55 protein-coding genes and 1 other RNA gene (2 of these 56 cut by a window edge) are annotated in these 55,503 nt (G+C 65.4%); 23 read left to right on the top strand and 33 right to left on the bottom strand.

Translation table 11 applies throughout. From position 1 onward, the window contains the following. Together X268_RS30290 and X268_RS30285 are read right to left on the bottom strand one after the other, a co-directional pair. Positions 1–707 carry the 5' portion of a quinone-dependent dihydroorotate dehydrogenase gene (locus tag X268_RS30290; protein ID WP_128928332.1) on the bottom strand. 391 nt of this gene lie to the left of the window's left edge, so 707 of the gene's 1,098 nt are visible here — the first part of the coding sequence; it begins with the start codon at positions 705–707; its stop codon lies off the left edge, out of view. Next, the gene (locus X268_RS30285; RefSeq protein ID WP_128928331.1) at positions 704–1,048 is read right to left on the bottom strand and encodes a DUF952 domain-containing protein; all 345 of its coding nucleotides are present in this window, start codon (positions 1,046–1,048) and stop codon (positions 704–706) included. The genes X268_RS30290 and X268_RS30285 overlap by 4 nt, the downstream gene beginning before the upstream one ends. A gap of 295 nt (positions 1,049–1,343) precedes the next feature. On the opposite strand from X268_RS30285, the gene X268_RS30280 reads away from it, so the two are divergent. Together X268_RS30280 and X268_RS30275 are read left to right on the top strand one after the other, a co-directional pair. Next, the gene (locus X268_RS30280) at positions 1,344–1,997 is read left to right on the top strand and encodes a S24 family peptidase (protein WP_128928330.1); all 654 of its coding nucleotides are present in this window, start codon (positions 1,344–1,346) and stop codon (positions 1,995–1,997) included. A gap of 129 nt (positions 1,998–2,126) precedes the next feature. After that, positions 2,127–2,879: a carbonic anhydrase gene (locus X268_RS30275; RefSeq protein ID WP_128928329.1), complete on the top strand. Its 753-nt coding sequence runs from the start codon at positions 2,127–2,129 to the stop codon at positions 2,877–2,879. A 22-nt stretch (positions 2,880–2,901) separates the two neighbouring features. Here the strand turns inward: X268_RS30275 and X268_RS30270 are convergent, their stop codons facing one another. The 5 genes from X268_RS30270 to X268_RS30250 all read right to left on the bottom strand — a co-directional run bounded on the left by X268_RS30270 (position 2,902) and on the right by X268_RS30250 (position 7,237). Beyond that, positions 2,902–4,545 carry a lysine--tRNA ligase gene (locus tag X268_RS30270; protein ID WP_128928328.1) on the bottom strand — a complete coding sequence of 548 codons (1,644 nt, stop codon included), beginning with the start codon at positions 4,543–4,545 and terminating at the stop codon, positions 2,902–2,904. 173 nt (positions 4,546–4,718) lie between these two features. Further along, on the bottom strand, positions 4,719–5,654 hold the full coding sequence (locus X268_RS30265) for an ABC transporter substrate-binding protein (RefSeq protein WP_128929437.1): 936 nt from the start codon (positions 5,652–5,654) through the stop codon (positions 4,719–4,721). Positions 5,655–5,797: 143 nt separating this feature from the next. Continuing rightward, positions 5,798–6,388, bottom strand: coding sequence for an SCO family protein (locus X268_RS30260; protein ID WP_128928327.1), 591 nt, complete (start codon positions 6,386–6,388; stop codon positions 5,798–5,800). A 24-nt stretch (positions 6,389–6,412) separates the two neighbouring features. Continuing rightward, entirely contained in the window at positions 6,413–6,607 is a 195-nt protein-coding gene (locus X268_RS30255; RefSeq protein ID WP_128928326.1) for a hypothetical protein, read from the bottom strand. Positions 6,608–6,715: 108 nt separating this feature from the next. Further along, the gene (locus X268_RS30250; RefSeq protein WP_128928325.1) at positions 6,716–7,237 is read right to left on the bottom strand and encodes a hypothetical protein; all 522 of its coding nucleotides are present in this window, start codon (positions 7,235–7,237) and stop codon (positions 6,716–6,718) included. Between the two features lie 278 nt (positions 7,238–7,515). On the opposite strand from X268_RS30250, the gene X268_RS30245 reads away from it, so the two are divergent. From X268_RS30245 to X268_RS30215, 7 genes are all read left to right on the top strand, one after another. Beyond that, on the top strand, positions 7,516–9,174 hold the full coding sequence (locus tag X268_RS30245) for an FAD-binding dehydrogenase (protein ID WP_128928324.1): 1,659 nt from the start codon (positions 7,516–7,518) through the stop codon (positions 9,172–9,174). Positions 9,175–9,177: 3 nt separating this feature from the next. Continuing rightward, the gene (locus X268_RS30240) at positions 9,178–10,095 is read left to right on the top strand and encodes a CE1 family esterase (RefSeq protein ID WP_128928323.1); all 918 of its coding nucleotides are present in this window, start codon (positions 9,178–9,180) and stop codon (positions 10,093–10,095) included. A gap of 133 nt (positions 10,096–10,228) precedes the next feature. Next, the gene (locus X268_RS30235; RefSeq protein WP_027575148.1) at positions 10,229–10,579 is read left to right on the top strand and encodes a RidA family protein; all 351 of its coding nucleotides are present in this window, start codon (positions 10,229–10,231) and stop codon (positions 10,577–10,579) included. 193 nt (positions 10,580–10,772) lie between these two features. Continuing rightward, complete coding sequence (locus tag X268_RS30230) at positions 10,773–11,138, top strand: nuclear transport factor 2 family protein (RefSeq protein ID WP_128928322.1); 366 nt, start codon at positions 10,773–10,775, stop codon at positions 11,136–11,138. Positions 11,139–11,216: 78 nt separating this feature from the next. Continuing rightward, positions 11,217–13,805: a ligase-associated DNA damage response DEXH box helicase gene (locus X268_RS30225; RefSeq protein ID WP_128928321.1), complete on the top strand. Its 2,589-nt coding sequence runs from the start codon at positions 11,217–11,219 to the stop codon at positions 13,803–13,805. A 53-nt stretch (positions 13,806–13,858) separates the two neighbouring features. Beyond that, entirely contained in the window at positions 13,859–14,530 is a 672-nt protein-coding gene (pdeM, locus tag X268_RS30220; RefSeq protein ID WP_164938000.1) for a ligase-associated DNA damage response endonuclease PdeM, read from the top strand. Between the two features lie 118 nt (positions 14,531–14,648). After that, entirely contained in the window at positions 14,649–15,080 is a 432-nt protein-coding gene (locus X268_RS30215; RefSeq protein ID WP_128928319.1) for a hypothetical protein, read from the top strand. A gap of 68 nt (positions 15,081–15,148) precedes the next feature. Here X268_RS30215 and X268_RS30210 read toward each other — a convergent pair whose 3' ends face one another. Both X268_RS30210 and pyrE read right to left on the bottom strand, forming a co-directional pair. Continuing rightward, on the bottom strand, positions 15,149–15,919 hold the full coding sequence (locus X268_RS30210) for a DUF2865 domain-containing protein (RefSeq protein ID WP_164938202.1): 771 nt from the start codon (positions 15,917–15,919) through the stop codon (positions 15,149–15,151). A gap of 177 nt (positions 15,920–16,096) precedes the next feature. Then, positions 16,097–16,660 (bottom strand): orotate phosphoribosyltransferase, encoded by a 564-nt coding sequence (pyrE, locus tag X268_RS30205; protein ID WP_027575142.1) that lies wholly within the window; start codon positions 16,658–16,660, stop codon positions 16,097–16,099. Between the two features lie 178 nt (positions 16,661–16,838). On the opposite strand from pyrE, the gene X268_RS30200 reads away from it, so the two are divergent. Continuing rightward, a complete protein-coding gene (locus X268_RS30200; RefSeq protein WP_128928318.1) occupies positions 16,839–17,465 on the top strand; it encodes a glutathione S-transferase family protein in 627 nt (208 codons plus the stop codon). Between the two features lie 186 nt (positions 17,466–17,651). Here the strand turns inward: X268_RS30200 and X268_RS30195 are convergent, their stop codons facing one another. The 3 genes from X268_RS30195 to X268_RS30185 all read right to left on the bottom strand — a co-directional run bounded on the left by X268_RS30195 (position 17,652) and on the right by X268_RS30185 (position 22,524). After that, a complete protein-coding gene (locus X268_RS30195) occupies positions 17,652–18,287 on the bottom strand; it encodes a LysE family translocator (RefSeq protein ID WP_128928317.1) in 636 nt (211 codons plus the stop codon). 257 nt (positions 18,288–18,544) lie between these two features. Beyond that, a complete protein-coding gene (gene polA / locus X268_RS30190) occupies positions 18,545–21,583 on the bottom strand; it encodes a DNA polymerase I (protein WP_128928316.1) in 3,039 nt (1,012 codons plus the stop codon). A gap of 74 nt (positions 21,584–21,657) precedes the next feature. Then, a complete protein-coding gene (locus X268_RS30185; protein WP_128928315.1) occupies positions 21,658–22,524 on the bottom strand; it encodes a LysR family transcriptional regulator in 867 nt (288 codons plus the stop codon). 96 nt (positions 22,525–22,620) lie between these two features. Here X268_RS30185 and X268_RS30180 point away from each other — a divergent pair, with 96 nt between their 5' ends. Continuing rightward, positions 22,621–23,592 carry a quinone oxidoreductase family protein gene (locus X268_RS30180; protein WP_128928314.1) on the top strand — a complete coding sequence of 324 codons (972 nt, stop codon included), beginning with the start codon at positions 22,621–22,623 and terminating at the stop codon, positions 23,590–23,592. Between the two features lie 5 nt (positions 23,593–23,597). Here the strand turns inward: X268_RS30180 and X268_RS30175 are convergent, their stop codons facing one another. Beyond that, entirely contained in the window at positions 23,598–24,665 is a 1,068-nt protein-coding gene (locus X268_RS30175) for an acyltransferase family protein (RefSeq protein ID WP_128928313.1), read from the bottom strand. Between the two features lie 201 nt (positions 24,666–24,866). Here X268_RS30175 and X268_RS30170 point away from each other — a divergent pair, with 201 nt between their 5' ends. The 4 genes from X268_RS30170 to X268_RS30155 all read left to right on the top strand — a co-directional run bounded on the left by X268_RS30170 (position 24,867) and on the right by X268_RS30155 (position 31,272). Next, positions 24,867–26,183, top strand: a complete 1,317-nt coding sequence (locus tag X268_RS30170) for a UDP-glucose dehydrogenase family protein (RefSeq protein ID WP_128928312.1) — start codon at positions 24,867–24,869, stop codon at positions 26,181–26,183. 199 nt (positions 26,184–26,382) lie between these two features. Continuing rightward, complete coding sequence (gene hrpB / locus X268_RS30165) at positions 26,383–28,857, top strand: ATP-dependent helicase HrpB (RefSeq protein WP_164937999.1); 2,475 nt, start codon at positions 26,383–26,385, stop codon at positions 28,855–28,857. Between the two features lie 215 nt (positions 28,858–29,072). After that, a complete protein-coding gene (locus X268_RS30160; protein ID WP_164937998.1) occupies positions 29,073–29,585 on the top strand; it encodes a TIGR02281 family clan AA aspartic protease in 513 nt (170 codons plus the stop codon). A gap of 187 nt (positions 29,586–29,772) precedes the next feature. Then, positions 29,773–31,272, top strand: a complete 1,500-nt coding sequence (locus X268_RS30155; protein WP_128928310.1) for a phosphomannomutase/phosphoglucomutase — start codon at positions 29,773–29,775, stop codon at positions 31,270–31,272. 158 nt (positions 31,273–31,430) lie between these two features. Here the strand turns inward: X268_RS30155 and X268_RS30145 are convergent, their stop codons facing one another. The 9 genes from X268_RS30145 to X268_RS30105 form a co-directional block, all read right to left on the bottom strand. Beyond that, positions 31,431–31,940, bottom strand: a complete 510-nt coding sequence (locus tag X268_RS30145; protein WP_128928309.1) for an Lrp/AsnC family transcriptional regulator — start codon at positions 31,938–31,940, stop codon at positions 31,431–31,433. A 70-nt stretch (positions 31,941–32,010) separates the two neighbouring features. Continuing rightward, positions 32,011–32,961, bottom strand: coding sequence for a sugar kinase (locus X268_RS30140; protein ID WP_164937997.1), 951 nt, complete (start codon positions 32,959–32,961; stop codon positions 32,011–32,013). Positions 32,962–32,971: 10 nt separating this feature from the next. Next, positions 32,972–33,916, bottom strand: coding sequence for an NAD(+) diphosphatase (nudC, locus tag X268_RS30135; RefSeq protein ID WP_128928308.1), 945 nt, complete (start codon positions 33,914–33,916; stop codon positions 32,972–32,974). Between the two features lie 10 nt (positions 33,917–33,926). Beyond that, entirely contained in the window at positions 33,927–34,346 is a 420-nt protein-coding gene (locus tag X268_RS30130; RefSeq protein WP_128928307.1) for an HIT domain-containing protein, read from the bottom strand. A 283-nt stretch (positions 34,347–34,629) separates the two neighbouring features. Then, positions 34,630–35,757 carry a muconate cycloisomerase family protein gene (locus tag X268_RS30125; protein ID WP_128928306.1) on the bottom strand — a complete coding sequence of 376 codons (1,128 nt, stop codon included), beginning with the start codon at positions 35,755–35,757 and terminating at the stop codon, positions 34,630–34,632. After that, on the bottom strand, positions 35,754–36,509 hold the full coding sequence (locus X268_RS30120; protein ID WP_128928305.1) for an SDR family NAD(P)-dependent oxidoreductase: 756 nt from the start codon (positions 36,507–36,509) through the stop codon (positions 35,754–35,756). The genes X268_RS30125 and X268_RS30120 overlap by 4 nt, the downstream gene beginning before the upstream one ends. Beyond that, the gene (locus X268_RS30115; RefSeq protein WP_128928304.1) at positions 36,509–37,315 is read right to left on the bottom strand and encodes an amino acid ABC transporter ATP-binding protein; all 807 of its coding nucleotides are present in this window, start codon (positions 37,313–37,315) and stop codon (positions 36,509–36,511) included. Before X268_RS30115 ends, X268_RS30120 begins: the two co-directional genes overlap by 1 nt. Next, positions 37,312–37,974 carry an amino acid ABC transporter permease gene (locus X268_RS30110; protein ID WP_128928303.1) on the bottom strand — a complete coding sequence of 221 codons (663 nt, stop codon included), beginning with the start codon at positions 37,972–37,974 and terminating at the stop codon, positions 37,312–37,314. The genes X268_RS30115 and X268_RS30110 overlap by 4 nt, the downstream gene beginning before the upstream one ends. A gap of 124 nt (positions 37,975–38,098) precedes the next feature. Beyond that, entirely contained in the window at positions 38,099–38,944 is an 846-nt protein-coding gene (locus X268_RS30105; protein ID WP_128928302.1) for a transporter substrate-binding domain-containing protein, read from the bottom strand. Between the two features lie 185 nt (positions 38,945–39,129). Between X268_RS30105 and ffs the strand changes: the two genes are divergently transcribed. From ffs to X268_RS30080, 5 genes are all read left to right on the top strand, one after another. Next, an RNA gene (gene ffs, locus X268_RS30100) (signal recognition particle sRNA small type) lies at positions 39,130–39,226 on the top strand. Between the two features lie 96 nt (positions 39,227–39,322). Beyond that, positions 39,323–41,155, top strand: a complete 1,833-nt coding sequence (locus X268_RS30095) for a DNA polymerase III subunit gamma/tau (RefSeq protein WP_128928301.1) — start codon at positions 39,323–39,325, stop codon at positions 41,153–41,155. A 32-nt stretch (positions 41,156–41,187) separates the two neighbouring features. Then, positions 41,188–41,508, top strand: coding sequence for a YbaB/EbfC family nucleoid-associated protein (locus X268_RS30090; RefSeq protein ID WP_128928300.1), 321 nt, complete (start codon positions 41,188–41,190; stop codon positions 41,506–41,508). Position 41,509: 1 nt separating this feature from the next. Continuing rightward, complete coding sequence (recR, locus tag X268_RS30085) at positions 41,510–42,112, top strand: recombination mediator RecR (RefSeq protein WP_128928299.1); 603 nt, start codon at positions 41,510–41,512, stop codon at positions 42,110–42,112. 30 nt (positions 42,113–42,142) lie between these two features. After that, positions 42,143–42,580 carry a hypothetical protein gene (locus X268_RS30080; protein ID WP_128928298.1) on the top strand — a complete coding sequence of 146 codons (438 nt, stop codon included), beginning with the start codon at positions 42,143–42,145 and terminating at the stop codon, positions 42,578–42,580. A 135-nt stretch (positions 42,581–42,715) separates the two neighbouring features. Here X268_RS30080 and X268_RS30075 read toward each other — a convergent pair whose 3' ends face one another. Both X268_RS30075 and X268_RS30070 read right to left on the bottom strand, forming a co-directional pair. Next, on the bottom strand, positions 42,716–44,080 hold the full coding sequence (locus X268_RS30075) for an AmpG family muropeptide MFS transporter (RefSeq protein WP_128928297.1): 1,365 nt from the start codon (positions 44,078–44,080) through the stop codon (positions 42,716–42,718). A 124-nt stretch (positions 44,081–44,204) separates the two neighbouring features. After that, positions 44,205–45,401: a DNA recombination protein RmuC gene (locus X268_RS30070; RefSeq protein WP_128928296.1), complete on the bottom strand. Its 1,197-nt coding sequence runs from the start codon at positions 45,399–45,401 to the stop codon at positions 44,205–44,207. A 170-nt stretch (positions 45,402–45,571) separates the two neighbouring features. On the opposite strand from X268_RS30070, the gene def reads away from it, so the two are divergent. The 3 genes from def to truA all read left to right on the top strand — a co-directional run bounded on the left by def (position 45,572) and on the right by truA (position 47,901). Next, positions 45,572–46,099 carry a peptide deformylase gene (gene def / locus X268_RS30065; RefSeq protein WP_128928295.1) on the top strand — a complete coding sequence of 176 codons (528 nt, stop codon included), beginning with the start codon at positions 45,572–45,574 and terminating at the stop codon, positions 46,097–46,099. Between the two features lie 141 nt (positions 46,100–46,240). Beyond that, entirely contained in the window at positions 46,241–47,164 is a 924-nt protein-coding gene (gene fmt / locus X268_RS30060) for a methionyl-tRNA formyltransferase (RefSeq protein WP_128928294.1), read from the top strand. Further along, positions 47,164–47,901: a tRNA pseudouridine(38-40) synthase TruA gene (gene truA / locus X268_RS30055; protein ID WP_128928293.1), complete on the top strand. Its 738-nt coding sequence runs from the start codon at positions 47,164–47,166 to the stop codon at positions 47,899–47,901. Before fmt ends, truA begins: the two co-directional genes overlap by 1 nt. A gap of 174 nt (positions 47,902–48,075) precedes the next feature. Here the strand turns inward: truA and dapE are convergent, their stop codons facing one another. The 9 genes from dapE to yidC all read right to left on the bottom strand — a co-directional run. Further along, positions 48,076–49,242, bottom strand: coding sequence for a succinyl-diaminopimelate desuccinylase (gene dapE, locus X268_RS30045; RefSeq protein ID WP_128928292.1), 1,167 nt, complete (start codon positions 49,240–49,242; stop codon positions 48,076–48,078). Beyond that, on the bottom strand, positions 49,239–49,832 hold the full coding sequence (locus tag X268_RS30040; RefSeq protein WP_128928291.1) for a DUF805 domain-containing protein: 594 nt from the start codon (positions 49,830–49,832) through the stop codon (positions 49,239–49,241). The genes dapE and X268_RS30040 overlap by 4 nt, the downstream gene beginning before the upstream one ends. A gap of 128 nt (positions 49,833–49,960) precedes the next feature. Further along, positions 49,961–50,806 carry a 2,3,4,5-tetrahydropyridine-2,6-dicarboxylate N-succinyltransferase gene (dapD, locus tag X268_RS30035; protein WP_128928290.1) on the bottom strand — a complete coding sequence of 282 codons (846 nt, stop codon included), beginning with the start codon at positions 50,804–50,806 and terminating at the stop codon, positions 49,961–49,963. A gap of 188 nt (positions 50,807–50,994) precedes the next feature. Continuing rightward, the gene (locus tag X268_RS30030; protein WP_128928289.1) at positions 50,995–51,690 is read right to left on the bottom strand and encodes a pyrimidine 5'-nucleotidase; all 696 of its coding nucleotides are present in this window, start codon (positions 51,688–51,690) and stop codon (positions 50,995–50,997) included. 14 nt (positions 51,691–51,704) lie between these two features. Beyond that, positions 51,705–52,691 (bottom strand): DUF1036 domain-containing protein, encoded by a 987-nt coding sequence (locus X268_RS30025; RefSeq protein WP_128929433.1) that lies wholly within the window; start codon positions 52,689–52,691, stop codon positions 51,705–51,707. 200 nt (positions 52,692–52,891) lie between these two features. Continuing rightward, positions 52,892–53,779, bottom strand: coding sequence for an acetylglutamate kinase (gene argB, locus X268_RS30020; RefSeq protein WP_128928288.1), 888 nt, complete (start codon positions 53,777–53,779; stop codon positions 52,892–52,894). Positions 53,780–53,886: 107 nt separating this feature from the next. Next, positions 53,887–54,252 carry a DUF423 domain-containing protein gene (locus tag X268_RS30015; protein ID WP_245477710.1) on the bottom strand — a complete coding sequence of 122 codons (366 nt, stop codon included), beginning with the start codon at positions 54,250–54,252 and terminating at the stop codon, positions 53,887–53,889. Further along, a complete protein-coding gene (gene yihA, locus X268_RS30010; RefSeq protein ID WP_128928286.1) occupies positions 54,252–54,905 on the bottom strand; it encodes a ribosome biogenesis GTP-binding protein YihA/YsxC in 654 nt (217 codons plus the stop codon). Before yihA ends, X268_RS30015 begins: the two co-directional genes overlap by 1 nt. A gap of 134 nt (positions 54,906–55,039) precedes the next feature. Next, on the bottom strand, positions 55,040–55,503 hold the final stretch of the coding sequence (gene yidC / locus X268_RS30005; protein WP_128928285.1) for a membrane protein insertase YidC. It continues 1,405 nt past the right edge of the window; the window shows 464 of its 1,869 coding nt (coding positions 1,406–1,869); its start codon lies beyond the right edge, outside the window — the gene reads right to left on this strand; the stop codon is at positions 55,040–55,042.

Genomic DNA, 55,503 nt, shown 5'->3' with positions numbered 1-55,503 from the left:
ACCCGGCGCGAGCGGGCGACCTGCACGACGTCGTCGAGCTGGGCGAGACTGAGATCAGGCGCGATCTTGAGCAGCACCGGCGTGTCGCCGGCCTTCTGCCGCACCCGTTCGCGCGCGTCGATCACCCGCGCGAGGAGATCGTCGAGCAGCGCGCCTTCCTGCAAATTGCGCAGACCCGGCGTGTTCGGCGAGGAGACGTTGACGGTAAAGTAGCTCGCGACCGGCGCAAAGGTCTCGATCAGCTTGACGTAATCGGCGACGCGATCGGCTGAATCCTTGTTGGCGCCGACATTGACGCCGACGATGCCGCCGTGCTGCGCGCGCGCGGCAAGCCGGCGCAGTGCGGCGTCCGCGCCGTCATTGTTGAAGCCCATGCGGTTGATGACGGCCTCGTCGCGCTCGAGCCGGAACAGCCGCGGCCGCGGATTGCCTTCCTGCGGTCTCGGCGTCACCGTGCCGATCTCGACGAAGCCGAAGCGGAGCCGCAACAGCGCGTCCGGCACCTCCGCGCTCTTGTCGAAGCCAGCGGCCATGCCGATCGGATTAGGAAAGTTCAGCCCGAAGGCGCGCATGGCGAGTTTGGGATCGTCGGCGCGCGGCTTGACCGGCGGCAGGAAGCGCAGGCCCTGGATCGCGAGGCGATGCGCGTCTTCGGGATCGAGCCAGCGCAGCACCGGCAGCGAGAAGGCGTCGAAAGCGCGGATCACGGCAGCAGCTCCGGAACATCGTGGCCGCCGTCGGAGCGGATGTTGAGGTTGATCACCGCGATGACAGCGCCGAGATCGAGCTCGCCATAGAGATGTGGAAACAGCTCGTCGTTGCGCGAGCGCTCCCAGCGCAGCTCGCTGCCGAACGCCTCGCCGTCAATCTCGATCAGGAACAATGCGCGCTGGCCGAAATAGTGCTTGCGCAGGGTCTCGGGAACCTGGGCGGCGGTCGAGAAATGGATGAAACCGTCGCGCGCGTCGTCCGCGCTGCCCCGGTAGACACCCTGTCGTTCCGCTTCGCGCCAGGCCGAAGCCGGACAGATTTTGTAGATCTTGACCACCGCTTGCGCAGCCCTGTTTGCTCTTTGAGTCTTTTGGGTTTTTTCGTCTGTTGCGGGTCCTCAAAAACCCGGGCGCGACCGTAAAGGCCGCCCCTGCCGAACTCAAGGCCTAGAGCCGTTTCCGTTCCGATGAAATCGAAACGGAGCGCCAGATTGCTGTTTTCACGCGTTTTCCTGGCGCGAACCGGTACCCGCCTCGCTTGAAAATGCGGCCTCCCGCAGCCTCTTGCGTGAAAACCGGAAAACCGGTTGATTTGAGGACAGTTTTCCTGAGTTGCGACGGGCTGGACCTTCCATGGTCAGACAGGCCAAAGCGCAGAGGATGCTCACCCACGACCAGATCTGGGTCGCGCTGGATCGGCTGGCGGCGCGCGCCGGTCTGTCGCCGTCCGGCCTTGCCAAGCGGGCCGGGCTCGATCCCACCACCTTCAACAGGTCCAAGCGCGTCACCTCGGACGGTCGCGAGCGCTGGCCTTCGACCGAATCGATCGCAAAGGCGCTGGCGGCGACCGACTCCTCGATCGACAGCTTTGCAAGGCTGATCGATGATGACGCAGGCGACGGCCGCTCGGTCCCGCTGCTCGGCTTGGCACTTGCCGGTGCGAGCGGGGCTTTCGACGAGTCTGGCTTTCCCTCCGGCAAGGGCTGGACCGAAACCGCGCTTCCCGCCACGGAGGACAGCCACACTTTTGCGCTGGAGATTTCCGGCGATGCGTTTGCCCCTGTCTATCGCGACGGCGATATCGTCCTGGTGTCGCCCGGGGCGCCGATCCGCAAAGGCGATCGCGTGGTGGTGAGAAGCAAGGCGGGCGAGGTGACGCTCGCCACGCTGAGGCGCCGCACCGCGAAGGCCGTGGAGCTGCAGTTGCTCGATGCATCACAGGCCGGGGGCACCATGGCGGTCGACGAGGTGGCGTGGATGGCGCGCATCGTGTGGAGGAGCCAGTGACCTTAACGGCGTCGTACCCCGCCGCATTCCTGCGGGCCGCGTTTCATCCCGATCGCCATTGCGACTCACGGCCGCTCTCGCATAGGTTGCGGCCGATATTGCCGAATCAATTCATCCTGGGGGGATATGATGAATCGCCGTCACGCATTGAAGGCCCTGGCAGGTCTCGCGCTTTGTCCGCTGTGCAAGCCGGCTTTCGCTGCGGAAGGCGCGCATTGGAGCTATGAAGGCGCCGGCGGTCCGGCCAAATGGGGCGATCTCGACGCGGCCAACAAGGCCTGCGCGGTCGGCCTGCAGCAATCGCCGATCGACATCGAGGCGACGATCAAGTCGCAATTGCCGGTTCTGAAGCTGAACTGGGGCAAGAGCGCCGACACCATCGTCAACAACGGGCACACCATCCAGCTCAACTTCGCCGAAGGCAGCACGTTGATGCTCGGCGACGTCAAGTACAAGCTGCTTCAGGAGCACTTCCACCGCCCGAGCGAGCACATGATCGGCGGCAAGAATTTTCCGATGGAGGCGCATTTCGTCCATCGCAACGAGGCCGGCGGGCTCGCCGTGGTCGGGGTGCTGATGGCCGAGGGCAGGCCGAATCCGGCCTTCGGCCAGGTCGTCAAGACCATGCCCACGGCCGAAGGGCCCGCCGTGAAGGTGGATGCGGGCATCGATCCGCACGGCATGCTGCCCCCGCGGCTCAGCTACTTCCGCTATCCTGGCTCGTTGACGACGCCGCCCTGCTCGGAAGTAGTGGAATGGCTGCTGCTGACCACCCCGATCCAGGTCTCGGCCGCAGATGTCGCCGCCTTCGCAAAGCTCTACCCGATGAATGCGCGCCCGGTGCAGAAGGACAACAGGCGCTATGTGCTGCGCTCGATCTGAGCGGGAGCCGAGGGCTACAGCATTACGCTGACCGCGCCAGCGCGCCGTCGATCATGTTGACCGCGTTCTGCACGCCATAGACTGCGACGAAGGAGCCGAAGCGAGGGCCCTTCTCCTGGCCGAGCAGGACCTGGTAGAGCATGTTGAACCAGTCCAGCGTGACGCCGGGGCGGCCGTCCTTGCCCTTCTTGACCTGGTCGAGGAAGGGCTCGCGGCGGCCGATCTCGTAGACGACGTTCTGGATGTCCTCGGCCGAGGCGTCCGGCGCCAGCTGCGACAGCGCGTCGCGCAGATCCTGGAGTGCGGCGCGCTCGGTGTCGGTGGGCACGCGGAACTGCTTCGTCGGCGCCACGAAGTCGCGGTAATAGTTGATGGCATAGCCCACCATCGCATCGAGCTTGGGGTGCGTCTGCGGGCTCACGCCGGGACGGTAGCGGCCGATGAAGCCCCACAGCGTCTCGGCATTCTCCGCGTTCGACGACGACACCAGGGTCAGCAGCAGCTGGAAGGTGACGGGCATGTCGACCCTCGGCGGCTTGCCGTTGTGGATGTGCCAGACCGGATTGCCGAGCTGCTGCTTGCCGTCCTGCCTGGCAAACCCGTCGATGAACTGCTGGTAGTCGTCGACATTGCGCGGGATGACGTCGAAATACAGCCGCTTGGCGGCCTTCGGCTCGCGATACATGAACAGCGACAGCGATTCCGGCGAGGCGTAGCGCAGCCATTCGTCGATGGTCAGGCCGTTGCCCTTGGACTTCGAGATCTTCTGGCCCTTCTCGTCGAGGAAGAGCTCGTAATTGAAGCCTTCGGGCGGCGTGCCGCCGAGCGCTTTCGCAATTGCGCCCGAGAGCTTCACCGAGTCGATCAGGTCCTTGCCGGCCATCTCGTAGTCGACGCCGAGCGCGACCCAACGCATCGCCCAGTCGGCCTTCCACTGGCACTTGACGTTGCCTCCGGTCACCGGCGTCTCGACTTCCTGGTTCGTATCGGGGTCGACGTAGGTCACCGTGCCGGCCGCGACGTCGCGCCGGATCATCGGCACCTGCAGCACGATACCGGTGGTCTTGCTGATCGGCAGGAACGGCGAATAGGTGGCGCGGCGGGCGGGCCCCAGCGTCGGCAGGATGATCGCCATCACCTTGTCGTAGGCGGCGAGCATCTTGAGCAGCGTCGCGTCGAAACGGCCCGACGTGTAGTACTCGGTCGAGCTCGCGAATTCGTAGTCGAAGCCGAAATGATCGAGGAAGGCGCGCAGCCGCGCATTGTTGTGGTGCCCGAACGAGGGGTGCTCGTTGGAGAACGGATCCGGCACCCGGGTCAGCGGCTTGCCGAGATGCTCCGCGAGCATCTCCTTGTTCGGGACGTTGTCAGGCACCTTCCGAAAACCGTCCATGTCGTCGGAGAAGGCGAGCAGGCGGGTCTTGATCTTGTCTTCAGTGAGCACGCGGAAGGCATGGCGCACCATCGAGGTGCGCGCGACCTCGCCGAACGTGCCGATATGCGGCAGGCCCGACGGCCCATAGCCGGTCTCGAACAGCACCTCGTCCTTCGGGCTCTTCTTCAGCCGCGCGACAATGGCCTTCGCCTGCTCGAACGGCCAGGCGCTGGATTGTTCGGCGAGCGCGCGAAGGGCGCTCGGGCTCATATTGGGATCGATAACGGACATCAGGCAGGGCCTCCGGGCCGCGGAAAATAGCGATTTCCGGGCAGAATGCAAAAATGGTCTTGATCGTCATTCCGAGGCGATGCGCCAGCATCGAACCCGGAATCTCGAGATTCTCAGGTGCGCAACTGCCGACCATAGTTCGCGCTTCGCGCGCCAGGAATGACGATCGATGATTAGAACGGGCTCACCGAGAAATAGCGCAGCCACAGATCGGTGTAGCGGCCTTTCTCCCAGACCCGGAACAGCGCCCAGTTCAGGGCTTGGCGCAGCACGTCGTTGCCCTTGCGCACTGCGATGCCGATGCCCTCGCCGAAGAAACGGCTCTCGACGAAGGGGCCGCCGGAGAAGGCGCAGCAATCGCTGGAATCGGTGCCGTTGATCCAGAACGCGAGCGAGATGGCGTCGCCGAAGATGAAGTCGACCTCGCCCTTGCGAAGGGCGGCGCGCATCGCGTCGTCACTGGGATAGGGATGCAGCTCGGCGTCGGTGAACATGGCCCTGAGATAGGCCTCGTGCGCGGAGCCGGCGATGACGCCGACCTTCTTGCCTTCGAGGTATTCGGGGCGGATTTCCGGCATCACCGCGTCCTTGCGCGAGGCGAAGCGCGCCGGCACGCGGTAATAGGGGTCGGTGAAGTCGACCCGGGCGCGCAGCTGCGGGCTCACCGCCATCGAGGCGATGATGGCATCGCCCCGGTTGGAGGAGAGCGCGTCGACCAGCGTCTCGAAGCGACGCATCTGCACCGTGCAGGTGACCTTGATCTCCTCGCACAGGCTGCGGGCGAGATCGACGTTGAAGCCGGCCGGGTTGCCGTCGGCGCCGGTGTAGTTGAACGGCGGATAGTCGGTCTCGGTCAGGAAGCGGATCACGGTCAGGCGCGACAGGTCCGGCCGTTCCGGCCGCCGCCGCGGGTCCCAGAAGCCGGGCACGGCCTGCGGGGCGGCCTGGGGGGCGACCTGCGGCGTGGCCTGGGGTGATGCCGGGGGCCGTTTGGCGGGAGCTTGGGCCCGGGCGCCGGGCAGGCCCATGAGCAGGCAGGCGCCGACGGCCAGCCCTGTCAGCAAGCCGCGGGCAGATTTGGACGATTTCGCCTGTTGCGATGGAGCCATCGGCCGGAAATGAACGAATTTCATTGGGATCGGAGGGCGTTATAGACCATCCCGCCGGGAACGCGAGCGCCGATTGTGGGCTCAGTAAAGGTCTCGCAGACGTCATGGCCGGCCATGACGATGTGTCCGCCCGGGCGAGGCCCTCAGAGATACTTCTTCAAATCCGCCGCCGCCTCTTCCGGCGTGCGCTTCAGGTTGAACGGCGAGACGAACCTCCCCTCGCGGTCCATTAGGTAGATCAGGGCGGTGTGGTCCATGGTGTAGTCGCCGTCCTTGGTCGGGACCTTCTTGGCATAGACCCGGTAGGAGGTGATGACCTTGGCGGTCTCGGCGGGATCGCCGGACAGGCCCTCGAGGTGCGGATCGAAGCTCGACAGATAGTCCTTCATGGTCGCCGGCGTATCGCGCTCGGGATCGACCGAGATAAAGATGGCATTGACCTTGTCGGCATCCTTGCCCATCGCGCGCAGTACTTCCGAGATCTCGAACAGCGAGGTCGGGCAGACGTCGGGGCAATGCGTGTAGCCGAAGAAGATCAGGGTCGGCTTGCCCTTGAGGCTCTTGTCGGTGACGACCTTGCCGTTCTGGTCGGTGAGCTGGAACGGACCGCCGATCGCGGCCGGCTGCGCCACCTTGCTAACCCCGCCCATGGCCCAGAACATGATCAGGAGCCCGACAACGAGGCTTGCGGCGAAGGCGGTCGCGATCACCAGCGGACGGGTGGCGGAACTCATGAGCGGAAAACTTCCTGTCGCGGATCAGAAGCAGGCGGCGAAACCGGCCCTGATCATTTCGAAGAACATCTGCGTGCCATAGTGGAGCCACAGCGCCAGCGCGCCGAGCACGAGCCCCCCGCCGATCGCCGCTCCCGCCCACAGCAGCACGGACGGCGTCCGGCCGGCAGTGGACGAATTGTCCTGTAATGGATGCGTCGGATGCAGTGGTTGAGCCATGACAACGATCAAGGGCGATGGCCCCGGTTCCCAAGGCCACAGATAAGCTTTGGCCCGCCGGCGGGCAAGCCGCAGGCGGGCCAGAACGATCCAGTCAGGCCGAGGATGTCAGTGCAGGAGCTGGCCCCGGGCGGATTCGATCTGGTCCGTTTGCGGGAGGGACCGGCGCGACGGCCTGATGGTCGAGGCCTGCGCGTCCAGATAGCAGGGCTTGTACATGGCCTGGAGCTGCTTGCCCTTCAGGAAGAGCATGTGCGGGGTGAGGCCGCCACGCTGGTTGATCCAGCGCTTCACCTGCGAGGGGTACATCGCATAGAGCATCTGGGTCGCCTCGGTATTGGTGACGGCGCGGCCATTGCTGCCGAAATCCCAGGCGGCGTGGAAGCCGAGCGTCGCACTCGAGGTCACGCAGATGCGGTCATGCGGGATGGCGCCGAGAACGATGGTGCAGGCAGAGGCGCAGAGGCCGTCGATGATGACGGTCTCGCCCGATTGACGCAGGTCCTGGTACTTGTCGACATAGGTTCCAATCCGGCCACCGCGGTCATCCGCGATCCGAACCACCGCGTGAGAAGCCCCCATGCCAGCGATCAACAGAAGCGCCGCAAGCAACCCCGTCAGAAACTTCATTGTCCCCGCCCCAGTCGAATTCGAATCTGCGTGTCAGGTGGTGATGCACGGCTAGCGTCGGTCGTAACCAAGGTTTTGTCTAGGCAGGCTGGCTCGCTCAAAACAAATTCAAATCCAGTGTTGCGTCCGCGCTGCACTTGGCCGGTCTCTATCCCGGAGTGGAACAAGTTAATGATGTCTTACGCGCCACGCCCTTGATCTCAGTTGCAACCGCTGGCTTCAATCCGGGCAAATACAGGGGGAACCCATGGAAAGGGGAATCATGGAGGGGGAAACACATGGCTGAGGACACGGACGTCATTGTCGTCGGCGCTGGACTGTCGGGCCTCGTGGCCGCAACCGAGATTGCCGATGCGGGCAGGCGCGTGATCGTGGTCGACCAGGAAGGCGAGCAGTCGATCGGCGGACAGGCGTTCTGGTCGTTCGGCGGACTGTTCCTGGTCGATTCGCCGGAGCAGCGCCGGCTCGGCATCAAGGATTCCTTCGACCTCGCCATGCAGGACTGGCTCGGCGCCGCCGGCTTCGACCGCGATGAGGACTTTTGGCCGCGCCAATGGGCGGAGGCTTATGTGGCCTTCGCGGCCGGCGAGAAGCGCGCCTGGCTGCGGGCGATGGGTCATCGCATTTTTCCCGTGGTCGGCTGGGCCGAGCGCGGCGGTTATGACGCGATGGGCCACGGCAATTCCGTGCCGCGCTTTCACGTCACCTGGGGCACCGGCCCCGGCATCGTCGAGCCGTTCGAGCGCCGCGCCCGCGAAGCCGTCAAAAGCGGCCGGCTGAGCTTCAGGTTCCGCCACCGCGTCGACGCGCTCTCGATCACCAACGGCACGGTGGATGGCGTCAGCGGCGCGATCCTCGCCCCTGACAATGTCGAGCGCGGCAAGAGCTCCTCCCGCAATGTGGTCGGCGAGTTTGCGCTGAAGGCGCAGGCCGTGATCGTCGCCTCCGGCGGCATCGGCGGCAATCATGATCTGGTGCGGGCTAACTGGCCGAAGCGGCTCGGGGATTCCCCGAAATTCATGATCTCCGGCGTGCCCGAACATGTCGACGGCCGGATGATCGGCATCACCGAGAAATCCGGCGCGCGGCTGATCAATCGCGACCGCATGTGGCATTATGTCGAAGGCATCCAGAACTGGAATCCGATCTGGCCGCGCCATGGCATCCGCATCCTGCCCGGCCCCTCCTCGATGTGGTTCGACGCCACGGGCACAAGACTGCCGGCGCCGCTCTTTCCCGGCTCCGACACGCTCGGCCAGCTCAAATACATCATGTCGACGGGATATGATTATTCCTGGTTCATCCTGACCCAGAGCATCATCAAGAAGGAGTTTGCGCTCTCGGGCTCGGAGCAGAACCCCGACCTCACCGGCAAGAGCTGGCGCATGACCTTGCGCCGCGCCACCAACAAGGGCGCGCCGGCGCCGGTGGAGGCATTCAAAAGCCATGGTGTCGACTTCATCGTACGCGACAAGCTCGAGGATCTAGTCGCGGAGATGAACAAGCTTGCCGGCAGCGACCTCCTCAAGCTCGCGCATATCAGGACACAGATCGAGGCGCGCGACCGCGAGATCGCCAATCCCTATGTCAAGGACGCGCAGGTGATGAACATCCACAATGCGCGCCGTTATATCGGCGATAAGCTGATCCGCACCGCCTCCCCACACAGGATCCTGGACCCCGCGCAGGGGCCGCTGATCGCGGTCAAGCTCAACATCCTCACCCGCAAGACGCTGGGCGGCTTCGAGACCGATCTCGACTCGCGCGTGTTCGGCGGCGAGGGCAGCGTCATTCCCGGCCTCTATGCGGTCGGCGAAGCCGCCGGCTTCGGCGGCGGCGGCGTGCATGGCTATCGCTCGCTCGAAGGCACCTTCCTCGGCGGCTGCCTGTTCTCGGGCCGCAATGCGGGCCGTGCCGCTGCCAAAGCGGTAGGCTAGCTCATGCGGCGGTGGATGCGCATCGCGGCGATGGTCGCGGCATTGGCCGCGGCTTCCGCTGCATCCGCCGACACGATCGACGTCAACGGCGTGAAGCGCTCCTACACCGCGCAGCTGCCGGCCAAGAGGCCTGCACCGCTGGTGATCGTGCTGCATGGCAAGACCCAGCGCGGCGCCGACATGATCACGCGGACGGCGTGGCCGCAGGTCGCGAAGCGCGAAGGGCTGGCCGTGGTGTTTCCCGACGGACTCAACCATGCCTGGGCCGATGCGCGGACAAAAGCGGGACCCGCACTGCGCGGGCCTCCGCCTGGCACCGATGACGTCGCCTTCATCGCAAGGCTCGTCCAGAAGCTGGTGGCCGACGGGACCGCCGATGCAAAGCGCGTCTTCGTCGCAGGCATCTCCAATGGCGGCGCCATGGCGATGACCATGGCCTGCGCCCGCGCCGAGCTGTTTGCGGCCGGTGCGAGCGTGATCATGAATCTCACCGACGAAGCTGCTGTCACCTGCCATCCGTCACGGCCGTTGCCGATGTTGATCATGAACGGCACGGCCGATCCGCTGGTCCCCTACGCCGGTGGGCGCGGATCGAGCTATTTTGCCGCGGACGGATTCTGGTCGACCGAGGAGACGCTGGAGTTCTGGCGCAAGCTCAACGGCTGCGACACCGATGATGCGGCAAGGTCCGATCTGCCCGACAGGAACGCTGCGGACCAGTCCACGGTGACGCGGGTCTCCGCGCGCTGTCCGGCCGGCCACGACGTCGTGCTCTATCGCGTCAACAATGGCGGCCATCGCATGCCCGGATTTTCTCCGGATGCCCGCTTCCCCAAGATCGCAGCCAGCCTGCTGGGACCGCAGAACGGCGATATCGACGGCGCCGAGACGATCTGGGCTTTTTTCAGTCAGTTTCCCTAAAGGGCACCTGTTCGGTGCTGAGGCCTGCGCGCAGTTAACGCATGCGTGCGCGGGCAACGCATGCGCGCCGGGGGTGGCAGAGCGCGAGGTGCTAGGCTAGACAGGGCCGCCATTCCAGTGAGGAGATCCGTAAATGAGCATTCAGCGTTTTGAAACCGGCCCGCGCATGAGCCAGGTCGTCGTTCACGGCAACACCGTCTATCTCGCCGGTGTCGTCGCCAACAAGGCGGCCGGCGAAAGCGTGACGAAGCAGACCCAGGACATCCTGGCGACCATCGACGGCCATCTCGCCAAGGCCGGCACCGACAAGTCGAAGCTGCTTTCGGCCACGATCTACATCACCGACATGAAGACGTTCGGCGAAATGAATGCGGTCTGGGACGCCTGGGTGTCGCCCGGCAACACCCCCGCACGCGCCACTGTCGAAGCCAAGCTGGCGGCGCCGCAATACACCGTCGAGATCATGGTGACCGCCGCGAAGTGATTTCGCGAAACTTGACGCTCGTTGAGGCGCGATGAAGCATCATCGCGCCTCATTTTTTGCGCATGACCTGATCGAAAAGCCGCTTCGCCCTTGTCCGGATCATGCGCATGACCTCGGAGGTAATCGATCAGCGCGCGCGAAGCTTCGATAGTCGGATCAGCCGGACAACACGGCGCCATCGAAGGAGAGCATCATGACCGATCCCAACACCATCGCCCGCCGCTACATCGAGCTTTGGAACGAGCGCGCCGCCGGCCGGCGCCGCGAGCTGCTCAGCGAGAACTGGACGAATGATGCGAGCTATGTCGATCCCTTGATGAAGGGCGATGGCCGCGACAGTATCGAGGCGCTGATCGCAGGCGTGCAGCAGCGCTTTCCCGATTTTAGATTCCACCTGATCGGCGAGCCCAACGGCTACGGCGACCACATCCGCTTTTCCTGGGGCCTCGGTCCCGACGGCGCCGACAGCCCGATCAAGGGCACGGATTTCGCCGAGCTGAAAGACGGCCGGATCAGGAGCGTGACCGGTTTTCTCGATCAGGTGCCGGCCGGCGCGTAGGACCTCGGGCCCTCCTCGTGCAGGCGGGGAGGGCGGCACCCCTCGACGAAGCCATCCCTACGGCTTACCTGTCATGTCGTGCCACCTCGTACCCTCCAAGCATCGGCCAAGCCGGCCACGCTGCTGCCAAGCCGCTTCCAGCAATGGTTCGCGGCCCGCGGCTGGTCACTGCGCGCGCATCAATTGGCGCTGCTGGAGAAGGCGAGCGAGGACCGCTCGGCGCTGCTGATCGCACCGACCGGCGCCGGCAAGACGCTGGCGGGATTCCTGCCGACGCTGGTGGAGCTTTCAGCGCAGGCGGCCGAACGGAAACCGGAGGCGAAGCAAAGCCTCGTGTCCACCGGCCGCAGCCTGCAACGAACCGGCGGCCTGCACACGCTCTACATCTCGCCGCTCAAGGCGCTCGCCGTCGACATCGCGCGCAATCTGGAGCGGCCGATCGCGGAGATGGGTCTTCCCATCAAGGTCGAGACCCGCACCGGCGACACGCCGGTGTCGCGGCGCCAGCGGCAGCGGCGATATCCGCCGGAGGTGTTGCTGACGACGCCCGAGCAGCTTGCGCTGCTGCTGTCCTCCGACGATGCGCCGTTCCTGTTCTCCTCCCTCAAGCGCATCGTGCTCGACGAATTGCATGCGCTGGTGACCTCCAAGCGCGGCGACCTGCTCTCGCTCGGCCTCGCGCGGCTGTGGCGGCTGGCGCCGCAGATGCGCGCCATCGGCCTGTCGGCGACCGTGGCCGAGCCGGACCAGCTCGCGCGCTTCCTGGTGCCGCAGCCCGATGGCCGGGAGGCGGCCGCCGATGTCGTCGTCGCCGGCGGTGCGGCGCCGCCAGAGGTCGAGATGCTCGACACGCGCGAGCGCCTGCCCTGGGCCGGCCACAGCGCGCGCCACGCGCTTCCTGAGATCTACGAGCTGATCAAGGCGAACAAGACCACGCTGATCTTCGTCAACACCCGCAGCCAGGCCGAGATGCTGTTCCAGAATCTCTGGAGCATGAACGACGACGGCCTGGCCATCGCGCTGCATCACGGCTCGCTCGACGTCGCCCAGCGCCGCAAGGTCGAGGACGCGATGTCGGCGGGCCGACTGCGCGGCGTGGTCTGCACCTCTTCGCTCGACCTCGGCGTCGATTGGGGCGACGTCGATCTCGTCGTCAATATCGGCGCGCCAAAAGGCTCCTCGCGCCTGATGCAGCGGATCGGCCGCGCCAATCATCGCCTCGACGAAGCTTCGCGCGCAGTGCTGGTGCCGGCCAACCGTTTCGAGGTGTTGGAGTGCCGCGTCGCGATCGACGCCATCGCTGAGAATGCGCAGGACACGCCGCCCTTGCGCACGGGCGCCCTCGACGTGCTGGCGCAGCATGTGCTCGGCTGTGCTTGCGGCGAGCCGTTCCTCAGCGACGATCTGTATGCCGAGGTTCGCACAGCCGCGCCCTACGCCGGCCTGTCGCGGCAGGATTTCGACGACGTCGTCGACTTCGTCGCTTCCGGCGGCTACGCGCTGAAGACCTATGAGCGCTTCGCCCGCATCAAGCAGGACAAGGAGGGGCGCTGGCGCGTCGCCAATCCCAAGGTGCGGCAGAGCTATCGCATGAATGTCGGCACCATCGTCGAGGACGACATGCTCAAGGTGCGCCTTGTGCGCGCGCGCGGCGGCGGGCAAGGAAAAGCAGGCGGATCGACAGGCGTGATCGCGCGTGGCGGCCGGTTGCTCGGCGAGATCGAGGAAGCCTTCATCGAGGGCCTCTCGCCCGGCGATACTTTCGTGTTCTCAGGCGAGGTGGTGCGCTATGAAACCCTGGTCGAGGACCAGGTCTATGTCTCGCGCGCGCATGACAAGGACCCCAAGGTGCCGTCCTATATGGGCGGCAAGTTTCCGCTTTCGACCTATCTTGCCGAGCGCGTGCGCCGGTTGCTCGATGACGGGCGCGCCTGGGGCGGCCTGCCGGAGCAGGTGCGTGACTGGCTGTCGCTGCAGAGGGACGTCTCCCGCGTACCGGCGGTGCGCGAGCTCCTGGTCGAGAGCTTCCCGCGCGCCAACAAGCATTATCTGGTCTGCTATCCGTTCGAGGGCCGCCTCGCGCACCAGACGCTCGGCATGCTGCTGACGCGTCGCCTCGAGCGCGCCCGCGCGCGGCCGCTCGGCTTCGTCGCCAACGAATATGCGGTGGCGATCTGGGGCCTCGGCGATCTCTCCTTCATGATCCGCAGCGGTCGGATCGACCTCAACGCGCTGTTCGACCCCGACATGCTCGGCGATGATCTCGAAGCCTGGCTCGCCGAGTCCGCGCTGATGAAGCGCACGTTCCGCAACTGCGCCATCATCTCCGGCCTGATCGCGCGCCGGCACACCGGCGAGGAGAAGAGCCGCCGCCAGGTGTTGTTCTCGACCGATCTGGTCTACGATGTGCTGCGCAAGCACCAGGCCGATCACGTCCTCTTGCGCGCCGCCCGTGCCGATGCCGCCACCGGCCTGCTCGATTTGCGCCGCCTCAGCGACATGCTGATGCGCATCCATGGCCGCATCACCCACCGGGAACTCGACCACGTCTCCCCGCTTGCCGTGCCCGTGATGCTGGAAATCGGCCGCGAGTCAGTCTATGGCGAAGCTGCAGACGAGCTCTTGGCCGAAGCCGCGGACGAGCTCGTCAAAGAGGCGATGGGATAGAGCAGGTTTCGGACGTGACGATGGGCGCGCAGGTTTCGGGGGATGTCGACGACATGCGCGTGTCCACAGTCACCATCAGCGATGTGACCTTCGCCGCCGATCTCTCCGGCGCGCTGTTCTGGGACGAGCAGCGCCTGCTCGTCGTCTCCGACCTGCATCTGGAAAAAGGCTCCAGCTTCGCCGCCCGCGGGGTGCTGCTGCCGCCTTACGATACGCTTGCGACCCTGAGCCGTCTTGCTGCTGTCATCTCCCGCCATGATCCGCGTACCGTGATCGCCCTCGGCGACAGCTTTCACGATCGCACGGCGCATGAGCGGTTGTCGCCGGATGATCGCGAGGCCGTCGCGGCGCTGCAGGCCGGACGCGACTGGATCTGGATCTCCGGCAATCACGATCCGATGCTGCCGCGCGATCTCGGCGGCACCGTCGCAGACGAAGTCGCGATCGGCTCGATCACCTTCCCTCACGAGCCGACCGGTGCGCGCGGCGAGATCGCCGGCCATCTCCATCCCAAGGCGCGCGTGTCGGCGCGTGGCCGCGTCATGGAGCGCCGCTGCTTCGCCAGCGACGGGATGCGGGCGGTGATGCCGGCCTTCGGCGCCTACGCCGGCGGCCTCAGCATCCGCGACGCAGCATTCGCAAAGATCTTTCCGGTCAATGGCTTTGTCGCCCATCTGCTCGGCGACCGCCGCGTCCATGCCATTGCCGCCTCGCGCTGCACATGAGATTTCGGCGCTTCGCCAGAACAAATTAAGAACACTTTAGCAAGTCTTTGATATATCATTGTGATTCGGCGCAATGCCGACACAATATCTAGCGTTTGTCAGACTTTGCGAGGACTAGATGTCCACCATCGCCTTCGATCAATTTGCCCTCACCCGGATCGCCGATTTCGCGCGCTCGTTGTCGCGGCTGCATCAGGCGGCGCGGCGCCAGAGGGTCGACGACGACCAGTTCGACCGCGAGTTCAACGCGGTGTGCCAGTCGATCTGGGGCTACACCATCGACGACGTCAGCGACGATCTGTTCTCGGCCGAGGACCATCTGTTCCTGGACACGCTGGACGAAGCCCATGCGCGCATCTTCGCGGCCGAGCAGGGCTACGACCTCGTCGGCGAGACGGGCATGCTGACGGACTGGTGGGGCTTCTGCTGGATGATCCTGGCCGAGAAGCGCGGCCTGCTGACGCCGGACAACCGCGCCGCCGCGCGTGCGGCGATCGAGGAGAAATATCTGTCCGCGCCGAACGTGATCGGGGTGATCATCGGGAGATAGTCGTCTTGTGCGCCGGCTCTGCGTCGCGTCACTTCGTGCCGCGCTGCGTCCGGGGACACGAGACTACGTTACTCCAACCCCGCCCGCTTCGCGGCTGTCTTCGGCACTGGCACGTCCGGCAGCGCCTCGCGCACGATCTCGGTTGACGCCGGCGCATCGGCCGACACGGTCTCGGCGCGCACCGGCGCCACCTTCATCTCGCCGAGCCGGGCGCGGACCTGGGCGGTGAGGCCGGGATAGGAGGCAACCGGGGTGAAGTCCGCAGCCTGGTCATTGCCGACGCGGATGCCGGTATAGGCGACCAAGCCGTCAGTGGTGGCAATCACGTCGCCGGCCTTCAGCGAGGAATCCAGCGCGAGATCGACCGGGGCAAGGCCGACCGGCTCGCGGCCGTTGCAGGTGCAATCGGCGCGCAGCGCCTTGCGGTAGGCGAACGCGTTCTCGCTGTCAGCATAGCGCTCGCCGGTCTGCGAGGCTGCGCCGTCGATCGAGGAGCCAAAATAGACCTTGGTCGTGCTGGCAGGACAGAACGCCTGACACATCTGCGCCGGCGAGGCGAGGCCGCGCATCAACGGGAAATATTTGCCGTCGCAGCTGCGCACGCAGAAAGCCGGACCTGAACCGCCCGCGGCGGCCGACCGCGTCGGCGGCACATATTGCGGAGTTGCGGCATTCTGTTGCCCGGTGAAGGGATCGGCGTAGGAGCTCGCCTGCTGCGGCACCTCGCGCTGCGGCCGCTGCTGCTGCATGCCGCCGAAGAAGAAATCGAACAGGCCTTCGGCGGAAACCGGGGCGGGAGCTGCCAGCAGCGGCGCTGCAAGCGCGGCGGCCACGAGCATCGCGCGACGCCGCCGGCGCGTATGGGACAGGACTGTACGCAACGCTCACTCCACCCGACGCTACTGAACCGGCCGGGACCCAGGGGTCTCAGCACATGATTTACCATAGAGCCGGATGGTAAATGAGCGGTTGAGGGCGCCTCTTCACCTCTCCCCGCGGGGAGAGCGAGGGAAAGATCAGGCCTTCAAGAACTCCGAGGCCTTGTACAGCGAGCGGAACGGCAGGCCGGCCGCGCCGAAGGTGTCGGTAGCGCCTTCCTCGCGGTCGACCATGGTCAGCACCAGCACCACATTGGCGCCGGTCTCGCGCACGGATTCCACCGCCTTCATCGCCGAGCCGCCTGTGGTGGTGACGTCCTCGACGATCACGACGCGCTTGCCGGCCAGCGTCTCGCCCTTGGGCAGACCCTCGATCGCAAGCTTGGCGCCGTGCTCCTTCGGCTTCTTGCGCACGAAGAACGCCGCGATCGGATGCCCCTTGATCCAGGAGATCTGCGCCAGTGCGCCGGCAAGCGGCACCGCGCCCATCTCGAGGCCGCCGATGAAATCGAGCTGATCGTCCTTCAGCGCCTCGTAGGTGAGCTCGGCCAGCAGCGTCGCGCCCTCGGGGTCGAGCATGGTCGGCTTGAGGTTGAAGTAGAAATCGCTCTTGCGGCCCGACGCGAGCGTCACCTCGCCGCGGCCGAATGAGCGCCGGCGGATGATTTCGAACAGGCGGGCGCGGGAGGCAGATTTCGACACGGCGGTCCCTCGAACAGCGTTTCTTGAAGGTGGCGGAATTTATCCGCGACGGCGGCGACATTCCAGAGGGGGCGTGTCCCGTCAACAAGGATCGGCCATCCCGGTCCGCCGGTTGTGGGGATGCGACCTTCTGGAGTAGGTGGATGCCCAGATTTTCTCGGGGAAGGAAGTGCCTGAAATGACCATCGAGCTGCACACCTGGAACACGCCGAATGGCCGCAAGATCTCGGTCGCGCTGGAGGAGATGGGGCTGCCCTACAAGGTGATCCCGGTGAACATCACTAAAGGCGAGCAGATGGCGCCGGAGTTCCTCAAGCTCTCTCCCAACAACAAGATTCCCGCGATCGTCGACCCCGAGGGGCCCGACGGCAAGCCCGTCAGCATCTTTGAATCCGGTGCGATCCTGCTCTATCTCGGCGAAAAGACCGGCAAATTCCTGCCGACATCGCTTGTCCAGCGCATCCCGGTCTACGAATGGCTGATGTGGCAGATGGGGGGCTTCGGGCCGATGCCGGGCCAGGTGCATCATTTCATCGCACTGGAGAACGAGCAGGACCGAGCCTATGGCCTGAAGCGCTTCATGGCCGAGACGCGCCGGCTCTATGGCGTGCTGGATCGCCGCCTGGAGGGGCGCGACTTCGTAGCCGGCGAGCTCTCAATTGCCGATTTTGCCATCCTGGGCTGGGCCTGGCGCCATCCTCGCCACAAGGTTGATCTGGCCGACTTCCCCAACGTCAAGCGCTGGTACGACGCCCTGATGGCCCGACCGGGAGTGAAGCGCGGGATGGATGCGAAGCTGGATTGAGCTTCGCTCACCTCCCCCGGAGGGCCCTCCAGGGGAGGGTCGATCGCGCAACGCGCGAGCGGGGTGGGGCGATCTCTCCACTCGAGCACTGTTGGATGGGGAGGGACCGTCACCCCACCCCGCTACGCATTCCGCTTCGCTACATGCGCAGCGACCCTCCCCCTCCAGGGGAGGTAAGAAAGAACGTCACACCTTTTTCGCTTCCACCGCCATCCGCACGGCGAGCCCGGCCAGCACCGTGCCCATCAGCCAGCGCTGCACCAGCATCCAGCTCGGCCGGGTTGCCAGGAACAGCGCGATCGATCCGGCGGCGAGCGCGATCATGGCGTTGACGCTGACGCTGATCACGACCTGGATGGTGCCGAGCGCCACCGACTGGGTCAGCACGCTGCCGGCTGTGGGGTCGATGAACTGCGGCAGCAATGCGAGGTACAGCATCGCGATCTTCGGGTTGAGCAGATTGGTGACGAAGCCCATCGCGAACAATTTGCGCGGGCTGTCGATGGCGAGCTTCCTCACCTGGAACGGCGAGCGCCCGCCCGGTTTCACCGCCTGCCAGGCGAGCCAGAGCAGATAACCCGCGCCGGCAAAGCGCAGCGCGTCATAGGCAAAGGGAATCGCGAGCAGCAGCGCCGTGATGCCGAACGCCGCACACAGCATGTAGAACACGAAGCCGAGCGCGACGCCGCCGAGCGAGACCATGCCCGCCGCGGGCCCTTGCGTGATCGAGCGCGAGATCAGGTAGATCATGTTCGGTCCCGGCGTGAGCACGAGACCGAGGCAGACGAGGGCGAAGCCGAGCAGGGCGGAGGTGTGGGGCATGGGTGAACCGGGGCGGGAGATGCCACGGTTCTAATATGGGCGATGCTGCCCGGCCATCGCGCAATTGCTCGGAGGACAATTGAGTTTTTCGCCGCGTCCTCGCTGCGCTCCCTCGCCCCGTTCTTACGGGGAGAGGGTTGGGGTGAGGGGCTCTCTCCACACGTGAGATTGGCGTGAGACCTGTACTCCCTCACCCGGATCACATCTGTGATGTGATCCGACCTCTCCCGCAAGCGGGGCGAGGTGAAGGGGTCCCGCTAATGCGCCTCGTCCCAGTTGCTCGCCGCGCGTGCGTCCACATGTAGCGGTACCGACAGCAGCACGGCCGGGAACGGCGCGTCCTGCATCACGTGCTGCACGACGGGAAGCGTCGCCTCCACCTCGGCGTCCGGCACCTCGAAGATCAATTCGTCATGCACCTGGAGCAGCATCTGCGCCGACAGCTTCTTTGCGGCCAGCGCATCCTCCACCCGCGTCATGGCGCGGCGGATGATGTCGGCGGCGGTGCCCTGCAGCCGCGCATTGATCGCGGCGCGTTCGTTGAACGCACGCACCGAGGCGTTGGAGGCCTTGATGTCAGGGTAGTGGCATTTGCGGCCGAACAGCGTGGTGACGTAGCCGTGGCTGCGGCAGAAGTCCCGCGTCTCGTCCATATAGGCGCGAATGCCGGGGAAGCGCTCGAAATATTTCTTGATGTAGGCGGAGGCCTCCTCACGGGCGATGCCGAGCTGGTTGGCGAGACCGAACGCCGAGATGCCGTAGATGATGCCGAAATTGATCGCTTTCGCGCGGCGGCGGATCTCGCTCGGCATGCCCTTGATCGGAACGCCGAACATTTCCGACGCGGTCATGGCGTGAATGTCGAGGCCGTCGCGGAACGCCTGCTTCAACACGGGAATGTCGGCGATCTCCGCCAGCAGCCTGAGCTCGATCTGCGAATAGTCCGCAGAGACCAGCTTGTGCCCGGGCGTGGCGACGAAGGCACGGCGGATCTTGCGGCCATCCTCGGTGCGCACCGGGATGTTCTGCAGGTTTGGCTCGTTCGACGACAGCCGGCCGGTCGTGGTCGCAGCCAGCGCGTAGGTCGTGTGCACGCGATGGGTCTGCGGATTGACGTAGGTCGGCAGCGCGTCGGTGTAGGTCGACTTCAGTTTCGAGACCTGGCGCCACTCCAGAATCTTCTTCGGGAACTCGTGGCCCTGTTCGGCGAGCTCGTCCAGCACCTGCGCGGTGGTCGACCATGCGCCGGTCTTCGTCTTGGTGCCGCCCGGCAATCCCATCTTGCCGAACAGGATGTCGCCGATCTGCTTGGGACTGCCGACATTGACCGGCTCGCCCGCGATCTCCTGGATCTCGGTCTCGACGCGCGCCGCAGTCTGGGCAAAGTCGCCGGACAGGCGCGACAGCACCTGGCGGTCGATCGAGATGCCGCGCCGCTCCATGCGCGCAAGCACGGAGACCAGCGGCCGCTCCAGGGTCTCGTAGACCGCGGTCATGTGCTCGGCGACGAGGCGCGGCTTCAGCACGCGCCAGAGCCGCAGGGCGACGTCGGCGGTTTCGGCCGACAGCGCGGAGGCCTTGTCGATCGGCACCTGGTCGAAGGTGATCTTGCCCTTGCCGCTGCCGAGCAGCTCGCCCTCCTTCAGCATGGCATGGCCGAACCAGCGCTCGGATAGCGAATCCAGCTCCTGCGAGCCGCGGCCGGCATCGAGCACGTAGGAGATCAGCTTCGCGTCGTCGGTGTTGCGCAAGGTGATGCCATGCTGCGCCAGCATCACGGCGGCGAATTTGACGTCGAAGCCGATCTTGAGAATGCCTGGGGATTCCAGCACCGGGCGCAGCGCCTCGATCGCATCGGCGTGCTTGACCTGGTCCGGCGCAAGCCCGGCGTCGAACAGGCCGGCGCCACCGCCGGACTGCTTGTGGGCCAGCGGCACGTAGCAGGCATCGTTCGGCGCCAGCGCCAGCGCGATGCCGCAGAACTCGGCCTGCATCGGATCGATGGAGTTGGCCCTGATCTCGATCGCGGCATGGCCGGCATCATGGATGCGGACGATGAAGGCGTTGAGCTCCTTCAGCGTCTTGATCGCCTGATACCTGGTTCGATCGACCGGAAGCTTGCGCATCGCTTCCTCGCGCGCCGCGGCGAGCGAAACCGGTGTGCCCTTGAGGCTCGCTGATTTGTCGCCCTTGTCGCCGCCCGTCGCCACAGCTCCAGGCGCGGCGAAGAGATCGCCGGAAGCCTCGGACGATGTTGCCTTCGCGGCGCCGGCGCCGGCGCGGGCGCTACTGCTGTTGCTTGCATCGGCGTCGACATTGGCAGGATCGATCTGCGAATAGTCAGCGACGCGGCGCGTTAGCGTGGTGAACTCCATCGCCTTGAGGAAGGCGATCAGCTTGCGCGCGTCGGGCTCGTGGACAGCGAGGTCGTCGAGCGGCACGTCCAGCTTCACCTTGTCGTCGAGCAGCACGAGCTTTCGCGAGATCCGGGCCTTCTCCGCATTCTCCAGCAGCGCCTCGCGCCGCTTCGGCTGCTTGATCTCGCCGGCGCGGAACAACAGCTGGTCGAGGTCGCCATATTCGGTGATCAGCTGCGCCGCGGTCTTGATGCCGATGCCGGGCACGCCGGGCACGTTGTCGGTGGAGTCGCCGGCCAAAGCCTGCACCTCGACGACCTTGTTCGGGGGCACGCCGAATTTTTCGATCACCTCGGCAATGCCGATGCGGCGGTCCTTCATGGTGTCGTACATGGTGACGCAATCGGTCACGAGCTGCATCAAATCCTTGTCGGACGACACGATGGTCGCGCTCGCGCCGCGCTCGCAGGCCTCGCGCACATAGGTGGCGATGAGATCGTCGGCCTCGAAGCCGCCCTGTTCCAGGCAGGGCAGGTCGAAGGCGCGCACCGCCTCGCGGATCAACGCGAATTGCGGGATCAGATCGTCAGGCGCCGGCGGCCGGTGCGCCTTGTATTCGGGATAGATCGCGTTGCGGAAGGTGACCTCCGACTTGTCGAACACGATGGCGAGGTGCGTCGGCCGGTTGTCCTCCGGCATGTCGCGCAGGAGTTTCCACAGCATGTTGCAGAAGCCGAGCACGGCGTTGACCTGCAGTCCGTCGGACTTGCGATTCAGCGGCGGCAGCGCGTGGTAGGCGCGGAAGATGTAGGAGGAACCGTCGACCAGGAACACGTGATCGCCCTTGCCGGCGGCCTTGGCTGCGACTGGTTTGGCTGCAGCTGGCGCAGCTTGTTTGGTATCGGCTTTGGCGGAATTCTTCGGGGAGGTTTTTGGCATGGCCGCAATGTATGAATTTTTACGGCAAAAGACAGCCTCGACAGACTGCAATTTTGCTGACTCGCACAGGCAATTCATGGCCTCGCAAAGGCCGTGGGATCGGCCAGGCAATGTTCGAGAAAGCTCGCCACCGCGCGCACCGCCGGTGTGCGGCGCAGGTCACGATGCAACACCAGCCAGACCTCGCGCCCGACCGGACGGCCACCGATGTCATGGCGCTGTAGCCGCGGGTCGGCCTCGCCCAGAAATTTTGGCAGGGCGGCTAGCCCAATTCCGGTCCTGGCGGCTGCCGCCTGGTTCTCCAGGTCGTTGGTGCGAAGCACGATCTCGCGCGTGCCGACGAAGCGCATCAGCCATCGCTGCTGGGGAGCCTCGTCCATGCTGGAATCATAGGCGACGAACGCGAAGGCATGCGGAGCTGTCGCCTGCAGATAGCCGGGCGAGCCGTAGAGAGCGAACTCGAAATAGCCGATCTTGCGGGCGATCAGCCCCGGCTCGGTCGGGCGCGACAGGCGAAGCGCCAGGTCGGCCTCGCGGCGATTGAGCGAGGCCGTGCGTTTCTCGCCGATCAGCTTGATCGTGATGCCGGGATGCTGTTGCCGCAGCAGAACCAGTTTTGGCGCGATCAGGAGGTTGGCCAGCGACGGCGGCGCGCTGATCGTGATCTCGCCGCTAACTTCCGATTTCGAAGCTTGCGCGGCGCGCTCCAGTGCAAACGCCGTCTCTGCCATCGGCGCACCGATCTTGGCGATGCGCTTGCCGTCCTCGGTGAGCTCATAGCTGCGTGGTCTGCGGTCCACGAGCTTGAGCGACATGGCTGCTTCCAGGGCGGCGACACGGCGGGCCACGGTGACGTGGTCAACGCCGAGGTTCCTTGCCGCGGCGGACAGGGTGCCCTCACGCGCGAGCGCCAGGAAATGCTGCAGGTCGGTCCAGTCCATCTGTGCGAATCCTCACAACGAGATCTCAGTTTTGAGCAGTTTCGCAGATTTTTGCGTCGTTCCATAGGTCTTCTGCCAGCGACAGGAGAATGCGACATGGCCGTGATCGTGAGGTTGAAGGCGCCCGGCGGCGTAGACCAACTCGAAGTCTTGAGCGTCGATCTGCCGCCGCCAGGCTGCGGCGAAATCCGGCTGCGGCAGACCGCGATCGGCGTCAATTCCATCGACATCTATCAGCGCACGGGTCTCTACGCGCTTCCGTCCGAGCGGATTCCGGGCGTCGAGGCGGTCGGGGTCGTTGCGGCGCTGGGGGCGGAGGTGACCTGTCTCGAGGTCGGCGACCGTGTCGCCTATGCGGGTGCGCCCGTCGGTGCTTACGCATCCGAGCGCAATCTGCCGGCCTGGCGCGGCGTGAAGCTTCCGGCGGGCTTGCCGGACGAGACGGTAGCGACGGCGTTCGTCAAAGGTATCACGGCCGACATGCTGCTCAGCCGCGTTTTCCCTGTCGTCCGTGGGACGACGATTCTCGTGCATAGCGCAGCCGGAGGGCTGGGGCAGTTGCTGACGCGCTGGGCCAGCGCGTTCGGGGCGGTCGTGATCGGGACCGTGGGTTCACCGGCGAAGGTCGAGGCGGCTCGCGCTGCCGGTGCGTCTCACGTGATCGTCGGGCGCGCCGCCGATTTCGCCGCAGCCGTTGCCGATTTCACTGCAGGGCGCGGCGTCGATGTCGCCTATGACGGTGTTGGCGGGGCGACGTTGCAGAAGACGCTCGCCTGCGTGCGGCCATTCGGCGTCGTCGCGAGCATTGGCCAGTCGGCCGGTCCGATCCCCCTGGTCGATGTCCACGATCTCGGGCCGCGACGCAGCTTGATGCTGGCGCGGCCGAGCGTCATGGCCCACATGAACGATGTCGATGCGTATCGCCGTTCCGCCGAGCGTGTGCTGGCTGCGATAGCTGATGGCGTGCTGCGGGTGGGCGGGAAAGCCTACAGTTTGCAGGATGCAGCGTTGGCTCAGGCCGATCTCGAGGCCGGTCTGACGACGGGAGCTTTGTATCTGCGTCCCTGAGCGGCCTATTCCGCGGGCTGTAGCGCGGCTGCAGCCTTCTTCGGTGCGATCCAGAACGCATCGGGCCGCTCGAACAGGAAGCGCGCATTGAGCCGCAGCGCGGCCTGCCAGATCACCAGCGCGCCGAGCACCCCGACCACGGTGACGATCAGCGACACCGCACCGATATCGGGGATGACGCCAGTGCGCAGCAGTAGCGTGCGCGTTGCGGCCATCGGCAGGAAGAAGGCGAGATATATCACGATCGAATGCTCGCCGCAGAAGCGCAGGAGGTTCATCCACTGCGCGCGTGCGAGCAGCGTGCCCACCGTGATGATCGCGCAGGCGCCGGCAAAGCCGAGCACGAGCGAGACGATCTTCCATTCGCTGACCTCCAGCACGACGAGGCCGGCATTGACCAGCGCCCAGGCCGCGAGCGCCGCGAGCGCAAGCGCCGGATGTCTGCGCGCGCGCTCCGACAGCGCGAACACGTAAGGCGCGAACAGATAGCCCGAATAGAAATAGACGAAGCGCGAGCAGAACTCGTCGATCGCGGTCCAGCCGGTGGAGATGCCGGCCGTCTCCAGCGCGGCGGCGGCGAGCCAGATCGCAAGCGGCGGGATCTTGCGTGTCAGTTTTGTGACGACGAAGAACACCGGCAGCAGATAGATGAACCACAGCGTGCCGAACGGCTCGACGAAGGATTCGAGATACAACAGACCAACATGCTGCCAGCTCGTCTCCGCCGCGAAGGAAGGCGCCTTGAAGCCGAACTGGATTGTCACCCAGAGGACATAGAAATAGGCGAAATGCACCACCTTGCGGTCGAGGTAGGTTCGCCAGTCACGGTCGATCACCAGCGGCAGGAACAGGCCCGAGATCAGGAAGAAATCCGGCATCCGGAACGGCTTCGCGAAGGCAACGAGCACATGCATGAAACCCGTCTCGCCGGCGGCGAACTCGACACCCAACACCGAATGCATCATCACGACCATGATGATGCAAATGCCTTTGGCGTAGTCGACCCAGTCGACACGGCCGGCGGAAGGGGCTCCGATTGCTCCGCTTCCTGCGATTGTGCCTGATGGTGCCATGATGTCCCTTTTCGAGGCGTGTTCCGCCCGTCCTGTCCGGGTGTGGGGCAGTGTGGAGCGGCTACGGTTTCCCACTTCTTTACCGATTCACTTCCCGTGCCGCTTTTTTCCATGCGGGCTGTTCCTTCCCCTCGGGAAAATGCTAAACCCCCCGATGTCGGGGTTTCGTTTCGTTAACCAATTCAAAAACAGGGACTTTTCATGCGTATCGCGATGATCGGCACGGGCTATGTGGGACTGGTGTCCGGGGCCTGCTTTGCCGATTTCGGTCACGACGTCACCTGCGTCGACAAGGACGAGAAGAAGATAGCGGCGCTCCACCGTGGCGAGATCCCGATCTACGAGCCCGGCCTCGACGAGCTGGTCGCGACCAACGTCAAGGCCAAGCGGCTCGACTTCACCACCGATCTGAAGAAGCCGGTGGCAGAAGCCGATGCCGTGTTCATCGCGGTCGGCACACCCTCGCGCCGCGGCGACGGTCATGCCGATCTCTCCTACGTCTACGCCGCCGCGCGCGAGATCGCGCAGTCGCTTCAAGGCCTCACGGTCGTGGTGACGAAGTCGACCGTGCCTGTGGGCACCGGCGACGAGGTCGAGCGCATCATCCGCGAGACCAATCCCAACGCCGACGTCGTGGTCGCATCCAATCCGGAGTTCCTGCGCGAGGGCGCGGCGATCCGTGACTTCAAGTTCCCCGACCGCATCGTGGTCGGCACCTCCGACGAGCGCGGCCGCAAGGTGATGGGCGACATCTATCGCCCGCTGTCGCTGAACCAGGCGCCGCTGATGTTCACGGCGCGCCGTACCGCCGAGATGATCAAATACGCTGCCAACGCGTTCCTGGCGACCAAGATCACCTTCATCAACGAGATCGCCGATCTCTCCGAAAAGGCCGGTGCCAACGTGCAGGAGGTTGCGCGCGGCATTGGCCTCGACAACCGCATCGGCACCAAGTTCCTGCATGCCGGTCCCGGCTTCGGCGGCTCGTGTTTCCCGAAGGATACCAAAGCGCTGATCAAGATCGCGCAGGACTACGATGTCTCCTTGCGCATCGTCGAATCCGTGCTGGCGGTCAACGAGAACCGCAAGCGCGCGATGGCGCGCAAGGTGAGCCAGGCGCTCGGCGGCAATCTGCGCGGCAAGACCGTCGCCGTGCTCGGCCTTACCTTCAAGCCCGACACCGACGACATGCGCGATGCGCCGTCGATCCCGCTGGTGACAGGCCTGATCGACATGGGCGCGAAGGTCAAGGCGTTCGATCCCGTCGGCATGGAGCAGGCCAAGAGCGAGCTGCCGAGCATCACCTATTGCGACGACGCCTATTCCTGCGCGCAGGACGCCGATGCGCTCGTCATCGTCACCGAATGGGTGCAGTTCCGCGCGCTCGACCTCGACCGGCTGAAGAGCGTCATGGCGCAGCCTATTATCGTCGACCTGCGCAACATCTACCGCCCCGAGGACATGGAAGCCGCCGGCTTCAACTATGAGAGCGTCGGCCGCCCGCCGGTTCAGGGCTGATGGTTGACTCGTTATTCGCAATGGCCCTTGTGACTTTGTCATTCCGGGGCGCGCAGAGCGCGAACCCGGAATCTCGAGATTCCCCGGTGCGCAATTGCGCACCTGAGGTCTGGTCCTTAGGACCATCCCGGAATGACGGAGCCTGAGGTAAGACGTGGATGCCCGGGACAAGGCCCGGGCATGACGACCGGATGCTTCATTGCCCCGCAACTTCGACACGCCCCTTCCGATCGATGCCGTGCTCGACGATCTGTCGCGCACGCTGGAGGCGCATAACGCGGCCGTGCTGGTGGCGCCACCCGGCGCCGGCAAGACCACGCGCGTGCCGCTGGCCTTGCTCGATGCGCCCTGGGCGAGGGACAAGAAGATCATCGTGCTGGAGCCGCGCCGTATCGCGGCACGCGCCAGCGCCGACCGCATGGCCAGATCGCTCGGTGAGCGCGCCGGGGAGACCGTCGGTTATCGCGTCCGCTTCGGCTCGAAGATCTCGCGGGCGACGCGGATCGAGGTGGTGACCGAGGGCATCTTCACCCGCCAGATCCTGGACGATCCCGAACTGTCCGGCGTTGCCGCCATCCTGTTCGACGAATTCCACGAGCGATCGCTCGATGCCGACATGGGCCTTGCGCTCGCCCGCGACGCGCAAACCGGGCTGCGCGAGGATCTGCGCATCCTGGTGATGTCGGCAACGCTCGATGGCGCGCGGGTCGCCAAACTGCTCGGGGAAGCGCCCGTCGTCGAGAGCCAGGGGCGCGCCTTTCCCGTCGAGACGCGCTATCTCGGCCGCAAGGTCGATGCCCCGCTGGAGCGGCAGATGGCGGATGCGATTGCGTCCGCGCTGCGGGCCGATAGCGGCTCGGTCCTGGCGTTCCTGCCGGGCGCCGCCGAAATCAGGCGTACCCAGAACTTCCTTTCCGAGCGGGTACAGGACGCCTCGATCGAGATCGTGCCGCTGTTCGGCGCGCTCGATGCTGCCGTACAGGACCGTGCCATCGCGCCGGCGCCGAAGGGTACGCGCAAGGTGGTGCTTGCGACCTCGATTGCGGAGACCTCACTGACGATCGAGGGCGTGCGCATCGTGGTCGATTCCGGTCTTGCCCGCGTGCCGCGCTACGAGCCCGACATCGGCCTGACCCGGCTCGAGACCGTGCGCGCCTCGCGGGCCGCCGTGGACCAGCGCCGCGGCCGCGCCGGCCGTACCGAGCCCGGCGTCTGCTACCGGCTCTGGGACGAGCCGCAGACGGCCTCGCTCGCGCCCTACACCCAGCCGGAAATCTTGAGTGCCGACCTGTCTTCGCTCGTGCTCGATCTCGCGCAATGGGGCGTCAGCGATCCCGCCGCATTGTCGTTCCTCGATCCGCCGCCGCGGCCGGCGTGGAAGGAAGCAAAGAGCCTGCTGACTGAGCTCAACGCGCTCGATGCCGATGGCCGCATCACCGCGGAGGGAAAGAGCCTGCGCGCACTGGCGCTGCCGCCGCGGCTGGCGCGGATGATCGTGGATTCGCACCGCGCAGGCAGCGGCGAGGCCGCCGCCGAGATCGCGGCCATCATCACCGAGCGCGGACTTGGCGGCGACAGCGTCGATCTCGAGCACCGGCGCGACCAGTTCCGCCGTGACCGCTCGCCGCGCGCCGCCAGCGCGCGCGCTCTGGCGCGGCGCTGGGCATCGCAAGTGGCGGCTGCGGAGAAGGCCGGGCAGCAGGATGATCTTTCGACCGGCTTGATGCTCGCTTATGCGTTCCCGGACCGTGTCGCGCGCAATCGCGGCAATGGCAGCTTCGTGCTCGCCAATGGCCGCGGCGCCGCCGTCGAGCAAACCTCCTCGCTCGCCCGCGCGTCCTACATCGCGATTGGTGAAATGACGGGAACGGCGGCGAGCGGGCGGATTCTGCTCGCGGCACCGATCACCGAGGACGAGATCGAGCGGCACTTCGCCGAGCACATCGAGACCCTGGACGAGATCTCGTTCGACCGTGGCGCGATGGCGCTTCGGGCGCGGCGCAAGCGCGCGCTGCATGCGATCACGCTGTCGGAAGCCACCCTCGCGGTGTCGCCGTCCGAGGAGACCGCGCACATTCTCGCCGACGGATTGATCGCCGCCGGTCTCGACCGGCTGCCCTGGTCGAAGGCCGCCAAGCAGTGGCGCGACCGCGTGATGTTCTTGCGCAGGGCCGAGGGCGACAGCTGGCCTGATCTGTCGGACGACGGGCTGATCGCACGGCGTGACGACTGGCTGGTGCCGGCGCTCTACGACAAGATCGCGCTCAAGGACATCTCGCCCGGGGATCTCTCCGATGCGCTGATGGCACTGCTGCCGTGGGAGATGCGGGCAAGGCTCGACCGCGAGGCGCCGACGCATTTCGAGGCGCCTACGGGGAGCGTGCTCGCGATCGACTACGAGGCCGAGCAGGGGCCGAGCATTGCGGTCCGGCTGCAGGAATTGTTCGGCCTCAACACCCATCCTTCGATCGCGGCCGGCAAGGTGCCGCTGGTGTTGGAGCTGTTATCGCCGGCACAGCGCCCGGTGCAGGTGACGCGTGATCTCCCGGGCTTCTGGCGTGGCAGCTACAGCGCAGTGCGCTCCGACCTGCGCGGCCGCTACCCGCGCCATCCCTGGCCGGACGATCCGGCCAATGCGCTGCCGACCCGCCGGGCGAAGCCGCGCGGGACTTGAGATGTCCTCTCCCGCCCGCAGGCAGGACAAGCCCGGCCATGACGCTGCGGAGACCACCGGTGTCTCTTCCAGCGTACCTCGCACAAGCGGCGAAGGTTCAAGCCATTAACCATACGCTCATCCTTTTCGTCAAAATGACACGGCCCCGGCGCGGCTTCGCTCGCCGCGAGGCGCGCGGTGTGGTGAAATCGAGCTTTCGGGCCGGAAGTGGTGTGATGCGTAACATTATGATCATCGCGGCCGTCATGATCGGCCTCGGCACCTTTATGGCGCAGATGGCGGACAAGATGAGCTCGGCTTCCGCTACGTCGGCGCCGCGCACGTCGGTCGCGGTCGCGACGAGTGCGCCAGCCGGCGGCCGCAGTCTCGCCATTTCCCGCGACGGTCGCGGTCATTTCCAGACCGAGGGCCGGATCGACGGCCAGCGCATCGGATTCATGGTCGACACCGGCGCCTCCGTGGTTGCGCTGAACGAGACCTCGGCGGCCCGCTTTGGCCTGCGTCCGTCGCGCAGCGATTACAACGCTACCGTCTCCACCGCCAACGGCACCATCAAGGCCGCGCGCGCCCGCATCGCCATGCTCGATGTCGGCGGTCTCGTCGTGCGCGACGTCGACGCCATGGTGCTGCCCGACGAGGCGCTGTCGGAGAACCTGCTCGGCCTCTCCTTCCTGTCCCGCCTGAAGCGCTTCGAATACGCCAACGGCCAGATGGTGCTTGAGCAATAGGCGGAGCCTGCCGCGATCGGGCGCCGCTCTTTCAAAAGAGTTCTTGCTTAGGACGCCTTTGCGGTAACGTTTCTTCGTTACCAAACTGCCGCAATTACCGGCCATAAGCCTTCAATCCCGCCTTCCGCTGCGGCCCGGCATTCGCTAAGGCTGCATCAATTCCCGCCCTTTTCACGAGACCGTCTCAATGTTCCCGAAGCCGAAATCCGTATTGTTGCCCAATCCCTACGCCTTCGAATCCGAGCCGATGGTGAAGCCGACGGGCTTTCGGGAATACGACGCGCGCTGGTTGTTCCAGAAGGAAATCAACCTGATGGGTGTGCAGGCGCTCGGCATGGGGCTGGGCGCTTTGATCGCCGAGCTCGGCGTCCGGCAGGAGATCGTGACCGGCCACGATTTCCGCGGCTATTCGGCCTCGATCAAATACGCGCTGATCTCCGGCCTGATGGCTGCGGGCTGCAGGGTGCACGACATCGGGCTTGCGGTGACGCCGATGGCCTATTTCGCGCAGTTCGATCTCGACGTGCCCTGCGTCGCCATGGTCACGGCCTCGCACAACGACAACGGCTGGACCGGCGTGAAGATGGGCGCCAACCGTCCGCTGACCTTCGGCCCCGACGAGATGACACGGCTGAAGGAGATCGTGCTCAACGCCGAGTTCAAGAACAAGGCCGGCGGCTCCTACCAGTTCCACGAGAATTACCCAGCGCGCTACATCGCCGATCTCACCTCTCGTCCGAAGCTGACGCGCAAGCTCAAGGTGGTCGCGGCTTGCGGCAACGGCACCGCCGGCGCGTTCGCGCCGCAGGTGCTGGAAGCAATCGGCTGCGAAGTGGTCCCGCTCGATACCGAGCTCGATCACACCTTCCCGAAATACAATCCGAATCCGGAAGACATGGAGATGCTGCACGCGATCCGCGACGCGGTGCTGCACCACAAAGCCGATGTCGGCCTCGGCTTCGACGGTGACGGCGACCGCTGCGGCGTCGTCGACAACACTGGCGAGGAGATCTTTGCCGACAAGGTCGGCGTAATGCTGGCGCGCGACATGTCGGCGATCCACAAGGACGCGCAGTTTGTCGTCGACGTGAAGTCGACCGGCCTGTTCGTCACCGATCCGGTGCTGCAGAAGCAGGGCGCCAAGGTCGCCTATTGGAAGACAGGGCATTCCTATATGAAGCGCCGCACCAACGAGATGGGCGCGCTGGCGGGCTTCGAGAAGTCCGGCCACTTCTTCTTCAACAAGCCGTTCGGCCGCGGTTATGACGACGGCCTCGTCTCGGCGATCGCGATCTGCGACATGCTCGACCGTGCGCCGGGCAAGTCGATGGCGGATTTGAAGAACGCGCTGCCAAAGACCTGGTCGTCGCCGACCATGTCGCCGCATTGCGCCGACGAGGTCAAATACGGGGTCATCGACAAGGTGGTGAAGCACTTCGAGGGCTTGCAGGCGAAGGGTGCGAAGATCGGCGGCCAGTCGATTCGCGATCTCGTCACCGTCAACGGCGTGCGCGTCACGGTCGAGGACGGTAGCTGGGGCCTGGTGCGCGCCTCCTCCAACAAGCCCGAGCTCGTCGTGGTGGTCGAGAGCCCGGTCTCCGAGCAGCGCATGCACGACATGTTCGAGATGGTGAATGCCGTGCTCGGCACGCATCCCGAGGTCGGCGAGTACAACCAGAAGATCTGAGGGGCGTCAGGGAAGCGCAACCCTCGCCAAAATCTCGCTGTCATGCCCCGCGTAGTTGGGGCATCCAGTACGCCGCGGCCTCTCGGTTCAATCACAGCCGCCTCGGAGTACGGGATCGCCCGGTCGAGCCGGGCGATGACACTTTCCGCGTGGTGCGCCTAAGCCGCCACCACCGCCGGGATCGGCAGCGCGGTGACCGACTTGATCTTCTCCATCGCGAAGCGCGAGGTGACGTTCTTCAGCGGCACGGCGCTGATCAGCTTCTTGTAAAATACGTCATAGGCCTGCATGTCCGCGACCACGACGCGCAGCATGTAATCGACGTCGCCTGCCATGCGGTAGAACTCCATCACCTCGGGCATGGCGCTGACGGCCTCGGCGAACTTCTTCAGCCAGGCGTCGGAATGGTCGGCGCTCTCGACCGACACGAACACGGAGATGCCGAGCCCGATCTTATTCTGATCGACCAGAGCGACTCGCTTGATGATCACGCCGTCGGCCTCCAGCCGCTGGATCCGCTTCCAGCACGGGGTCGAGGACAGGCCGACGCGGTCGCCGATCTCGGCGACGGACAGCGAGGCATCCTCCTGGAGCACCATCAGGATCTTGCGGTCGATGGCATCGAGGCGGCGGCTGGTCTCAGGAGGTTGGACAGCGAGGTCGGTCATTTGAAGAACTTTGTTCCATTTCAGGGGTCTATTTTCCTGATATAGAGAAAATATTTCTATAGCAAGTCCATTATCGCGGCGGTCCGCTGGCCTCAGGCACCCGCCCGGTGCGTAAAAGCTCTTCAACTTCAAGGCGTTGTGGGGCGGCTTGGCCGCCGCCATGACGGGTGCATTTCAGCGCCGCGGCAGCCGCGGCGAATCGCAGCGCCTCCCGCACCCCCTCACCCTCGGCCAGACGAAGCGTGAAGGCGCCATGGAAGACATCTCCGGCGCCGAGCGTATCGACCGCCTGGACCGGAAAGGCCGCGGTCTCCTCCAATTCGCCGGTCTCGTTCAACCAGATCGTGCCGTTCGAGCCGCGGGTGGCGGCGAGGAAGGCGGGTGTCAGCCTGGCCAGGCGCCTCAGGGCCTCGCCGTCCTCGGTGACGCCGGCCATCTCCTGCACCTGCTCGCTGGCGAACAGCAGGTGCGTGGCGAGTGTGAGCAGGCTGTCGTGCAATGACATTGCACGGTCGATGCCGACGATGACCGGAATCCCGCGCCGCCGCGCCTCGGCGCTGAGGGAGGTTGCGAACGCTGTACAGCGGCTTTCGACGAGCAGCGCGCGGCAATCGGCGAGCAATGCGTCGGCGTCGGGCAGCTTCACGCTCCACAGGCCGGGATCGCGATAGATCGTGAGCGTCCGTTCGCCGGAGGGCTCGATCATGATCGCGGAGACCGGCGTGGTCACATCAGGCATGCGCACGATGTGAGCGGTGTCTATCCCCTCCTCCGCCATCTGCTGGAGAATGAAGCCGCTCGACATCTCCCGCGCATCGCCCATGGGGCCTGCGAACGCGACGCGGCCGCCGAGACGCGCAATGGCGATTGCGGCATTGAGCGCGTTGCCGCCACAGATCTCGGCAAGATGCGTGGCGTTGGCCTTGCTGCCGCGCGCGGGGATGGCCTCGACCCGGAACGTGAGGTCGCGCACGGGAATGCCGATGCAGAGGATGCGCGGGGCAGTCCCAGATAGCACCATCGATGATCGCTTATGCGCCGCTCTTGTCGTGGACCCAGCGGCCGAGCAGGTGATGGGCGATGGCGAAGGGATGCGGGCCGGCGAGCCCGTCCGGATGCGTCCGTGTCAGCATCAGGGCTGCCTCCTCGCGCGTGAACCAGCGCGCGTCTTCCAGCTCCATGCGATCGACGACGATGTCCTCGCTCACGGCCCGGGCGCTGCAGCCGATCATCAGCGACGACGGATAGGGCCAGGGCTGGGTCATGTAATACTGCACGTCGGTGCAGTGAATGCCCGACTCTTCCAGGATCTCGCGGCGCACCGCGTCCTCGATGGTTTCGGCGGCCTCGACGAAGCCGGCGAGGCACGAATACATACCCGGCGGAAACTGCTTCTGGCGGCCGAGCAGGCACTTGTCGCCGGAGGCGACCAGCATGATCACGACCGGATCGGTGCGCGGAAAGTGCTCGGCCTTGCAAGCCGGACAGTCGCGCTTCCAGCCGCCTTCCTTCATCGCGCTACGCGTGCCGCAATTGGCGCAATAGCCGTGGCGCTGGTGCCAGCTCACCATCGACTTCGCCATCGCCACGGCCGAGAGCTCCTCGGGAGGGATCGCGCCCTGCATCGCCATGCCGCGCAGCTCGGTCACGGTGTAGTCCTCGCGTCCGACCAGCTTCTCGGCGGCGGCCTGCGACAGGCCCATGCCGAACACCGCGGCGCCGTCACGCAGGCCGAGGAAGATGGTGCCGGGATTGGCGCCGCACTTCAGCGCCTCGTCGATCGAGAGCAGCGCACGCGTCTTGTCGCCCTCGCGCCTGACCAGGAGCGAGTCGCGGTAAACGACATAGGCGCGCGAGGTGGACTTCTGCTCCATCGCGAACAGCTTCTCGTCGTCGCGGCGCAGATGCGCGGCACGGTCGAGGACGTTGGTGACGAAGGCGGGCTGTCCCAGCGGAAATGCATCGAATGCTGACATTATTGTTCTTTCAACCCAACCAGATCTTGCGGCGAAGCGCGCTGATGAAATTCTGAACCTCTGCGGCGTCATGCGCCAATGGCGGCATCACGCCCCAGACCGGCCGCGGCCAGGCGGCGTCACTGGTGCGCCGCGCGATGATGTGGACGTGAAGCTGCGGCACCAGGTTGCCGAGCGCGGCGACGTTGAGCTTGTCGCATTTGGTGATCTCCTTCAGCGCACGCGAGACGCGGGAGATCTCGGTCATCAGCTGCGCCTGCTGCACCTCGTCCAGATCGATGATCTCGACCGCGTCGAGGCGTCGCGGCACCAGCAGCAGCCAGGGATAATGCGCGTCCTTGATGACCAGCACCTTCGACAGCGGCAAATCGCCGATGTCGATGGTGTCCTCTTTCAGGCGGGAGTGCAGCGACCAGGCGGGTTCGGGCATATGCGTTTCCGGACGGCCCGATGGGTTCGGGCTTGTTTAGGAGCGACCATACGATAGGGCGTTAGCGAGGGGAAGGTTGGCAACTGCATACACGCTCGTCGTCCCGGACAAGCGCGCCCAAAGCGCGCGCCGATCTGGGATCCATAACCATAGGGAGTGGTTATGGCGCGAGCTGGTAACTCGGAATCTTCGCCAAACTCGATCCTGTGGTTATGGGTCCCGGGCTCGCGCTTTGCGCGCCCCGGGACGACGACCGACTTTATCGGTCATGGCGGTGGCTGTCTCACGCCTCCGCGATCACCCTTGCATTGGCGCGAACCGAGGCTTCGCTGACGCGGATGCCGAGGCCCGGGCCGTCAGGCACGACAACGTGACCGGCGCGGTTGGCGATGCGCTCCTCCAGCACATCCTCGGTCAGCACGTGGTGCGGCATGTAGAATTCGCAGCCGAGTGAGATGCCTGGTGTCGCTGCGATCAGCTGGGTGCCGGCGGCAAGCCCGATGCCGCCCTCCCACAGCGTGCCGCCATAGCCGGGCAGGCCGGCAATATCGGCAATCGCCATGATCGCCTGCGCTTCGAACAGGCCGCCGGCCTTCATCAGCTTGATCGAGACCGCGTCGGCGGCCTCGCGGCGCACCACCTCCATCATGTCGCGGCGATCGAAGCAGCTTTCGTCGGCCAGCACCGGCGTTTCCAGGGCGGCGGTGAGCTGCGCCATGACGTCGAGAAATTTTCGCGGAACTGGCTGCTCGATGAAGGTCGGCGCGAATTCTTCGACATCGCGCAGGACCTTGATGGCGCCGAACGGCGCGAGCGCCTGGTTGTAATCGACGCGCAGGTCGACCTTGTCGCCGAATTCCTTGCGGATCGCCGCGAGATGATCGAGGTCCTCGCGATGCGGCTTCACACCGGTCTTGACCTTGTAGATGATATTGCCGTCGGGAACCATTTTCCGCATGCGCTCGAGATCGGCAGCAAAGTCCGGATCGGCGATCGAGAAGGAGAGGGGAATGGTGTCGCGCACGCGGCCGCCGAGGAGGTCGGCGGCCGAAAGTCCCGACGATTTGCCGACGATGTCGAGCAACGCCATCTCGATGGCGACCTTGGCCTCGGCGTGTCCGACCAGCGCGCGGTCGAGCTCGGCCATCAGCGCGCGGATGCGGCGCACCGGCTTTCCGAGCACGATCGGCCTTAAGTAAACGTCGAGCGCCGAAAAGGCTGCTTCCGGTGTGCCCGTAAAGACCTCCCACGGCGCCGCCTCGCCCCAGCCGATCACCCCGTCGCTGGACGTGAGCTCGATCAGCACGCGCTTCACCGTGCCCTTGACGTTGCCGACGCCCTGCAGGCGAGCCATCTTGATCGGACTTTCGATCAGGAAGAGCCTGAGACGCTCGACGGTTGCTTGGCTCATGTCAGGCCTCCATTGACGTGCCAGACCTGGCCGGTGACGTAGGACGCCTTCGGTGATGCCAGGAAGGCGATGATTTCGGCGACTTCCTCCGGCCGCCCGCGGCGGCGCATCGGGATCAGCGCTTCGGTTGCGGCGATCTGCTCGGGCGACAGCCGGCTCTCGCTCGGTCTGTCCTTGACGATCAGGCCCGGCGACACTGCGTTGACGGTGATGCCGTCGCTCGCAAGCTCGATCGCGGTCAGCCGCACCAGCGCCTCCAGCGCGGAGCGGCTCGCGGCGGTCGCGGCGAACGGCGCGAATTCGGGCCGGATCGCGTGTGCCACGAAGGACGATACCGCCACGATGCGCGCATCGCGCCCAGCGCGCAGCAGTGGAAGTGCGGCGTCGACCATCCGTGTGAAGGCGAGTGCCGATTCGTCCATCGCCTGACGGAACTGATCCGGCGGCGTGCCGATGGCGCTGCCGCGGCGGGCGTGGCCGCCGACCAGAACCAATCCGTCGAGTCGGCCGAAGGCCGTTTGCGCAGCAGCGATCGCGTCGGCGGCCGCGGTTTCCTCGGCGAGGTCACCGAGGCATTTTGCAACGACAGCGCCTTGCGCCGCGGCTGCCCCGACGGTCGCCTCGAGGCCTTCTGAATTGGATCGGGTATGCAGCACGAGCCCGATGCCGGACGCCGCGAGCAGCTTTGCAGTGGCGCGTCCGATACCACTGGCGGCACCGGTGACGAGATAGACACGATTGATTTCAGACATCACGATGCCGGTGTAGCCGGCGCCAAGGCGCCGGTGCGGTGGAAATGGCCAAGAAAGGCGCGCGTCGCGGCTTCCTGCGGATTGTCGATCACCTGCCGCGCCGGGCCCTCCTCGACGACGATTCCGTCGCGCATGAAGATGAGGCGGTCGGCGACCTCGCGGGCGAACGCGATCTCGTGGGTCACGATCACCATGGTCATGCCTTCCGAGGCGAGGCGCTGCATCACGTTCAGGACCTCGCCGACCAATTCAGGATCGAGCGCCGAGGTCGCCTCGTCGAACAGCATGACGTCAGGCTCCATGGCGAGCGCACGCGCGATCGCGACGCGCTGCTTCTGGCCGCCTGAGAGCGTCGCCGGATATTGGTCAGCTTTCTCCGCAAGGCCCACCTTGGCGAGCTGCGCACGCGCAAGCTTCTCGGCGTCCGCCCTGGCCATGCGCCGCACCGTGACTGGTCCTTCCATCACGTTCTGCAGCGTCGTCATGTGCGGGAACAGGTTGAAGTGCTGGAACACCATGCCGGTGGTGGCACGGAATTTCGCCAGCGTCTTTACGTCGGGGAGTTTCGCGCCGTCGCCGAATGCAAAGCTTGTGTCGCCGACGCGGACGCTGCCGCCGTCGGGAACGACCAGGAGATTGATGCAGCGGAGCAGCGTCGACTTGCCGGAGCCCGACGGGCCGATCAACGCGACCACGCCGCCCTTGGCGACGTCGAGATTGATGTTCTTGAGGACCTCGTTGCTGCCGAAGCTCTTACGCAGCCCGCGGATCTCGATTTTCGAAGTATTCTTGGATGGCTCGCTCATTCGCTCACCGCCAGTCGCTTCTCGCCGCGGCGGACGATGATGGTGAGCGGAATCAGGATTGCCGCATAGGCGACCGCGACCGCGGTGTAGGTCTCCAGTGGCCGGTAGCTGTCATGGGCGGCGACCTGGCTCTGATAGACGAGATCGGGCACCGCCAGCACCGAAACCAGCGACGTGTTCTTGAACTGGATGATCGATTGGTTCATCAGCGCCGGGATCATGCGCTTGATCGCCTGCGGCAGCACGATGCGCCGCATGGTCTGAACAGGCGTCATGCCGAGCGCGGCGCCGGCTTCGGACTGGCCGCGGTCGATCGAAACGATGCCGCCGCGAATGATCTCCGAATAGAACGAGCCGCCATAGAGCGAGAGCGCCAGCGCCGAGGCCGTGATCGGCGTCATCTCGACGCCGGCGAGGATCGGCAGCGCGTAATAGAACCAGATCAGCTGCACCAGGATCGGGGTGCAGCGGAACGCCTCGATGAAGGCGAGGGCGACGAGGCGCAACGCCTTGAAGCGCGACAGGCTGCCGAACGCCCCGAGCAGGCCGAACAGCAGTCCGCACACCACGATGACGATCGTGAAACCGACGGTGACGCCAAGCCCGTTGAGAAAGAGCCAGCGATAGCTCCAGAGGATGCCGAAGTCCCACTGATACATGCGTGTGTTAACTCGTCGTGGGTGACGTCATTCCGGGGCGCCCGGAGAGCGAACCCGGAATCCGGAGATTGTAGCGCGAGATTCCGGGTTCTCGCTTCGCGAGGCCCGGAATGGCGGTGGAAGCTTACAGCGACACGCCCGGCGGAATGTCCGCTTCCGTCACGCCCACCAGCTCCATGTTGGTGATGATCGCGTTGCGGATGAAGCCGAGACCCTTGTTGAAGTCGATCCAGGTGTTGACGTAGTCGCGCCAGGTCTTGTCGGTTTCGCGTCGGAAGCCGGCATTCGAGGTGGTGGCGAAGATCGGCGTCGGCAGCACCAGCTGGCCGAGTGACGGGTTCTTCTTCAGCACGGTCAGCGACAGCATGGTGATCAGGCACTGCGCGTCGACGCGGCCGGTCTGCAGCGCGGCGGTGGCATCGTCCGCGGTCTTCAGCCGCGTGATCTGCGCCTTCGGCGTCAGGCGGCTGACGACCTGGTCATGCGAGGAGCCCTGGTCGACCGCGATCTTGATGTCGGGCGAGTTCAGCTCGGCCCAGCTCTTCGGCTTGAAATCCTTCTTGCAGAGGATGGCGAAGGCATTGTTGAAGACCGGCACGGAGAAATCGACCACCAGCGCGCGCTTCGGGGTCGGGTTGAGGCCGAAGAAGATGTCGATCTTGTTGGCCTGGAGATCCAGCACCGAATTGCCCCAGGTGGTCTCGGTGATCTCGAGCTCGGCCTCCATGTCGTCGGCGAGGCCCTTGGCGATGTCGATGTAGAAACCCTTCCACTGGCCGGAGGCGAGATCCTTCATGTAATAGGGTGCGCCGCCGCCGACGGCACCGATCCGCATCTTCTTGGTCCGGCGGATGCGGGCGAAGGTCGATTCGTTTGGATCGGCGGTCTGGGCCACGGCCGGGGTGGCCAGCGCGGCCGCGGTCACGGCGCCGAGCCCGACAATCGATGCAACATCACGACGTGTAACCATTGGGATCAATCGCTTTTCTGGTTGGGATGGAGTTCCGGCAGGCGTTCTTAGCAAGGTGGTCCGTGCGGTGAAAGCACAGCCTATCGGCTGGGCAGGCCGGGAATTGCCCGGATGCTGGGCAAACCCGAGCCGTTCGAGCCGATACCCGCTTGCTTTCCGCTTCCTTTGGCCCCAAATAGGGACCGGGAGATTGGCGGTGGAGGAGCCACTCGCCAACCGGGTCAGGTCCGGAAGGAAGCAGCCCTAACGAGGTCCGGATCGGGTCGCTCGTCAGTCTCCTACCTGTTTTTCCGAGCGAACCAGCGCCGGCGGCACCAGTCGCCAGCGCGCTCCTTTCCGCAAAAGCCGGCCAAGAGACATTTCATTGCGGATCGACCGATGACCGACGCTGGCGCCCCTCCCAACCCCGATAGCGCCGGCCCGGCCGGCAATGCGCCTTACCGGGTGCTGGCGCGCAAATACCGTCCCTCCTCGTTCGACGATCTGATCGGCCAGGAGGCCGTGGTCCGCACCGTCTCCAATGCGTTCGAGACCGGGCGCATTCCGCAGGCCTGGATTCTCACCGGCGTCCGCGGCGTCGGCAAGACCACCACCGCGCGCATTCTGGCCCGTGCGCTCAACTACGAGATGCCTGATGGTTCGGTGAAGGGGCCGACCATCCACATGCCGACCCTGGGCGTGCATTGCCAGGCGATCATGGAAAGCCGGCACATGGACGTGCTGGAGATGGACGCCGCCTCGCATACCGGCGTCGACGACGTCCGCCAGATCAACGACAGCGTGCGCTATGCGCCGGCCAGCGCCCGCTACAAGGTTTACATCATCGACGAAGTCCACATGCTGTCGACGGCGGCGTTCAACGCCTTCCTGAAGACGCTGGAGGAGCCGCCGGAGCACGCCAAGTTCGTGTTCGCGACGACCGAGATCCGCAAGGTTCCGGTCACGGTGCTGTCGCGCTGCCAGCGCTTCGACCTGCGCCGCGTCGAGGCCGACGTGCTGATGAAGCACCTCGCCAACATTGCCGCGAAGGAAAGCGTCGAGATCGAGCCGGAGGCGCTAGGCATCATCGCGCGCGCCGCCGAAGGCTCGGTGCGCGATTCGCTGTCGCTACTGGACCAGGCGATCGCGCATGCGGCCGGCCAGGTGAAGGCCGATGCGGTCAGGCAGATGCTGGGCCTTGCCGACCGCCCCCGCGTCATCGACCTGTTCGAGTCGCTGGCGCGCGGCGACATCGCGGCCGCCTTCAAGGAGTTCCGCGACCAGTACGATGTCGGCGCCGACCCCATCGTCGTGCTCTCGGACCTCGCCGAATTCGTCAATTTCGTCACCCGCGTGAAGATCGTGCCGGCCACCGCCGACAACGTTGCCTATGGCGAGACCGAGCGCGTGCGCGCCAAGGAGTTCGCCTCGAAGATCTCGATGCGCGTGCTGTCGCGGATGTGGCAGATGCTGCTCAAGGGCATCACCGAGGTGCAGGGAGCGACGAGGCCCGCCGCAGCGGCGGAGATGGTGCTGGTGCGCATCGCCTATGTCGCCGATCTTCCGACGCCCGACGAAGCGCTCAGGATGCTGGAGCAGAACGGCGGCGGCTCACCGGTCGCGAGCAGCGGCGGCAGTGCTGGTGCTGCGCGCAGCAGTGCGCCGGCGCCGGTTGCGTCCGCTATGCCTGCTCGTATGCCGACGTCCTCGCCGCCGTCGTTCGGCGGCGGTGGCGCCCGGCCGCAGATGGCGGCGCCCGCGCCCAATCCGCAAGGTGCAGCCCCCCAGCTCCGCATCACGAGCTTCACCCAGCTCGTTGCGCTGGCCGGGCAGAAGCGCGATCTCATGACCAAGGGCGCGCTCGAAGGCGACATGCGCCTCGTCCGTTTCGAGGAAGGCCGGCTGGAAGTCGCGCTTGAGCCCAACGCCTCCAAGACCATGATCTCGGAGCTCGCGAAGAAATTCGAGATGTGGACCGGCCGGCGCTGGACGGTGATCGTCTCCAACGAGCAGGGCCAGCCGACGCTGCGCTCGGTGAACCAGGCGGCCAAGCAGGAGCATGCGCGTACCGCGGAGGCCGATCCCCGCGTGCAGGAAGTGCTGTCGCGTTTTCCCGGGGCGAAGGTCGTCGAGGTCCGCAGGCTTGCCCCGGAGACGCCGGAATCCAATATAAACACCGACTATGGCAGTGACGATCCGCCCGACGGTTCCGACGGCGACGACGATCTCTAGAGCCAGTTCTTTGTTCCCAAGGACACGCACCCATGGCTGATTTTCTCGGCATGATGAAGCAGGCGGCGCAGCTGCAATCCAAGATGCAGGCGATGCAGGACGAGCTCGCCAATGTCGAGGTCGAGGGCATCTCGGGCGGCGGCCTCGTCGCCGTGCGCATGACCGCGAAGATGGACGTCAAGGGCGTCAAGATCGATCCCTCGCTGATGAAGGCGGAGGAGCGCGAGGTGCTGGAAGACCTGCTCGTCACCGCCCTCGGCGATGCGCGCCGCAAGGCGGAGACGGCCATGCAGGAGAAGATGCAGGCCCTCACCGGCGGGCTCGGCCTGCCGCCGGGGGTGTTCGGCCAGTAATATGGGCGCGGTTGCAGGTCCCGAGATCGAGCGGCTGATTCAGCTGCTTGCGCGTTTGCCGGGCCTCGGTCCGCGCTCGGCGCGGCGCGCCGCGCTGCACCTGATCAAGAAGCGCGAAGCCTTGATGATGCCGCTGGCCTCCGCGCTCCAGGTCGCGCTCGACAAGGTCCAGGTCTGTAAGACCTGCGGCAACATCGACACGCAAAACCCCTGCACGGTCTGCACCGATCCGAAGCGCGATGGCGCCATCATCGTCGTCGTCGCCGACGTCGCCGATCTCTGGGCGCTGGAGCGGGCCAATGCGACCCAAGGGCGCTATCATGTGCTAGGCGCGACATTGTCGCCGCTCGATGGTGTCGGCCCGCAGGATCTGACCATCGACGCGCTGGTCGCGCGCGCCCATGATTCGCAGGTGCACGAAATCATCCTGGCGCTGAATGCCACCGTCGACGGTCAGACCACGGCGCACTACATCACCGACCTGCTTCAGGACGCCAATGTGAAGGTGACGCGGCTCGCCCATGGAGTTCCTGTCGGCGGCGAGCTTGATTATCTCGACGAAGGTACGCTATCGGCTGCGATGCGGCAGCGCACCCTGTTCTAGCCATCCAAAGATCTCTCACGGAACGACGACATGACGAAACTTTTCGCCACACGATTGGCTTTGGTCGCGACGATGGCGATGCTGGTGAGCCCGGCCATCGCCGCGCAGCAGGGTGACGAAGCTCCGCCGCCGTCGAAGCCGGGCAAGCCGATCAACAATGGCGATGTACTCTCGGGAGAGCTGAGCGCGCTGAAAGTGCGCGACGTCAAGAACGCCGGCAAGCGCGTCGCGACCTACCAGATCCCCTCCGAGCCGCGTCGCCTGCCGGCGCCGAATGGCCTGTGCAACCTCGAGACTGGTCCTGAGACCTTCCAGCTCGTCACCTCCAGCGACGCCCAGGCCACGCAGCTGAAATCCTTCGTCGGCAAGGAAATCTCCGTCAAGGTCGACGAGATCGCCTGCGCCAGCGATGCCGGTCAGATGAGCGAGGCCGTGATCACGAAATGGAGCATCATCAAGAAGCAGTAGGGCGACCCACTCCCCGATTCCGGTGTCATCGCCCGCGAAGGCGGGCGATCCAGTACGCCGCAGCTTCTCGGTAGATCACGACTGTCTCGGAGTACTGGATGCCCCGCCTTCGCGAGGCATGACAGCGAGTCGCAGCTAAACCCTCACCGGCCCCAGCGCCTCAAAATGCCCGCGCTTCTGCAAGTAGGCCAGCAGCATCAGGCTCGGGATCGCCACCAGCACGCAGATCACGAAGAACAGCGGCCAGCCGGTCGTCTCGGCGACGAAGCCTGCGCCTGACGAGAGATATGTCCGCCCCACCGCCGCGAGCGCGGTGAGCAGCGCATATTGCGTCGCCGTGTGCAGCGGGTTCTGGCACAGCGCCGAGAGGTAGGCGACGAAGATCACGGTGCCGATGGCGCTGGTGAAATTCTCGGCGCAGATGGCGAACGCCAGCGCCCATTGATTGGTGCCGACAATGGCGAGCCAGGAGAAGGAGAGATTGGCCAGCGCCTGCACCACGCCGCCGATCCAGAGCGATGTCGCCAACGAGTAGCGCCGTGCGACGAAGCCGCCGGCAAAGCCGCCGATCAGCGTCGCGGCGAGGCCGACGCCCTTCACGATCGCCGCATAGTCGTTGCGGGTGAAGCCGAGGTCGATCACGAACGGCGCGGTCATCGTGCCGGAGAAGGCGTCGGTGAACTTGAACAGCACGACGAAGGCGAGTGCGACGAGCGCATCCTTGCGCGTCAAGAACTCCGAGAAGGCGCCGATCGCCGCGTGCAGCACCCGCGCAAACGCACTGTCGGCCTGCGTTGCGGCATCGGCCCGCTCCGATTGCTCCGGCTCGGTCGCGGCCAATGCGGTGACCGTCCCGATCAGCACCATCGCCGCCATCACCATATAGCCCCACATCCAGGCCGATGTGCGGGTGATGCCCGTGCTTTCGAAGCCCGAGACGATGAACAGCGCGCCCGCCGTCGAGACCAGCATGCCGATGCGGTAGGCGGCGACGTAAGCGGCCATGCCGGCGGCCTGCTCGCTCTCGGGCAGGCTTTCGACGCGGAAGGCATCGACCACGATGTCCTGCGTCGACGATGTCGTCGCCACCAGCAGCGCGCCGAGCGCGACGTAGAACGGCGACCGTGCCGGATCCGTCAGCGCCAGCAGCAGGATCGCGACGATCAGCAGCAGCTGCGAAAACACCAGCCAGCCCCGCCGCCGCCCGAAGGCGCGGGTGAACAGCGGCACATGTAGCGCATCGACCAGCGGTGCCCACAGGAATTTCAGCGTGTAGGGCGTGCCGACCAGTGCAAACAGCCCGATGGTCTTCAGATCGACTCCGGCCTCGCGCATCCACACCAGCAGCGTCGAGCCGGACAGCGCCAGCGGCAGGCCGGAGGAGAAGCCCAGAAACAACACGATCAGCACCCGCGGCTGCAGGTAAACGGCAAGACTGTCGCGCCAGGAGGTCGCAGGGGCGGAAGTCGCGGCGGCGGAGGTCGCATCGGGTGCGGTCATGGGGCGGTGTTAACAGATTCTGGGGGAAGGTGTCGTGCCTGCCACAAGGGAGATGTCGTCGCCCGGCTTGACCGGGCGACGACAGCGAAATTGGGTTGGCAGCGTACCGGATCTCAGACGAGAATCACTCCCCCGCCTGGAGCTTCCGCGGAAACAGCTCGCCCGCTCCCGTCGCCACCAGGCGCGGACCCTCGGCGTCGGACTTGCTGAAATCCAGCTCCTCGATCCGCCCTGCGCGCTTTTCGATCTTGTCGGCGGAGATCAGGATCTGGCGGACGTCCTCGTTCGCGTCGGCAAAATGCTTTTGCAGCTTGAGGACGCGGTCGCGCAGGCGGCCGAGATCGTCGCCCAGCTTGATCACTTCAGTCTGGATCTGGTCGGCGGCATCGCGCATGCGCGCGTCCTTCATGATCTGCTGCATCACCTGGATCGCGAGCATCAGGAGCGAGGGCGACACCAGCACGACGCGGGCGCGATAGGCCTTCTGGATCACGTCGTCGAAGCCGTCGTGGATCTCGGCATAGACCGATTCCGACGGCACGAACATCAGCGCCATCTCCTGGGTCTCGCCGGTGACGAGATATTTTTCAGCGATGTCGCTGACATGCTTCATCACGTCGCTGCGCAGCCGCTGGGTGGCAACGCGCCGCTCCTCGTCGGTACGGGCGTCGTGCAGCGCCGTCATCGCCTCCAGCGGAAACTTTGCGTCGATGCAGAGTGGGCGCTGGTCGGGCAGGAACACGACGCAATCCGGCCGCTTGCCGGTCGAGAGCGTGAACTGGAACTCGTAGGACCCCTTCGGCAGTCCGTCCTGGACGATCGCCTCCATCCGGGCCTGGCCGAAGGCGCCGCGCGACTGCTTGTTGGCGAGCACGTCGCGCAGGGTGGTCACCTGGGTGGTGAGGTCGGTGAGGTTCTTGTGGGCGCTGTCGATGATGCCGAGCCGCTCGTGCAGCGCGCGCAGGCTCTCCATGGTGTTGCGGGTCGAATGTTCCATGGACTGGCCGACGCGATGGGTCACCGAGTCCAGCCGTTCGTTGACCGCCCGCGCCATCTCGGCCTGGCGGCCGGCGAGCGTCTGGGTCATGGCGTCGACCCGGCCGGACGCCTCGCTCTGGGCGCGCAGCACCTGGGCGAGGCGCTCCTCGAGCTCGTCGGCCCGGATCGCATGGGCCATCGCCAGTTCCGCGCCGCGCCGCCCGGAACGCGCGATCACCACCGCAATGACCACCAGCAGGAGGAGGACGAGGGCGCCGAACCCGATCAGCGCATCGATCGTGCGCACCGGCCAGTCGCTCAGCATGAAAATGATCTCGTTCATGGGCCCTTCTAACGCGATTCGCCGAGATTCGCGAACGAAGAGGGAACGATCGGGGTTAATCACCCCCCAATTTTTATGGTTAACGAAAGACGAAGGTTTATGGTTAGCGAGGGGTTAACGGGGTTCCCGGCCGCATTGACCGCATCCGGCCTGGGGCTTAAATCGCGGCCATGGCCCTCAGAGAAATCATCATCCTGCCCGACAAGCAGTTGCGCCTCGTCTCCAAGCCGATCGAGAAGGTCACTTCGGAGATCCGCAAGCTTGCCGACGACATGTTCGAGACCATGTACGACGCGCCCGGCATTGGCCTCGCCGCGATCCAGGTCGCGCAGCCGCTGCGACTCATCACCATGGACCTCGCCAAGCGCGACGAGAACGGCGAGACAAAGCCGCTGCCGCGCGTCTTCATCAATCCCGAGATCATCGCCTCGTCAGCAGAACTTTCGGTCTACGAGGAAGGCTGCCTCTCGATCCCCGAATATTACGAGGAGGTCGAACGGCCCGCGAAGGTGCGCGTGCGCTTCACCGATCTCGATGGCAAGGTGCACGAGGAAGACGCCGAAGGCCTCTACGCCACCTGCATCCAGCACGAGATCGACCATCTCAACGGCGTCTTGTTCGTCGACTATCTGTCGAAGCTCAAGCGCGACCGCGTCATGAAAAAGTTCGAGAAGGCCGCCAAGCGCGCTGGCGAGTAGGGCTCGGCTCTCTCTCTCTCCTCGTCATGGCCGGGCTTGACCCGGCCATCCACGCCTTGCTTCCTTAGTCGCAAAGACCGTGGATGGCCGGGACAAGCCCGGGCATGACGGAGAACCAGAACTCTCACCGAACGCAGCCACATGCCCCTCCGCCTGATCTTCATGGGCACGCCCGATTTCTCCGTACCGACGCTGCTCGAGCTGGTCTCGCATGGCCACGAGATCGTCGCCGTCTACACCCGCGCGCCGAAGCCGGGCGGGCGGCGCGGCCTGCAATTGCAGCCGACCCCGGTCGAAGAAGCGGCGCGAAAGCTCGGCGTGCCTGTGCTGACGCCGAAGACGCTGAAGACGCAGGAGGCGCTCGACGAGTTCAGCGCGTTCGAGGCCGATGCCGCTGTCGTCGTCGCCTACGGCATGATCCTGCCGCAGGCGATCCTCGATGCGCCAAAGCTCGGCTGCTACAATCTGCATGCTTCGCTATTGCCGCGCTGGCGCGGGGCCGCGCCGATCAACCGCGCGATCATGGCAGGCGATGCCGAGAGTGGCGTGATGGTCATGAAGATGGATGTCGGCCTGGATACCGGCGACGTCGCCATGGCCGAGCGCCTTGCCATCACCGACAGCATGACCGCGCTCGACCTGCACGATCGCCTGTCCCGCCTCGGGGCCGATCTGATGGTGCGTGCCATGGCGGCGCTCGATCGCGGCGGGCTCCAGCTCAGGAAGCAGAGCGAGGACGGCGTCACCTATGCCGCCAAGATCGACAAGGCCGAGGCGCGGATCGACTGGACTAGGCCGGCGCGCGCGGTGCTGCGTCACATCCACGGCCTCTCGCCGTTCCCGGGTGCCTGGGCCGAGCTCGAGGACGCACGCGTAAAAATCCTGCGCTGCGAATTGGCAAAAGGCTCCGGTGCCCCTGGCGAGGTGCTCGACGATCTCCTCACCGTCGCCTGTGGCGACGGTCCCATCCGCATCATCGAGCTGCAGCGCGAAGGCAAGGCCCGCATGCAGGCCGCGGACTTCCTGCGCGGCGTGCCGGTCAAGCCGCCGATGCGGTTCGCTTGATGCCCCGCTACAAGCTCACCATCGAATATGACGGCGCGCCGTTCTTCGGCTGGCAGGTGCAGGACACGCTGCCTTCGGTGCAGGGTGCGCTGGAGGCCGCCGTGAAGGCGATGACCGGAGCGGATCTGCGCGTCCATGGTGCCGGCCGCACCGATGCCGGCGTGCATGCGCGCGGCCAGGTCGCGCATGTCGACGTCGACAAGCAGTTTCCGCCGGGCCGGTTCCGCGACGGGCTCAATGCGCATCTACGCCCGCATCCGATCGCGGTGCTGGAAGCCGAGATCGTACCCGACAGCTTCGAGGCGCGCTTCTCGGCCGTGAAGCGCCACTACCGCTATCGCGTCATCAACACCCGTGCCAATCTCGCGCTCGATGTCGGCCACGCCTGGCGCGTGCCGCGCAAGCTCGATACCGATGCGATGGACGCGGCAGCAAAGCGCCTGCTCGGCAAGCACGATTTCACCACCTTCCGCGACACCGAGTGCCAAGCCAAATCGCCGGAGAAGACGCTCGACCAGCTCGACGTGCTGCGCGACGGCCGCGAGATCACGATCGTCACCTCGGCCCGCTCGTTCCTGCACAGCCAGGTGCGCTCGATGGTGGGATCGCTGGTCTGGGTCGGCGAGGGCCGCTGGACTGCGGACGATCTCTCCGCAGCGCTCGCCGCCCGCAACCGCGCCGCCTGCGGCATCGTGGCGCCGCCGGAGGGGCTGTATCTGATGAAGGTGGATTATTAGGGGAGCGGCGCAGAGGGCGGGCACGCTCTTGCCAAACCGTCAGTGTCATGCCCCGGCTTGACCGGGCCATCCAGTACGCCGCGGCCTCTCTACTCGATCATTGCCGTCTCTGGAATACTGGATCGCCCGGTCAAGCCGGGCGATGACAGTGGAGATTGAGGCCGAAGTCCCGCCTCACCCGAAATACCGCGTCAAAATCCCGCGATACACCTTCGTCAGCTTTTCCAGATCGGCCACCGGCACGCGCTCGTCGACCTGGTGCATGGTCTGGCCGACCAGCCCGAACTCGATCACCGGGCAGTAGCTCGAGATGAACCGCGCATCCGAGGTGCCGCCCGACGTCGACAGCTCGGGCTTGCGCCCCGTCACCTCCTCGATCGCCGACACCGCGAGGTCGGTGAACGGGCCGGGCTTGGTCACGAACACGTTGGAGTTCGAAGGCTCCCAGACGATGCGGGCCTTGATGCGGTTGCCGCAGGCCTTGGCGAGACGCGTCTCGACCAGCTCGCGCAGGCTCGCCTGGGGGTGGTTGTCGTTGTAGCGGATGTTGAACCTAGCGCGGGCTTCGCCGGGGATGACGTTGAAGGCCTTGTTGCCGACGTCGACCGAGACGAATTCGAGATTGGAGGCCTGGAATTGCGCGCTGCCGTGGTCGAGCGGCTCGTCGGAGATCGCCACGATCAGCCGCGAAATATCCGGTACCGGATTGGAGGCGCGGTGCGGATAGGCGACGTGGCCCTGCACGCCGTCGACCACGAGCGTGCCGGACTGCGAACCACGGCGGCCGATCTTGATGGTGTCGCCGAGCGTCTCGACATTGGAGGGTTCGCCCAGCACGCAATGATCGAATTTCTCGCCGCGCTCCGCGGCCCATTTGAGCAGCTTGATAGTGCCGTTGATGGAGACGTCTTCCTCGTCACCGGTGATCAGGAACGAGATCGAACCCTTGCCATCTGCGCGCGGCTTGCCGCCATTGGCGGCGAGATGCTCCAGCACCGCGGCGACCGAGCAGGCGATACCGCCCTTCATGTCGACCGCGCCGCGGCCGTGCAGGACACCGTCCTTCACTTCGCCCGAGAACGCGCCGATGCTCCATGCGCTCTCGTCGCCGGGCGGCACCACGTCGGTGTGGCCGGCAAAGGTGATATGCGGGCCTTCGGTGCCGATCCGCGCATAGAGATTGTCGACGTCGGCAGTGCCCTCTTCGCTGAACGTCACGCGGTGGCAGGTGAAGCCCGCAGCGCCAAGGGCTTTTTCGAGCACCCCGAGCGCACCGGCATCTTCAGGGGTTACCGAGGGGCAGCGGATGAGATCGCGGGCAATGGAGAGAGCGTCGGTCATGCTTTCGGCTTAACACGCCATTGCGGCGGTGGGCCAGCCTTCTGCGGGGGCATTTCGAGCTCACGCTGCTGATCCCGACCGGGCTTGCCTGCCGGCGACACGTGGAGCGGATCGGCGCCGAAGCGGTTGGTCTTTTTGGAGCCGCGGAAGAACAGCAGCTCGATCCCGCCCCAGGTCGCGAGGATGAACGAGATCAGGGCGAGCGTGACGTCGATGGAAGCGTTGTCGATCCGGTCGATGAACTGGTTGATCAGGCCGGGGACGACGAAGAAGGGCAGCACCCACCAGGCGCTCTTGTCGCGGTCGTGGAGCCGTTTGATGGAGGTCGCCGCGAACACCCAGGTAAACAGCGGCGTGCCGATCAGCTTGGCCAGGATCAGCGGGAGGTCCGCGCGCGACAGCGCGCGATAGGTGTCGGGGTCGACCACCTTGAAGATGTCGCTGACCGAAAAGCCGAACGAGCGAGGGCCGAACGCCACCACGATGACGGCCAGGAAGATCATCCAGCAGACGATGATCAGCCCGGCCAGCCAATATTTGGCGCGGTTGATGCGGCCGTCGAAGCGGAAGAGGTACCAGGTCCAATCCATGGCGAAGGCTCCGGGCGGGAGGGGCCGCCCGGAAATTGGTCGCGATGGAGGGACGGTGGGTTCGACGAGGTAAGCTGGCGCCGCTTGTCACCTCTCCCCGCTTGCGGGGAGACGGAGAGGAGAGAGTCTTAGTCCCGCAGCAGCTCGTTGATGCTGGTCTTGGAGCGCGTGCGCTCGTCGACGCGCTTGACGATCACCGCGCAGGCGGTGCTGGGGCCGATCTGGCCGTTCTTCATCGGCTTGCCGGGCAGGGCGCCTGGCACCACCACCGAATATTCCGGCACTTCGCCCATGAAGACCTCGCCGGTCTCGCGGTCGACGATCTTGGTCGAGGCGCCCAGGAACACGCCCATCGCCAGCACCGCGCCCTTGCGCACGATCACGCCTTCGGCGACTTCCGAGCGCGCACCGATGAAGCAGTCGTCCTCGATGATGACAGGCTCGGCCTGCAGCGGCTCGAGCACGCCGCCGATGCCGGCGCCGCCGGAGATGTGCACGCGTTTGCCGATCTGCGCGCAGGAGCCGACGGTGGCCCAGGTGTCCACCATGGTGCTCTCATCGACATAGGCGCCGAGATTGACGAAGGACGGCATCAAGACGACATTCTTGGCAATGAAGGCCGAGCGGCGCACGACGGCGCCCGGCACCGCGCGAAATCCGGCATCGCGAAAACGGTTCTCGCCCCAGCCTTCGAACTTCGAGGGCACCTTGTCCCACCAGGTCGCCTTGCCGGGACCGCCGGGAATGACGCCCATGTCGTTGAGGCGGAACGAGAGCAGCACCGCCTTCTTCAGCCACTGATTGACCTTCCACTTGCCGTCGGCGCCGCGCTCGGCAACGCGTGCCTCGCCCTTGTCCAGGGTCTCCAGCGCCTGGTCCACGGCCTCGCGTACCTCGCCCTTGGTCGAGGTGGAGATGCCGTCACGCGCATCGAAGGCGCTGTTGATGGTGGATTCGAGGGCTGCAAGGGACATCGGGATTTCCTCTGGGACGCCGTGGTTCCGCGTGAATTGGAGCGCTTTTTCGGGATTCGGGCCGGGAGAGTCAAGCTGGGTTCGGTGTCATCACCCGCGAAAGCGGGTGATCCAGTACGCTGCGGCGGTGGCGATGAATCGAGATGCCAGCAATTACTGGATACCCCGCCTTCGCGGGGTATGACGGGCTATTTGGGGTGGGACAATCCCGCCAAAAACCCCGTCAGATCGTCCGTGACGTGATCCACATGGGCTGCGTCCCGGCCCTCCAGTTCCCAGTCCTCCCGCACCACCTCCTTCGTCCCATCCGGCACCACCAGCACGGTGGTCATGCCGAGCTGGTGCGGGACGGTGAGGTTGCGGGCGAGGTCCTCGAACATCGCCGCCCGGGTCGGATCGACCGCATGGTCGGCGAGGAATTTCCGATAGGTCTGCGGTGCCGGCTTTGGCTCGAACTCGGCGGCGATGATGTCGAACACGGCGTCGAAATGCGAGCCGAGGCCGAGACGCGCCAGCACCGCATCGACATGGTCGACCGAGCCGTTGGTCAGGATCAGCTTGCGCCCCGGCAATTTTGCAATGGCTTCGCCGAGCGCCGGGTTCGGCTCCAGCGGCGAGTGGTCGATCTTGTGGACGTAGGCGAGATAGTCGTCGGCGGAAACGCCATGCAGGGTCATCATGCCGCGCATGGTGGTGCCGAAGCGGCGGTAATAGTCCTTCTGGATCGCCCGCGCTTCCTCTGGACCGACGTTCAGCCAGTTGCAGACGAACTCCCCGATTCGAGCATCGACCTGCTGCCACAGATTGACGTGATGCGGATAGAGCGTGTTGTCGAGGTCGAACACCCAGGTGTCGACCCGGGCGAAGCTGCGGAGGGATTTCATCACGGCTCTCTCGATCATGGCACGGCAAACCGCAGCGTCTTGCCGCCGCTCGACATGTCCACCGCGCCAAAGCCCGTGACGGCAAATCCACGCGCGCCGCAATCGGCCTGCTCATTGGTTTCGAACTTGGTCTCGCGGGTGCAGAGCTGCTTGTCGCCGCCCCAGTTCAGCGGCCGGTCTTTCAGCTTGACGACGCGGTTGTCGGCGTCGACCGCTTCGGCGAAGCTGAAGATCTGCTTCGGCTGGCCGGTCACATCAGGATGCAGGCAGGACTTGGGATCGATGCGATACCAGCCGCGGCTGGTCACGGACCTGCCGTCGTCCGTCGCGATCGCTGCCATCACCTTGTGCGGCGTGTCGTTGCACCAAGTGAGGCCGGTCGCGGATGGCGTCTGCACCGCATCGACCATGGTCTTGAAGAAGTTTTGCGAGCCGACGACGTCCGACGACAATCCGCGGCTCTTCAGGAAGGCGGCGAGCGCGCTCTGCGTCTTCGGCCCGTCGACGCCGTCGATCGGCGCGGCGTCGTAGCCTGCGATCACCAGCAGGCGCTGGATGCCGGCAAGGCGCGCCTGCTCGTCGTCATATTCGGAATCCTCGGCGAGATAGGCCGTGAGGTTGCCGTCCGGACCTTGCGTCGGCGTCACTTGCGTGAACGGCACCTGCGTCTGGCCGGTGCGGCACTGGCGTGCGGGCGCAATGACGAAATTGTCCTGTGCCACGCACAGCATGTCGCGGCCGTTCTGCGGGATCGGGGAGGCGCCATAGACGCCGAGCGCGCGGGCATTGAGCAGGATGCGGTCGGCGGTCAGCGTGCCCTGCACCACCACGCGGCAGGTCGCAGGATCGATCCTGAACCAGCCGCGCGTCGCGGTCGCCGCCTTGTCGTCGATGCCGATCGCGGCCTCAACGACATAGGACATCCGGTTGCAGATCTTGAGATCGGCGATCGCAGGCGCGGCGGAGAAGACGAACGAGACGGCAGCGGCGGGCAGCGTCATCAGGAAGCGGGGGAAGGGGGAGCGGCGGGGGCGACGCTGCCCCAATCCGTCATGGCCGGGCTTGACCCGGCCATCCACGTAGGACTGCGTGTACGGAGAGGCGTGGATGCCCGGGCCTTCGCCACGCCGAAGCGGCTTCGGCCGCGCAGGCGGGGTAAGCCCGGCCATGACGACCTTCTTCCGCTGCTCGCGTTCGCTCGTCACTTGTGGATCAGCGTTCCCGTGCCCTGGTTGGTGAAGAGCTCGAGCAGCACCGCGTGCTGCATCTTGCCGTCGATGATGACGACACCTTCGACGCCCTGTTCCAGCGCGTAGATGCAGGTCTCGACCTTCGGGATCATGCCGCCGGAAATGGTGCCGTCGGCGATCAGTTTTCGCGCGTCCTTCACCGAGAGCTGCGGGATCAGCTTCTTCGACTTGTCGAGCACGCCCGGCACGTCGGTGAGCAGCAGCAGGCGTTTGGCCTTCAGCGCGCCCGCCACGGCGCCGGCGAAGGTGTCGGCGTTGACGTTGAGCGTCTGGCCTTCCCTGGAGGTCGCCAGCGGCGCCAGCACCGGGATCAGCTCGTAGCCGATCAGTTGGTTGAGCAGCGTGAGGTCGACCTTTTCGGGGTCGCCGACGAAGCCGAGGTCGATCGCCTTCTCGATGTTGGAGCCCGGATCGACGATGGTGCGCGTTGTCTTGGTCGCCTTCACCATGTTGCCGTCCTTGCCGGACAGCCCGACGGCCTTGCCGCCGGCTTCGTTGATATAGCCGACGATCTGCTTGTTGACCGAGCCGGCCAGCACCATCTCGACGATCTCGATGGTCGCGGCGTCGGTGATGCGCAGGCCAGCGGCGAACTCCGATTGAATGCCGAGGCGCTTGAGCATGGTCGCGATCTGCGGTCCGCCGCCATGGACCACGACGGGATTGATCGCCGTCTGCTCCAGCAGCACGATGTCGCGGGCAAAGTTCTTCGCGGTCTCCTCGTCGCCCATGGCATGGCCGCCATATTTGATGACGATGGTTTCCTCGTCATACTGCTGCATGTGCGGCAGCGCCTCGGACAGGATGCGGGCCTGGTCGAGCGGAGAGATGTCGGTCATGTCACGGTCTCGCTGGCGGGTCGGTCGGTGCGCGTTCTATCCGATTGGCGAGCTTGGCGCAAAGCGATGTTCTTCCCTTCTCCCACAAGGGGAGAAGGAAGAAAGCATCATTTCCGCTTCACCACCGCTGCGAGCGTCCCCGCCAGCCAGCCCCCGATCATCACAGTCCCGCCGGTCGGCGCCGCCATCGGAAACAGGGCGTGCCCGGCATATTGCCGCAAGGTGAGATCGCCCGCGAACAATGCGGCTCCAACCACGAAGCCGAGTGCGGCGACGAGGCCAATTCCGCCGTGCAGAAGGCCGCCTGCGAGCAGGGCGATCACGGCGAGTATGGCAGTTGCATGAAACAGCAGCATGGCGCTCGCCGAGGCAAGCCGGCTCGCATCCGCGCCGTGGGCTGAGGCCGCGGCCAGCGCGACGCCGGCGGCGCCCATCAGTCCGGCAAGCCCAATCAAGAGGCGGTGGGCCACCACTATGTGCTCCGCTCTTCCAGGAGCTTCGCCATCGCGGCGCGCAGGCTCTCCATGCCGGTCGAGCTGCGTGACGAGGTCGCGAGCACGTTCGGGAACGCGGCGGGATGCTTGGCCAGCGCGGCCTCGGTCTCGGCGATGCGCGCCTGCAACTCGGACGCCTTCACCTGGTCGGTCTTGGTCAGCACGATTTGGTAGCTGACCGCGGAGCGGTCGAGCGTCTTGAGCACCTCGAGGTCGACGTCCTTGATGCCGTGCCGCGCGTCGATCAGCACGTAGACGCGCGCGAGGCTGGCGCGTCCCAGCAGGAATTTGTGGATCAGCTCAGTCCAGGACGCGACCTGACTCTTCGGTGCCTTGGCATAGCCGTAGCCGGGCATGTCGACGAGGCGCAGGTCGGTCTTGCCGGGGACCTCGAAGAAGATCAGCTCCTGGGTGCGGCCCGGCGTATGCGAGGTCCGCGCGAGGTTGTTGCGGCCCGTGAGCGCATTGATCAGGCTCGACTTGCCGACATTGGAGCGTCCGGCAAAGGCGACCTCCAGCCCCGCCATCGGCGGCAGCGTCTGGATCGAGGGCGAGGCCCAGATGAACTGCCAGTCGCGCGCGAACAGCTTTCGCCCGGCCTCGATCAGCTTCGCATCTTTGTCATCGGTCATGCGAAGCTCGTTTGTTGCACCGTCATTCCGGGGCGATGCAAAGCATCGAACTACGGTGCGCAATTGCGCACCTGAGAATCTCGAGATTCCGGGTCTGGTGCTTCGCACCATCCCGGAATGACAAAGTGAGAGACTTACGTCGCCTTCCTCGCGAACGTGGCCTTGAGATTGTCGAACAGTTCCACCTTCACGCCGTTGCGGCGCATGATGTAGCTCTGCTGGACCACCGAGAGCAGGTTGTTCCAGGCCCAGTAGATCACGAGGCCTGCCGGGAAGCCCGCCAGCATGAAGGTGAAGATCAGCGGCATCCAGTTGAAGATGATCTGCTGCGTCGGATCCGGGGGCGTCGGGTTCAGCTTCATCTGGAACCACATCGTGATGCCCATGATGATCGGCCAGATGCCGAGCGCGAGATAGTGGCCGAATACGGGAATCGTGGTCGGATCGAACGGGATCAGCCCGAACAAGTTGAAGAGGTTGGTCGGATCCGGCGCCGAGAGGTCCTTGATCCAGCCGTAGAACGGCGCTTGCCGCATCTCGATGGTGACGAACAGCACCTTGTAGAGCGAGAAGAACACCGGGATCTGGATCACCACGG

It is taken from the genome of Bradyrhizobium guangxiense (genome assembly GCF_004114915.1).
Classification (GTDB): domain Bacteria; phylum Pseudomonadota; class Alphaproteobacteria; order Rhizobiales; family Xanthobacteraceae; genus Bradyrhizobium; species Bradyrhizobium guangxiense.
This window is presented reverse-complemented; position numbering and strand designations above follow the sequence as displayed.

Excerpts from the sequence above, each read along its gene's own strand:
- X268_RS30280 (WP_128928330.1), top strand. The coding sequence starts at position 1,344 with ATGGTCAGACAGGCCAAAGCGCAGAGGATGCTCACCCACGACCAGATC.
- X268_RS30275 (WP_128928329.1), top strand. The coding sequence starts at position 2,127 with ATGAATCGCCGTCACGCATTGAAGGCCCTGGCAGGTCTCGCGCTTTGT.
- X268_RS30270 (WP_128928328.1), bottom strand. The coding sequence starts at position 4,545 with ATGTCCGTTATCGATCCCAATATGAGCCCGAGCGCCCTTCGCGCGCTC.
- X268_RS30265 (WP_128929437.1), bottom strand. The coding sequence starts at position 5,654 with ATGGCTCCATCGCAACAGGCGAAATCGTCCAAATCTGCCCGCGGCTTG.
- X268_RS30260 (WP_128928327.1), bottom strand. The coding sequence starts at position 6,388 with ATGAGTTCCGCCACCCGTCCGCTGGTGATCGCGACCGCCTTCGCCGCA.
- X268_RS30255 (WP_128928326.1), bottom strand. The coding sequence starts at position 6,607 with ATGGCTCAACCACTGCATCCGACGCATCCATTACAGGACAATTCGTCC.
- X268_RS30250 (WP_128928325.1), bottom strand. The coding sequence starts at position 7,237 with ATGAAGTTTCTGACGGGGTTGCTTGCGGCGCTTCTGTTGATCGCTGGC.
- X268_RS30245 (WP_128928324.1), top strand. The coding sequence starts at position 7,516 with ATGGCTGAGGACACGGACGTCATTGTCGTCGGCGCTGGACTGTCGGGC.
- X268_RS30240 (WP_128928323.1), top strand. The coding sequence starts at position 9,178 with ATGCGGCGGTGGATGCGCATCGCGGCGATGGTCGCGGCATTGGCCGCG.
- X268_RS30235 (WP_027575148.1), top strand. The coding sequence starts at position 10,229 with ATGAGCATTCAGCGTTTTGAAACCGGCCCGCGCATGAGCCAGGTCGTC.
- X268_RS30230 (WP_128928322.1), top strand. The coding sequence starts at position 10,773 with ATGACCGATCCCAACACCATCGCCCGCCGCTACATCGAGCTTTGGAAC.
- pdeM (WP_164938000.1), top strand. The coding sequence starts at position 13,859 with ATGCGCGTGTCCACAGTCACCATCAGCGATGTGACCTTCGCCGCCGAT.
- X268_RS30215 (WP_128928319.1), top strand. The coding sequence starts at position 14,649 with ATGTCCACCATCGCCTTCGATCAATTTGCCCTCACCCGGATCGCCGAT.
- X268_RS30210 (WP_164938202.1), bottom strand. The coding sequence starts at position 15,919 with ATGCTCGTGGCCGCCGCGCTTGCAGCGCCGCTGCTGGCAGCTCCCGCC.
- X268_RS30200 (WP_128928318.1), top strand. The coding sequence starts at position 16,839 with ATGACCATCGAGCTGCACACCTGGAACACGCCGAATGGCCGCAAGATC.
- X268_RS30195 (WP_128928317.1), bottom strand. The coding sequence starts at position 18,287 with ATGCCCCACACCTCCGCCCTGCTCGGCTTCGCCCTCGTCTGCCTCGGT.
- polA (WP_128928316.1), bottom strand. The coding sequence starts at position 21,583 with ATGCCAAAAACCTCCCCGAAGAATTCCGCCAAAGCCGATACCAAACAA.
- X268_RS30185 (WP_128928315.1), bottom strand. The coding sequence starts at position 22,524 with ATGGACTGGACCGACCTGCAGCATTTCCTGGCGCTCGCGCGTGAGGGC.
- X268_RS30180 (WP_128928314.1), top strand. The coding sequence starts at position 22,621 with ATGGCCGTGATCGTGAGGTTGAAGGCGCCCGGCGGCGTAGACCAACTC.
- X268_RS30175 (WP_128928313.1), bottom strand. The coding sequence starts at position 24,665 with ATGGCACCATCAGGCACAATCGCAGGAAGCGGAGCAATCGGAGCCCCT.
- X268_RS30170 (WP_128928312.1), top strand. The coding sequence starts at position 24,867 with ATGCGTATCGCGATGATCGGCACGGGCTATGTGGGACTGGTGTCCGGG.
- X268_RS30160 (WP_164937998.1), top strand. The coding sequence starts at position 29,073 with ATGCGTAACATTATGATCATCGCGGCCGTCATGATCGGCCTCGGCACC.
- X268_RS30155 (WP_128928310.1), top strand. The coding sequence starts at position 29,773 with ATGTTCCCGAAGCCGAAATCCGTATTGTTGCCCAATCCCTACGCCTTC.
- X268_RS30145 (WP_128928309.1), bottom strand. The coding sequence starts at position 31,940 with ATGACCGACCTCGCTGTCCAACCTCCTGAGACCAGCCGCCGCCTCGAT.
- X268_RS30140 (WP_164937997.1), bottom strand. The coding sequence starts at position 32,961 with ATGGTGCTATCTGGGACTGCCCCGCGCATCCTCTGCATCGGCATTCCC.
- nudC (WP_128928308.1), bottom strand. The coding sequence starts at position 33,916 with ATGTCAGCATTCGATGCATTTCCGCTGGGACAGCCCGCCTTCGTCACC.
- X268_RS30130 (WP_128928307.1), bottom strand. The coding sequence starts at position 34,346 with ATGCCCGAACCCGCCTGGTCGCTGCACTCCCGCCTGAAAGAGGACACC.
- X268_RS30125 (WP_128928306.1), bottom strand. The coding sequence starts at position 35,757 with ATGAGCCAAGCAACCGTCGAGCGTCTCAGGCTCTTCCTGATCGAAAGT.
- X268_RS30120 (WP_128928305.1), bottom strand. The coding sequence starts at position 36,509 with ATGTCTGAAATCAATCGTGTCTATCTCGTCACCGGTGCCGCCAGTGGT.
- X268_RS30115 (WP_128928304.1), bottom strand. The coding sequence starts at position 37,315 with ATGAGCGAGCCATCCAAGAATACTTCGAAAATCGAGATCCGCGGGCTG.
- X268_RS30110 (WP_128928303.1), bottom strand. The coding sequence starts at position 37,974 with ATGTATCAGTGGGACTTCGGCATCCTCTGGAGCTATCGCTGGCTCTTT.
- X268_RS30105 (WP_128928302.1), bottom strand. The coding sequence starts at position 38,944 with ATGGTTACACGTCGTGATGTTGCATCGATTGTCGGGCTCGGCGCCGTG.
- X268_RS30095 (WP_128928301.1), top strand. The coding sequence starts at position 39,323 with ATGACCGACGCTGGCGCCCCTCCCAACCCCGATAGCGCCGGCCCGGCC.
- X268_RS30090 (WP_128928300.1), top strand. The coding sequence starts at position 41,188 with ATGGCTGATTTTCTCGGCATGATGAAGCAGGCGGCGCAGCTGCAATCC.
- recR (WP_128928299.1), top strand. The coding sequence starts at position 41,510 with ATGGGCGCGGTTGCAGGTCCCGAGATCGAGCGGCTGATTCAGCTGCTT.
- X268_RS30080 (WP_128928298.1), top strand. The coding sequence starts at position 42,143 with ATGACGAAACTTTTCGCCACACGATTGGCTTTGGTCGCGACGATGGCG.
- X268_RS30075 (WP_128928297.1), bottom strand. The coding sequence starts at position 44,080 with ATGACCGCACCCGATGCGACCTCCGCCGCCGCGACTTCCGCCCCTGCG.
- X268_RS30070 (WP_128928296.1), bottom strand. The coding sequence starts at position 45,401 with ATGAACGAGATCATTTTCATGCTGAGCGACTGGCCGGTGCGCACGATC.
- def (WP_128928295.1), top strand. The coding sequence starts at position 45,572 with ATGGCCCTCAGAGAAATCATCATCCTGCCCGACAAGCAGTTGCGCCTC.
- fmt (WP_128928294.1), top strand. The coding sequence starts at position 46,241 with ATGCCCCTCCGCCTGATCTTCATGGGCACGCCCGATTTCTCCGTACCG.
- truA (WP_128928293.1), top strand. The coding sequence starts at position 47,164 with ATGCCCCGCTACAAGCTCACCATCGAATATGACGGCGCGCCGTTCTTC.
- dapE (WP_128928292.1), bottom strand. The coding sequence starts at position 49,242 with ATGACCGACGCTCTCTCCATTGCCCGCGATCTCATCCGCTGCCCCTCG.
- X268_RS30040 (WP_128928291.1), bottom strand. The coding sequence starts at position 49,832 with ATGGATTGGACCTGGTACCTCTTCCGCTTCGACGGCCGCATCAACCGC.
- dapD (WP_128928290.1), bottom strand. The coding sequence starts at position 50,806 with ATGTCCCTTGCAGCCCTCGAATCCACCATCAACAGCGCCTTCGATGCG.
- X268_RS30030 (WP_128928289.1), bottom strand. The coding sequence starts at position 51,690 with ATGAAATCCCTCCGCAGCTTCGCCCGGGTCGACACCTGGGTGTTCGAC.
- X268_RS30025 (WP_128929433.1), bottom strand. The coding sequence starts at position 52,691 with ATGACGCTGCCCGCCGCTGCCGTCTCGTTCGTCTTCTCCGCCGCGCCT.
- argB (WP_128928288.1), bottom strand. The coding sequence starts at position 53,779 with ATGACCGACATCTCTCCGCTCGACCAGGCCCGCATCCTGTCCGAGGCG.
- yihA (WP_128928286.1), bottom strand. The coding sequence starts at position 54,905 with ATGACCGATGACAAAGATGCGAAGCTGATCGAGGCCGGGCGAAAGCTG.